The sequence below is a fragment of the Pedobacter psychrotolerans genome, from assembly GCF_004340665.1.
GTDB lineage: Bacteria > Bacteroidota > Bacteroidia > Sphingobacteriales > Sphingobacteriaceae > Pedobacter > Pedobacter psychrotolerans.
This window is the reverse complement of sequence record NZ_SLWO01000006.1, coordinates 230,685-288,355: the sequence shown is the minus strand read 5'-3', so window position 1 is coordinate 288,355 and position 57,671 is coordinate 230,685. Positions and strand designations below refer to the sequence as shown.

At 36.9% G+C, this 57,671-nt stretch carries 56 protein-coding genes and 1 riboswitch (2 of these 57 cut by a window edge); of the genes, 23 read left to right on the top strand and 33 right to left on the bottom strand.

Translation table 11 applies throughout. The features are described from left to right. From EV200_RS16615 to EV200_RS16605, 3 genes are all read left to right on the top strand, one after another. A protein-coding gene (locus EV200_RS16615) for an LOG family protein (protein WP_132534634.1) crosses the window boundary here: on the top strand, positions 1-82 show its end. The gene continues 512 nt to the left of window position 1, outside the view; only the last 82 of its 594 coding nucleotides appear in the window; its start codon lies beyond the left edge, outside the window; it ends in the stop codon at positions 80-82. A 57-nt stretch (positions 83-139) separates the two neighbouring features. Continuing rightward, entirely contained in the window at positions 140-604 is a 465-nt protein-coding gene (locus tag EV200_RS16610; protein ID WP_132534632.1) for a MaoC family dehydratase, read from the top strand. Positions 605-666: 62 nt separating this feature from the next. Then, positions 667-1,212, top strand: coding sequence for a hypothetical protein (locus tag EV200_RS16605; protein WP_132534631.1), 546 nt, complete (start codon positions 667-669; stop codon positions 1,210-1,212). Here the strand turns inward: EV200_RS16605 and EV200_RS16600 are convergent. After that, complete coding sequence (locus EV200_RS16600) at positions 1,209-1,652, bottom strand: DUF2721 domain-containing protein (protein ID WP_132534629.1); 444 nt, start codon at positions 1,650-1,652, stop codon at positions 1,209-1,211. The genes EV200_RS16605 and EV200_RS16600 overlap by 4 nt on opposite strands. Before the next feature lie 653 nt (positions 1,653-2,305). Here EV200_RS16600 and EV200_RS16595 point away from each other — a divergent pair. From EV200_RS16595 to EV200_RS16575, 5 genes are all read left to right on the top strand, one after another. Beyond that, positions 2,306-3,934, top strand: coding sequence for an acyl-CoA carboxylase subunit beta (locus EV200_RS16595; protein ID WP_132534628.1), 1,629 nt, complete (start codon positions 2,306-2,308; stop codon positions 3,932-3,934). Between the two features lie 158 nt (positions 3,935-4,092). Then, positions 4,093-4,311, top strand: a complete 219-nt coding sequence (locus tag EV200_RS22235; RefSeq protein ID WP_132534746.1) for a DUF3060 domain-containing protein — start codon at positions 4,093-4,095, stop codon at positions 4,309-4,311. A 164-nt stretch (positions 4,312-4,475) separates the two neighbouring features. Next, positions 4,476-5,432 (top strand): thioredoxin-disulfide reductase, encoded by a 957-nt coding sequence (trxB, locus tag EV200_RS16585; protein ID WP_132534626.1) that lies wholly within the window; start codon positions 4,476-4,478, stop codon positions 5,430-5,432. Between the two features lie 142 nt (positions 5,433-5,574). After that, a complete protein-coding gene (locus EV200_RS16580) occupies positions 5,575-7,485 on the top strand; it encodes a beta-N-acetylhexosaminidase (RefSeq protein WP_132534624.1) in 1,911 nt (636 codons plus the stop codon). 122 nt (positions 7,486-7,607) lie between these two features. After that, a complete protein-coding gene (locus EV200_RS16575; protein ID WP_132534622.1) occupies positions 7,608-7,991 on the top strand; it encodes a diacylglycerol kinase family protein in 384 nt (127 codons plus the stop codon). Here the strand turns inward: EV200_RS16575 and EV200_RS16570 are convergent. The 3 genes from EV200_RS16570 to EV200_RS16560 are packed head-to-tail and all read right to left on the bottom strand — an operon-like array spanning position 7,971 to position 9,657. Continuing rightward, positions 7,971-8,540 (bottom strand): DUF922 domain-containing protein, encoded by a 570-nt coding sequence (locus tag EV200_RS16570; protein WP_132534620.1) that lies wholly within the window; start codon positions 8,538-8,540, stop codon positions 7,971-7,973. The genes EV200_RS16575 and EV200_RS16570 overlap by 21 nt on opposite strands. Positions 8,541-8,576: 36 nt before the next feature. Next, a complete protein-coding gene (locus tag EV200_RS16565) occupies positions 8,577-9,173 on the bottom strand; it encodes a hypothetical protein (protein ID WP_132534618.1) in 597 nt (198 codons plus the stop codon). Next, positions 9,160-9,657 carry an RNA polymerase sigma factor gene (locus EV200_RS16560; RefSeq protein ID WP_029286005.1) on the bottom strand — a complete coding sequence of 166 codons (498 nt, stop codon included), beginning with the start codon at positions 9,655-9,657 and terminating at the stop codon, positions 9,160-9,162. The genes EV200_RS16565 and EV200_RS16560 overlap by 14 nt, the downstream gene beginning before the upstream one ends. Before the next feature lie 158 nt (positions 9,658-9,815). Between EV200_RS16560 and EV200_RS16555 the strand changes: the two genes are divergently transcribed. The 5 genes from EV200_RS16555 (at position 9,816) to EV200_RS21915 (ending at position 13,734) form a co-directional block, all read left to right on the top strand. Next, positions 9,816-11,192 carry a dicarboxylate/amino acid:cation symporter gene (locus tag EV200_RS16555; protein ID WP_132534616.1) on the top strand — a complete coding sequence of 459 codons (1,377 nt, stop codon included), beginning with the start codon at positions 9,816-9,818 and terminating at the stop codon, positions 11,190-11,192. A 171-nt stretch (positions 11,193-11,363) separates the two neighbouring features. After that, entirely contained in the window at positions 11,364-11,864 is a 501-nt protein-coding gene (locus EV200_RS16550) for a hypothetical protein (protein ID WP_132534614.1), read from the top strand. A gap of 130 nt (positions 11,865-11,994) precedes the next feature. After that, positions 11,995-12,306 (top strand): 50S ribosomal protein L21, encoded by a 312-nt coding sequence (rplU, locus tag EV200_RS16545; RefSeq protein WP_132534612.1) that lies wholly within the window; start codon positions 11,995-11,997, stop codon positions 12,304-12,306. A gap of 50 nt (positions 12,307-12,356) precedes the next feature. Beyond that, the gene (gene rpmA, locus EV200_RS16540; RefSeq protein ID WP_132534610.1) at positions 12,357-12,764 is read left to right on the top strand and encodes a 50S ribosomal protein L27; all 408 of its coding nucleotides are present in this window, start codon (positions 12,357-12,359) and stop codon (positions 12,762-12,764) included. 139 nt (positions 12,765-12,903) lie between these two features. Continuing rightward, complete coding sequence (locus tag EV200_RS21915; RefSeq protein WP_188754125.1) at positions 12,904-13,734, top strand: hypothetical protein; 831 nt, start codon at positions 12,904-12,906, stop codon at positions 13,732-13,734. A 48-nt stretch (positions 13,735-13,782) separates the two neighbouring features. On the opposite strand, the gene EV200_RS16530 is transcribed toward EV200_RS21915, so the two are convergent. The 5 genes from EV200_RS16530 to EV200_RS16510 form a co-directional block, all read right to left on the bottom strand. Next, positions 13,783-14,757 carry a polyprenyl synthetase family protein gene (locus tag EV200_RS16530; protein ID WP_132534608.1) on the bottom strand — a complete coding sequence of 325 codons (975 nt, stop codon included), beginning with the start codon at positions 14,755-14,757 and terminating at the stop codon, positions 13,783-13,785. Positions 14,758-14,945: 188 nt separating this feature from the next. Next, entirely contained in the window at positions 14,946-17,078 is a 2,133-nt protein-coding gene (rnr, locus tag EV200_RS16525; protein WP_132534606.1) for a ribonuclease R, read from the bottom strand. Positions 17,079-17,183: 105 nt separating this feature from the next. Then, entirely contained in the window at positions 17,184-18,212 is a 1,029-nt protein-coding gene (locus EV200_RS16520) for a sialidase family protein (RefSeq protein ID WP_132534604.1), read from the bottom strand. Between the two features lie 96 nt (positions 18,213-18,308). After that, complete coding sequence (locus EV200_RS16515) at positions 18,309-20,012, bottom strand: ABC transporter ATP-binding protein (protein WP_132534602.1); 1,704 nt, start codon at positions 20,010-20,012, stop codon at positions 18,309-18,311. Further along, on the bottom strand, positions 20,012-20,725 hold the full coding sequence (locus EV200_RS16510; RefSeq protein WP_132534600.1) for a 3'-5' exonuclease: 714 nt from the start codon (positions 20,723-20,725) through the stop codon (positions 20,012-20,014). The genes EV200_RS16515 and EV200_RS16510 overlap by 1 nt, the downstream gene beginning before the upstream one ends. A 7-nt stretch (positions 20,726-20,732) precedes the next feature. Between EV200_RS16510 and EV200_RS16505 the strand changes: the two genes are divergently transcribed. Further along, positions 20,733-21,326, top strand: a complete 594-nt coding sequence (locus EV200_RS16505) for a DUF1579 domain-containing protein (RefSeq protein ID WP_229676859.1) — start codon at positions 20,733-20,735, stop codon at positions 21,324-21,326. Positions 21,327-21,364: 38 nt separating this feature from the next. On the opposite strand, the gene EV200_RS16500 is transcribed toward EV200_RS16505, so the two are convergent. Beyond that, the gene (locus EV200_RS16500) at positions 21,365-22,261 is read right to left on the bottom strand and encodes a DUF72 domain-containing protein (protein WP_132534598.1); all 897 of its coding nucleotides are present in this window, start codon (positions 22,259-22,261) and stop codon (positions 21,365-21,367) included. A 239-nt stretch (positions 22,262-22,500) separates the two neighbouring features. Further along, positions 22,501-23,889 carry an arginine decarboxylase gene (locus EV200_RS16495; RefSeq protein ID WP_132534596.1) on the bottom strand — a complete coding sequence of 463 codons (1,389 nt, stop codon included), beginning with the start codon at positions 23,887-23,889 and terminating at the stop codon, positions 22,501-22,503. Between the two features lie 572 nt (positions 23,890-24,461). Between EV200_RS16495 and EV200_RS16490 the strand changes: the two genes are divergently transcribed. Beyond that, positions 24,462-24,695, top strand: a complete 234-nt coding sequence (locus tag EV200_RS16490) for a hypothetical protein (RefSeq protein WP_132534594.1) — start codon at positions 24,462-24,464, stop codon at positions 24,693-24,695. A 169-nt stretch (positions 24,696-24,864) separates the two neighbouring features. On the opposite strand, the gene EV200_RS16485 is transcribed toward EV200_RS16490, so the two are convergent. The 3 genes from EV200_RS16485 to EV200_RS16475 form a co-directional block, all read right to left on the bottom strand. Beyond that, a complete protein-coding gene (locus EV200_RS16485) occupies positions 24,865-25,443 on the bottom strand; it encodes a PhnA domain-containing protein (RefSeq protein ID WP_132534592.1) in 579 nt (192 codons plus the stop codon). A 174-nt stretch (positions 25,444-25,617) separates the two neighbouring features. Further along, the gene (gene ctlX, locus EV200_RS16480; RefSeq protein ID WP_132534590.1) at positions 25,618-26,532 is read right to left on the bottom strand and encodes a citrulline utilization hydrolase CtlX; all 915 of its coding nucleotides are present in this window, start codon (positions 26,530-26,532) and stop codon (positions 25,618-25,620) included. A 153-nt stretch (positions 26,533-26,685) separates the two neighbouring features. After that, a complete protein-coding gene (locus tag EV200_RS16475; protein ID WP_132534588.1) occupies positions 26,686-28,137 on the bottom strand; it encodes an arginine deiminase family protein in 1,452 nt (483 codons plus the stop codon). A 197-nt stretch (positions 28,138-28,334) separates the two neighbouring features. Here EV200_RS16475 and argS point away from each other — a divergent pair, with 197 nt between their 5' ends. The 3 genes from argS to EV200_RS16460 are packed head-to-tail and all read left to right on the top strand — an operon-like array spanning position 28,335 to position 31,564. Then, entirely contained in the window at positions 28,335-30,107 is a 1,773-nt protein-coding gene (gene argS / locus EV200_RS16470) for an arginine--tRNA ligase (RefSeq protein ID WP_132534586.1), read from the top strand. A 52-nt stretch (positions 30,108-30,159) separates the two neighbouring features. Then, entirely contained in the window at positions 30,160-30,924 is a 765-nt protein-coding gene (locus EV200_RS16465) for a sulfite exporter TauE/SafE family protein (protein ID WP_132534584.1), read from the top strand. Positions 30,925-30,931: 7 nt separating this feature from the next. Further along, positions 30,932-31,564 (top strand): DNA-3-methyladenine glycosylase family protein, encoded by a 633-nt coding sequence (locus EV200_RS16460; RefSeq protein ID WP_132534583.1) that lies wholly within the window; start codon positions 30,932-30,934, stop codon positions 31,562-31,564. A 67-nt stretch (positions 31,565-31,631) separates the two neighbouring features. Here EV200_RS16460 and EV200_RS16455 read toward each other — a convergent pair whose 3' ends face one another. Together EV200_RS16455 and EV200_RS16450 are read right to left on the bottom strand one after the other, a co-directional pair. Continuing rightward, positions 31,632-32,156, bottom strand: coding sequence for a protease (locus tag EV200_RS16455; RefSeq protein ID WP_132534581.1), 525 nt, complete (start codon positions 32,154-32,156; stop codon positions 31,632-31,634). Between the two features lie 22 nt (positions 32,157-32,178). Further along, on the bottom strand, positions 32,179-33,300 hold the full coding sequence (locus tag EV200_RS16450; RefSeq protein WP_132534579.1) for an AI-2E family transporter: 1,122 nt from the start codon (positions 33,298-33,300) through the stop codon (positions 32,179-32,181). 258 nt (positions 33,301-33,558) lie between these two features. Here EV200_RS16450 and mnmE point away from each other — a divergent pair, with 258 nt between their 5' ends. Further along, positions 33,559-34,917 carry a tRNA uridine-5-carboxymethylaminomethyl(34) synthesis GTPase MnmE gene (gene mnmE, locus EV200_RS16445; protein WP_132534578.1) on the top strand — a complete coding sequence of 453 codons (1,359 nt, stop codon included), beginning with the start codon at positions 33,559-33,561 and terminating at the stop codon, positions 34,915-34,917. 503 nt (positions 34,918-35,420) lie between these two features. Here the strand turns inward: mnmE and EV200_RS16440 are convergent. Next, complete coding sequence (locus EV200_RS16440) at positions 35,421-36,371, bottom strand: hypothetical protein (RefSeq protein WP_132534576.1); 951 nt, start codon at positions 36,369-36,371, stop codon at positions 35,421-35,423. A 197-nt stretch (positions 36,372-36,568) separates the two neighbouring features. Further along, positions 36,569-37,249: a hypothetical protein gene (locus EV200_RS16435; RefSeq protein WP_132534574.1), complete on the bottom strand. Its 681-nt coding sequence runs from the start codon at positions 37,247-37,249 to the stop codon at positions 36,569-36,571. Positions 37,250-38,467: 1,218 nt separating this feature from the next. Between EV200_RS16435 and EV200_RS16425 the strand changes: the two genes are divergently transcribed. Next, positions 38,468-39,307 carry a PRC-barrel domain-containing protein gene (locus EV200_RS16425; protein WP_132534571.1) on the top strand — a complete coding sequence of 280 codons (840 nt, stop codon included), beginning with the start codon at positions 38,468-38,470 and terminating at the stop codon, positions 39,305-39,307. 211 nt (positions 39,308-39,518) lie between these two features. Then, positions 39,519-40,298 carry an NIPSNAP family protein gene (locus EV200_RS16420; RefSeq protein WP_132534569.1) on the top strand — a complete coding sequence of 260 codons (780 nt, stop codon included), beginning with the start codon at positions 39,519-39,521 and terminating at the stop codon, positions 40,296-40,298. Between the two features lie 203 nt (positions 40,299-40,501). Here the strand turns inward: EV200_RS16420 and EV200_RS16415 are convergent, their stop codons facing one another. Then, positions 40,502-42,388 carry a patatin-like phospholipase family protein gene (locus EV200_RS16415; RefSeq protein ID WP_132534568.1) on the bottom strand — a complete coding sequence of 629 codons (1,887 nt, stop codon included), beginning with the start codon at positions 42,386-42,388 and terminating at the stop codon, positions 40,502-40,504. 251 nt (positions 42,389-42,639) lie between these two features. Then, the gene (locus EV200_RS16410; protein ID WP_132534566.1) at positions 42,640-43,053 is read right to left on the bottom strand and encodes a hypothetical protein; all 414 of its coding nucleotides are present in this window, start codon (positions 43,051-43,053) and stop codon (positions 42,640-42,642) included. A gap of 381 nt (positions 43,054-43,434) precedes the next feature. Between EV200_RS16410 and EV200_RS16405 the strand changes: the two genes are divergently transcribed. Next, positions 43,435-44,058, top strand: a complete 624-nt coding sequence (locus EV200_RS16405; RefSeq protein ID WP_132534564.1) for a carboxypeptidase-like regulatory domain-containing protein — start codon at positions 43,435-43,437, stop codon at positions 44,056-44,058. A 130-nt stretch (positions 44,059-44,188) separates the two neighbouring features. Here EV200_RS16405 and thiD read toward each other — a convergent pair whose 3' ends face one another. Genes thiD through thiS form a run of 8 tightly spaced genes read right to left on the bottom strand, consistent with a single transcriptional unit; the run spans position 44,189 to position 51,340 of the window. Further along, positions 44,189-45,046 (bottom strand): bifunctional hydroxymethylpyrimidine kinase/phosphomethylpyrimidine kinase, encoded by an 858-nt coding sequence (gene thiD, locus EV200_RS16400; protein WP_132534563.1) that lies wholly within the window; start codon positions 45,044-45,046, stop codon positions 44,189-44,191. After that, positions 45,043-46,095, bottom strand: a complete 1,053-nt coding sequence (gene moeB / locus EV200_RS16395) for a HesA/MoeB/ThiF family protein (RefSeq protein ID WP_132534561.1) — start codon at positions 46,093-46,095, stop codon at positions 45,043-45,045. The genes thiD and moeB overlap by 4 nt, the downstream gene beginning before the upstream one ends. A gap of 8 nt (positions 46,096-46,103) precedes the next feature. Next, positions 46,104-47,216, bottom strand: a complete 1,113-nt coding sequence (gene thiH, locus EV200_RS16390) for a 2-iminoacetate synthase ThiH (protein ID WP_132534559.1) — start codon at positions 47,214-47,216, stop codon at positions 46,104-46,106. Continuing rightward, positions 47,209-47,976: a thiazole synthase gene (locus EV200_RS16385; RefSeq protein ID WP_132534557.1), complete on the bottom strand. Its 768-nt coding sequence runs from the start codon at positions 47,974-47,976 to the stop codon at positions 47,209-47,211. Before EV200_RS16385 ends, thiH begins: the two co-directional genes overlap by 8 nt. Positions 47,977-47,986: 10 nt before the next feature. Further along, the gene (locus tag EV200_RS16380) at positions 47,987-48,631 is read right to left on the bottom strand and encodes a thiamine phosphate synthase (protein WP_132534555.1); all 645 of its coding nucleotides are present in this window, start codon (positions 48,629-48,631) and stop codon (positions 47,987-47,989) included. Beyond that, entirely contained in the window at positions 48,628-49,236 is a 609-nt protein-coding gene (locus tag EV200_RS16375) for a thiamine phosphate synthase (RefSeq protein ID WP_132534553.1), read from the bottom strand. Before EV200_RS16375 ends, EV200_RS16380 begins: the two co-directional genes overlap by 4 nt. Then, positions 49,236-51,119, bottom strand: a complete 1,884-nt coding sequence (gene thiC, locus EV200_RS16370) for a phosphomethylpyrimidine synthase ThiC (protein ID WP_132534552.1) — start codon at positions 51,117-51,119, stop codon at positions 49,236-49,238. The genes EV200_RS16375 and thiC overlap by 1 nt, the downstream gene beginning before the upstream one ends. A 17-nt stretch (positions 51,120-51,136) precedes the next feature. Continuing rightward, on the bottom strand, positions 51,137-51,340 hold the full coding sequence (gene thiS, locus EV200_RS16365) for a sulfur carrier protein ThiS (protein ID WP_132534550.1): 204 nt from the start codon (positions 51,338-51,340) through the stop codon (positions 51,137-51,139). Positions 51,341-51,410: 70 nt separating this feature from the next. Then, positions 51,411-51,503, bottom strand: a riboswitch (TPP riboswitch). A 246-nt stretch (positions 51,504-51,749) separates the two neighbouring features. On the opposite strand from thiS, the gene EV200_RS16360 reads away from it, so the two are divergent. Further along, positions 51,750-52,316 carry a sugar O-acetyltransferase gene (locus EV200_RS16360; protein WP_208864561.1) on the top strand — a complete coding sequence of 189 codons (567 nt, stop codon included), beginning with the start codon at positions 51,750-51,752 and terminating at the stop codon, positions 52,314-52,316. Between the two features lie 662 nt (positions 52,317-52,978). Here EV200_RS16360 and EV200_RS16355 read toward each other — a convergent pair. The 5 genes from EV200_RS16355 to EV200_RS16335 form a co-directional block, all read right to left on the bottom strand. Next, positions 52,979-53,245 carry a hypothetical protein gene (locus tag EV200_RS16355; protein WP_132534548.1) on the bottom strand — a complete coding sequence of 89 codons (267 nt, stop codon included), beginning with the start codon at positions 53,243-53,245 and terminating at the stop codon, positions 52,979-52,981. A gap of 78 nt (positions 53,246-53,323) precedes the next feature. Next, the gene (locus tag EV200_RS16350) at positions 53,324-54,625 is read right to left on the bottom strand and encodes a hypothetical protein (protein WP_132534546.1); all 1,302 of its coding nucleotides are present in this window, start codon (positions 54,623-54,625) and stop codon (positions 53,324-53,326) included. Between the two features lie 60 nt (positions 54,626-54,685). Beyond that, positions 54,686-55,759, bottom strand: coding sequence for a hypothetical protein (locus EV200_RS16345; protein WP_132534544.1), 1,074 nt, complete (start codon positions 55,757-55,759; stop codon positions 54,686-54,688). 97 nt (positions 55,760-55,856) lie between these two features. Beyond that, positions 55,857-57,158, bottom strand: coding sequence for a hypothetical protein (locus tag EV200_RS16340; protein ID WP_132534542.1), 1,302 nt, complete (start codon positions 57,156-57,158; stop codon positions 55,857-55,859). Between the two features lie 444 nt (positions 57,159-57,602). Continuing rightward, a protein-coding gene (locus EV200_RS16335) for a TonB-dependent receptor (RefSeq protein ID WP_132534540.1) crosses the window boundary here: on the bottom strand, positions 57,603-57,671 show its 3' end. It continues 3,216 nt past the right edge of the window; only the last 69 of its 3,285 coding nucleotides appear in the window; the start codon falls outside the window, past its right edge — the gene reads right to left on this strand; its stop codon occupies positions 57,603-57,605.

The following is a 57,671-nucleotide window of genomic DNA, read 5'->3' as shown; positions in this document are numbered from 1 at the left end:
TGCTGAAATATTAATTGAAAAAATGGATAATTATTCGGCTGTGCCGGATGTGGTTTGGTTTAAGGAAAAAGATTTAATTTAAGCAATCGTAAACGTCAATAGTTTTCGGGATTGCTATCACTATAAAAGATTCATAAAAATGCAAATTATTACATCTCACGCGGAATTTGAACAACATTTAGGTAAAGAACTTGGTGTTTCTTCGTGGCATACCATTACACAAGAACAAATTAACAAGTTTGCAGATGCCACACTGGATTATCAGTGGATTCATACCGATGAAGAGAAGGCAAAGAATGAAGGGCCTTTCGGTTCTACCATTGCCCATGGATACTTAACACTTTCGCTTATTCCTTATCTTTGGAAAGAGATTGTTGATATTCAAAAGCTTAAAATGGAGATTAATTATGGTATCGAAAGCTTAAGATTTGCGCAACCAGTGTTGGTAAATGCTAAAATCAGACTCAAAGCGAAATTGGCCTCCATTGTTAACTTACGTGGTGTAACCAAGGTTCATATGGCAATAGAGATGGAAATTGAGGATCAAAAGAAACCTGCCTTTACTGGTGAGGTGGTTTTTCTTTACCATTTTATAACTCCTTAAGGTTATTCTTTGTAGCGTTTTTACTGCGGCACTCGTTTTGGTTAGAAAGAAGAATGATTCTTATGAAAAAAACTTGCCAGAGTGCCAGCTTAATTGTAATGCTATTCTTATTGTTTTTTACAGGCTGTAAAGAAAAAGTGATGGATCTTAATGCAAACGATACTTTTTTGCCGATGCAAATCGGTAATTTATGGTTTATGAATAGTGCTAACTATACCGAGATTACAGATACGGTTAGCATAAATAAGAAACTTTTCTATAAATTTTATTCTTTAGTGGGTGGCGACGCCGTTAGCATTTCGTATTTAAGAATAGACGAACAAAATAGATTAATAGAAGGCTACCCAACGTCTCCGCTACAAACATATTTAAAAGCCGATTTTAAGGCTAATATAGGAGATAAATTTTTTACAACAGGCCAAAAGGATTACAACGACAATGAAGTTACTGTTGTCCAAAAGACAGATACAGAAATGACTTTTGATTTCGATATGATTTACCATCCAAACTTAAAGGGACATCCTTATTCTGTAAAATATATAAAAGGAAAAGGCTTTCCCGGAGACTGGAAAAAGTTAAAGATTAATAATGTTGTTTTACAAAATTAATCTCTGTTGAATTTCTTTTTGATGAATCCACTTAATGATTCATCGTCTAAATCTTCTAAAGTACTCAATTCTAATTCGAGCGCTTTCGTGCTGAGTTGAATTTCTATCAATGAAATAATCAGCGAAATCATAAAAAATATTAAACTCATTGCAAAAAGCATTTCGGCTATTATATTCCAATCAAGGTAAATAAAAAACATGCAAAACAAACAACTGGCGAAACTAAGCACACCGAAAGCCTGCATGTTTTTGATTAGTCTTAACCGATAGCGAAGGTTTTTGATTTGATTTTGTAAACCGATATTTTTCTCGCCTTCTTCATACTTCGCTTTTAAACTTCTAACTAGTGTTGCCAAAGCCAAAAAACGGTTGGTGTAAGCCAGCATGATTAAACTAATGGCTGGAAATAGTAAAGCAGGAATATTTATGGTTAGCTCCATTTAATGAGGTTTCTTCAAAAGTATCGTTTTAAAATGATTTGTTGTGGTTAACCGCAAAATGAAGGGAAGTTTTTCGCGAAGAGCGCAAAGCTGGGTGTTCAGATTTTACCACCGAGGACACGGAGGTTGCACAGAAAACAGAGAGTTTAAGAATCGACAATATAATCTCAGTGACTTCTCTGTGCTTTTTTTTCTCTGTTTGCTCTGTGGTTACTTTTTATTTCTAATCAAAGCTGTGTGTTCAGATTTTACCACCGAGGGCACGAAGGTCTCACAGAGAACATAAAATTTGAAATTGATTACATTATCTCTGTGCTTTTTTCTCTGTGGTTATTTTTTATTTCTAATCGCAAAGCCGGGTGTTTAGATTTTACCACCGAGGACACAGAGGTTGCACAGGGAATAAAGTGAAGAAGTCAAAATTTGGTATTCTATGGTTACATTTTAAACACCAACTTGGCGTTCTTTTCGCTTTTCTCTCTGCATCCTTTGCGGTTAAAATCACTCCCATATTCTGTGGTTTAATATTTCGAACACGAGTTTGGCGTTCTTTGCGCCTTCTGCTGTGCGTTCTTTGTGGTTAAAAACCAGCGTAGACCAGAAACCAATTTGGTCGCCATGCTTTATTCCAAAATAAGATTTAAATTGCCAACATGGATATCGAATTCAACAAGAACGAAGACGTGAACAAACAATTGGTTTACGAGCTAAGGACCAAACTTAAAAAGATTTACCTCGGTGGTGGCGAAAAAAATGCGGCCAAGCAAAAGGAGAAAGGTAAGTTATTGGCTCGCGAACGGATTGATTACCTCATTGATAAAGACACCGAATTTTTAGAAGTTGGTGCTTTCACCGCTGATGGAATGTATGCTGATCAAGGCGGTTGTCCGTCTGCGGGTGTAGTTTGCGGAATTGGATATGTAAGTGGCAGGCAATGTATGATTGTCGCCAATGATGCTACAGTGAAAGCTGGCGCATGGTTTCCTATGACGGCCAAGAAAAACCTCCGTGCGCAAGAAATCGCTATGGAAAACCGGCTTCCGGTGATTTACCTGGTTGATAGTGCAGGTGTTTATTTACCAATGCAAGACGAAATTTTTCCAGATAAAGAACATTTCGGAAGAATGTTCCGCAATAACGCGATGATGTCGGCAGATGGAATTGTGCAAATTTCGGCGATTATGGGGTCATGCGTAGCTGGTGGCGCTTATCTTCCCATCATGAGTGATGAAGCCATGATTGTTGATAAAACCGGTTCTGTGTTTTTGGCAGGTTCCTACCTGGTAAAATCTGCAATAGGAGAGGATGTTGATAATGAAACTTTGGGAGGAGCAACTACGCACTGTGAAATTTCAGGTGTTACCGATTACAAGCATCCAAATGATCAAGCTTGTCTGGATAGTATCCGGAACATCATGAGCATGTTAGGAACGCCTCAAAATGCAGGCTTTGACAGGATTAAATCTGCTAAACCCAAAGAAAGTGAAACAGAGCTTTATGGCATTATCCCAGAAAACAGAGATAAACAATACGAAATAATGGATATCATCAACCGCTTGGTTGACAATTCTGAATTTGAAGAATATAAAGCAGGATATGGCCAAAGTATCGTTTGTGGTTTAGGTCGTATCGATGGTTGGGCAGTAGGCATTGTTGCTAATCAACGTAAGGTCGTTAAATCTAAAAAAGGGGAAATGCAATTTGGCGGTGTGATTTATTCTGATAGTGCAGATAAAGCTACCCGATTTATTATGAACTGCAACCAAAAAAAAATCCCGCTGGTATTTTTACAGGATGTAACCGGCTTTATGGTCGGAAGCAGGTCTGAACATGGTGGGATTATTAAAGACGGAGCAAAAATGGTTAATGCGGTTGCCAATTCTGTAGTGCCAAAATTTACGATTGTAATTGGGAATTCTTATGGCGCGGGTAATTATGCCATGTGTGGGAAAGCTTATGATCCGAGGTTAATTTATGCCTGGCCAACTGCTAAAATTGCAGTAATGGGTGGCGCTCAGGCTGCAAAAACGCTATTGCAAATTCAAGAAGCATCATTAAAGGCTAAAGGTGAAGTGATTACACCAGAAAAAGAAGCAGAACTATTGAAAGAAATTACCGATAAATACGATAGCCAGACTACACCTTACTATGCTGCATCAAGACTATGGGTAGATGGTATTATTGATCCGCTGGAAACTAGGAAAGTAATTTCTATGGGCATCGAGGCCGCGAATCAATCACCAATAACCAGGAAATTTAATGTAGGCATCATTCAAACTTAAAGTATAAATACGCACTGTTATAATCTTTGTTCGCTCAGAAACTTAAACTTACCAGATATGAGAAACTTAAAAAGAATGCGCTAACCATTTTATTTGTCACGCCGATAATTACAAAAGCTCAAAATTCAAAAGTAGGAACGTAGGAAACGGGTGAAACTATTAATGTTGTAGGCAGTAGTATCAACGTAGTCATTACCGGAAACTGCAACAGCATCAAGGTAACAGGAGCGGGGATCAAGGTTAAAGCACAGGGAGTTAAAGTGATTCGCATTCAGGGAGCTGATTCAGGTGTAACTTATACTTCCAGTCCGAATAAGAATGGTAAAGCAATTTCAAGCGTATCAGGCGCAGCAAGCTATGTAACTAAGGTAAAATAGTCAAAACTTATAAACCAGAGATTTAAACTTTTGAATACCAGGTCTTGATCTTTAAATTGTAATGCATGTTAATAAGTAAACTATGTTGACAATGAGTACTTGCCAACAAATGTTTAAAGCATTAAATTTGCTTTTTAGTTTAAGAATTTCAAACACACACTATAATGTCACAAGAAAACGAACACGTTCAGTGTTTAATCATTGGTTCCGGTCCTGCAGGATATACTGCAGCAATATACGCTGCCAGAGCTGATTTAAAACCAATTATGTATACTGGTATGCAGGCGGGTGGTCAGTTAACGCAAACCACTGATGTAGAAAATTTTCCAGGCTATCCTCAAGGAATTATGGGGCCGGAAATGATGGAAGATTTCCGTAAACAAGCAGAACGCTTTGGTACGGATATCCGTTTTGGTTACATCAGCGCTGTAGACTTTTCATCAACGCCTCATAAAATTGTGGTAGATGAGATCAAAACAATTACTGCAGACACGGTAATTATCGCTACTGGTGCAACAGCAAAATGGTTGGGCTTACCTAGTGAGCAACAATATAATGGTTTTGGTGTATCTGCGTGTGCGGTTTGTGATGGATTCTTCTTTAAAGGACAAGATGTTGCTATTGTAGGTGCCGGAGATACAGCAGCAGAAGAGGCAACATATTTAGCTAAGCTTTGTAAAACGGTTCACTTGTTGGTTCGTAGAGATGAATTCCGTGCTTCTAAAGCAATGGTGAGTCGTGTTTTAGCAACACCGAATATTGTAGTGCACTACAACACCGAAACTCAGGAAATTCTAGGTAATGGTAAAAATGTAACAGCAGTTAAAGTACTTAATAATCAATCTAACGAGGTTTCTGAAATTGCTATTGAAGGTTTCTTCGTAGCTATTGGGCATAAACCTAATACCGATATTTTTAAAGGTCAGTTGGAGATGGATGAAACAGGTTATTTATTAACCAAGCCAGGATCTACTTTGACCAATATTGAAGGCGTTTTTGCTTGTGGTGATGTTCAGGATATGTATTACAGGCAAGCAGTTACCGCTGCAGGCTCAGGATGTATGGCTGCTTTGGATGCCGAAAGATACCTTGCTGCAAAGGAACACCCAGTTGAAGCATAAGATTATTCATAAATATTTTGAGAAGAGAAACCCCAATCAGGTTTCTCTTTTTTGTTCGTAACAAAAAAGTGTGATAAAGAATCTTTCTGTTATTTATATCTTAGATTAATTTAATGAAAATTTTATTCAAAAAAACTTACACATGAACAAAGCTTTACACATTGTTATTGGAGTATTAATAAGTATAAGTGCCTTTGCGCAAAGTGATCCAAATCTTGGAATCATTCCAGCGCCGGTATCTGTTACAAGAGCTAACGGAAATTTTATCTTAGATAAAACAACAATTCTGATCAATCAGAGTATTGATGGAGCAAAGATAAATGATTTATTAAATGCATTCATCGTAAGCAGAGCTGGTTTTGCACTTAGAGAAGCTAAAATTAGTCAGCCTAATCAAAAAAGTATTCTTCTAACTTCAGTTGGTGCAGATAAATTACCCAATGAAGGATATACCATTAAAATAAATTCCAATCAAATCGTTATCACCGGTAGAGGTGCAGGCTTATTTTATGCGGTTCAATCTATGATGCAAATGATGCCCGAAAAGGCGGGTGATAAAATTACGGTTCTTGCAGTTTCCATTAATGATTATCCACGTTTCAGCTATCGCGGAACAATGCTGGATGTTAGCCGTCATTTCTTCCCGATTTCATTTATTAAAAAATATATTGATCAGCTGGCTTACTATAAAATCAATACTTTTCACTGGCATTTAACAGATGATCAGGGTTGGAGACTGGAAATCAAAAAATATCCAAAATTAACTACTGTAGGCTCGGTTAGAAATGGTTCTATCATTGGTCGTTATCCGGGAACTGGAAATTACCTGACGGAGGTAAAAGGTTTTTACACACAAGATGAAGCGAAAGAAATTGTAAAATATGCAGCAGAGCGTTACATTACGGTTATCCCTGAAATTGAGTTGCCTGGCCATGCATCGGCAGCGATTGCCGCTTATCCTGCCTTAAGCTGTTTTCCTGACCGCGATACATTTGTAAGTGATAAAACGGCATGGGCCGGATCAAGAAAGGGAAAGCAAGTACAGCAAACCTGGGGCGTTTTTGATGATATTTTTGTTCCTTCACAAAATACATTCAATATGTTGAATGAAGTTTTGGATGAAGTGATTGCTATATTTCCTTCTAAATACATTCATATCGGTGGCGATGAGGCACCCAAAACCTATTGGAAAGAATCTCCTTTTTGCCAGGCTTTGATGAAAGAAAAGGGTTTGAAGGATGAGCATGAATTACAGAGCTATTTCATCCAAACAATCGAGAAACATGTGAATGAAAAAGGTCGTTCTATCATTGGTTGGGATGAAATTCTGGAAGGTGGTTTAGCACCAAACGCAACAGTAATGAGCTGGAGGGGAGAGGCTGGTGGAATTGCCGCTGCCCAACAAAATCATGATGTGATTATGACGCCAGGCTCTATGGGTTTATATATTGATCATCAACAATCTGAATCGCCTGATGAGCCTTTAACAATTGGTGGCTTGGCACCTTACCAAAAGATTTATGGTTATGACCCGATTCCACAAGTTTTAACTGCTGATCAAAGAAAGTATATTAAAGGCGTTCAAGCCAATATGTGGACGGAATATATTAAAACCACAAGTAAAATAGAGAACCACGCTTTTCCACGTTTAATGGCACTTTCTGAAATTGCATGGACTCCTGTTGACCGTAAAGATTTAAAAAACTTTTCAGAAGAACGTTTGCCTGTTCACCTGGCCCGCTTAGATAAAATGGACGTTAATTTTTGGGTACCAACACCTATTGGTCAAAGTGAAAAAACACTTAATGGCGGCGATTTTGCCATTGATTTGAAAGTGCCTATCATTGGAGGTAAAATTTACTATTCATTAGATTCTTCACGTCCATCTGAAAATGCATTTTTATATACAGCACCCTTTAAGGTTGTTGTCCCAAAGGGAGAGAAAAGAGTATTGAAAACCATTGTTATTGCACCTAGTGGTAAAAGAAGTGTAGTTACTGAAACATTATTAAATAATGGAGCTCCTGAAGCAAAAGTAGAAACCAAGAAATAAATCTCAAGTATTTGCAGCCTTAATAACTTCATCAGTTTTTTGATAAAGTTATTGAGGCTTTATTTCTTAATGGGAAATCTATTCTATTAAAAGAAAAGTAATCATTGTACCTTTGATGTTCAATGGACGGAAAAAATAAATTTTCAATTATTGAGAGATTAAGAAGCTTTAAATATGCTATTAATGGTCTGAGGTTATTTTTGATGAATGATCACAATGGCCGTGTGCATTTTTGTGCAGCTATTATAGCCATTGGGTTATCGTGGTTACTTCATATTTCAGCATTAGAATGGGTGACAATTCTCCTAATGATTGGTGCTGTTATTGTTACTGAGATGATTAATGCATCTATCGAAAAACTTGCTGATGTAGTTTCTCCGGAATATCATCCCAAGATTAAGATAGTTAAGGATGTAGCCGCGGGTGCTGTATTGGTGACTGCCTTTTTAGCGGTAATTATTGGTGCCATTATATTTATTCCAAAGCTACTTTCCTGCTTCAGCTAAACTTGCTGCTCTGGATTCTTCAGTTTTATCCCTAATAATCTGATCCCATCGGGCTTGCATTTTGTGATTGCTGCCGTGTTCCGTTTCTTCATCGTAGTTCCGTTGCATGGTATCGAAGTAACTGCTTACTTCATTGGCCAATTGTGAAATTTGAGCTTTATAGTTTTTAACAGAATAATTTCGGTTTTTTAATACCCTTTCTGCTTCTGAGAGCAGGATGTATTGAATGTTTACATGCCCTTGCTCATGATGTAGCAAGTCTGCGCTAACTTGCGGGTTTTTAATTTTATCCCACTTTACCCAGGAGCGGTTTTTATCAATGGTAACCTCATTTTTAAGCTTAATAATCACCCGGTTTCTATACACGCTAGATTCATAGCTGTACTGCCATCTCATTGCGGTGAGGGCAAAGAATGGAGAGTTGTCATCAGCCTTTGCTTTGTAATAAGTTTCCCAGTTTATTTGAACAGGTTCTGTATAATCCTGTCTAAATCCAAAAGTTAGTGGCAATGCCAGTAAAAAAATAATAGGTATAAGCAGTTTTTTCATTCAGATTTTAAATGCTAAAAAACCGTGCCTAAAATTTTATGGTGTAGAAATTTGCTGACTAATCCTTTCAAATTTTTCGATTAGTAAAGCAATTCTTTCCTTTTCTCTTTTTATTACGGCTTTTCTTAGAATGGTTGAACAAAATAGAATCCATAGAAACGTTAAGCCAATTGCAATAACCTTTTGAATCAAGCTAAAAAGACTCAGAATTTCTATGAAATAAAATATAATGCCCAGAGAAAGCGCTACGGTGTAGAACCAATATAATGTGTTATAAAGCTTATAGCGGTTAATTTGATAAGTTTTTAAATTATTCAGATATTCATTGGGGTGAGCTGTAAAATCTGTTCTGGAAATTAATCGATAATCCCTGTAAAGAATAATGGTATAGACACCAATAGTAATTATCGTGATGCTAATACCAACATGTGTAGTCCATGAATTGAAATGAAAGAAAATCCATAATGCTACAATAGCAATAAATGAGGCAGCCATGCCCAGGATGTTCAAAGCTGATTTCAGCTTTAAACCATTTACCTCTTTTTTGGCTTGTTGCAACATTTCATCAGCAGAAAACTTAACTTCTACCTCGTGCTTTTGCCACAACTCCTGTATTTGATCAAACGCTTGCATATTGGTTGTATAGTTCTGTTAATTTTTGTTTAATGCGGTGAATTTTAACTCTTAAGTTGCCTTCGCTAATGCCAGATATATCAGCAATTTCATGATAAGGCAATTCATCCAGTACCATTGTAATAATTAAACGATCGTTTTCTTCGAGTTTAGAAATGCATTTATATAAAAGTGCAACCTGCTCATTTTTTTCAGAAAACTCCTCGATTTTATTTTCAATAATATTATCTGTTAATTCATCCTTAGCCTGTCTTTTTTCTGATCTTAAATAAGTTAAGCAAGTGTTTACGGCAATTCTGTAGATCCAGGTAGAGATTAAAGATTTGTTTCTGAACTTATCTAAATTCTGCCAGACTTTTAAAAATGTTTCCTGCAACAGATCATTTGCAGCATCGGTATCGCCGGTATAACCATAACATAAATGGAATATCTTTTTGGAATTAGAATCAAAGATTTCTTTAAATAGTTTGTCTTTTTGTTCCATTTAAGGGCGTGTAATGGTTTTTAGATATAATTTAGATATTAATGTTACAGCGAAAGTAAAAATAATATGCTTTTTACCAGTGTCGAAAATCAAAATTTGTTACACCACCTAAATATCGTAGTTTTACCAAATTAACAGGGCCACAAACTTTTTTATTCATGAAGAAAAACAAACTCACACTTTTTATTTTCATTGCGCTGATTGCCGGTATTGGCTTAGGATATATTTTAAACGTTAATTCTATTGATGTTTACAATCAAAATATTCTGAATGCAGATGCCAAGGTTAAAAGCATAGAAGTTAATATCGCTAAAACTACAGATACTGCATCTGCCGCTTATACACAGCTCAGGGCTGAACGCAAGGCTAATGTTAATATTAAAAGGGAAAATGAGGAAATTCGCGAGAAAAAACTGGAGTATTTTACTTTGTTGAGCGATATCTTTCTCCGCTTAATAAAAATGATCGTTGCACCACTCGTGTTTACTACACTTGTAGTTGGCGTAGCCAAAGTAGGTGATATTAAAGCTGTAGGGCGTATTGGCGGTAAAACATTAGGCTGGTTTATGGCCATGTCCCTGATGTCGCTGGTGCTGGGATTAATTCTAGTCAACCTGTTTGAGCCAGGCAAACATATGAAACTAACTTTACCAGATGAGTTGGTGAATACGGGTATTCAAAAAGCTTCGATGAGCGTAAAAGATTTTATCGCACATGTGTTTCCAAAAAGCATTGCCGAATCTATGGCGACCAATGAAATTTTACAGATTGTTGTATTCTCCTTATTCTTTGGTGTAGCTACAGCAGCCATCGGCGATTTAGGTCAGGTGGTAATTAAAGCTTTCGATGCTATTGCACATGTGATTTTAAAAATGACTGGCTATGTGATGAATTTTGCTCCGTTGGCAGTTTTTGGTGCCATGACCTCCATTGTAGCCAAGCAGGGCTTAAATGTATTAAATACCTATGCCATATTTATTGGCGAATTCTATTTTGGATTAGCACTACTTTGGGCGGTTTTGATTTTTATAGGATTTCTAATCCTGAAAAAGCGAGTGTTTAGATTGGTTAATGATATGAAAGAACCAGCAATCCTGGCTTTCAGTACAGCGAGCAGTGAGGCCGCATATCCAAAAACGATGCTATTATTAGAGCGTTTTGGCTGTAAAGATAAGATTGTAAGTTTTGTACTTCCATTAGGTTATTCGTTTAACCTGGACGGTTCAATGATGTACATGACTTTTGCTTCCTTATTTATTGCACAGGCTTATGGAATACATTTAGGTTTCGAACAACAAATATCCATGTTGCTGATTTTAATGTTAACCAGTAAAGGAATTGCTGGTGTACCAAGGGCCTCACTCGTCGTTATTGCAGGTACAATTGCCAGTTTTAATATTCCAGAGGCTGGTTTAGCATTGTTGATCGGTATTGATCCTTTGTTAGATATGGGACGTTCTGCAACTAATGTAGTTGGAAATAGCATTGCTACAGCTGTTGTAAGCAAGTGGGAAGGGGAGTTAAAAGAGTCCTGAGTTGAAAGTCATTAGTCGAGAGTCTGTTTTTATAATTTCTTAATCGTCATTAAATGATTTTGGGATGAGAAGGTCTTTCAGAAAAAAAATGCAAACTTTGCAGCGTTTGTAAATTAGCTACTCATTTACTCAATCACTCATTTATAATTCATTCATTCAATAATTCACATCGTGTCAACAAGAGGAAAAAAAATATTCTTAGCCATTACCATCATCGTTCCGATGATCATTTATTGTTATATCTATTATAAGCCCATTATCCAAAACGCACCTTTTCGGAAAGATGATTTTGTATCGATGCAATTCAGTTATGGCGTAAAAGATCCCTTAGAAAATAACTATGACTCTAAAACAGGAGTATACCATTATGTAAATAACAAAGATTCGGTCATCACTAAAAAGTTTTTCTTAAAGAGTGATGATATTTTATATATGCATAGGAAGGCAAATGAAATAGGCTTATGGAACTTTCCTGACACCATCGGTAAAAAAAGTAATAAATCTCAATCTATTCCCCGTTACGATATTACCTTTAATTATAAGGAGAAATCTAAACATGTAACCGTTTATGGTGATTTTGATGGTAATCCGAAGCTATTAGATGCTGCCGTTCAAATGAGAAAGATCATTCAGGAAACATTATTACAGGCAGAAAGAAGATCAGGTAAATAGAAGGAAGCGATTAAAAATATTTTCCGATTTATTAAAGTGAAAATATTTTTGATATGTGTTTGTGTGTTAATTGAATTTATTCTATATTTGCACCTCGTTAAATAAAAATTAAAAAACTAATATTTAAACAATGTACGCAATAGTAAATATAGCAGGGCAGCAATTTAAAGTTGCTAAAGACCAGCACCTTTTTGTACACAGATTGCAAGGAGATGAAGGCGCTAGTATTGAATTTGATAATGTATTGTTGGTTGATAATGGTGGTGCAATTACTGTAGGTGCTCCTGCAGTTAAAGGTGCTGTTGTTTCAGCTAAGATCGTATCTCATTTAAAAGGTGATAAAGTAATCATTTTCCATAAAAAACGTAGAAAAGGTTATAAAAAGAAAAACGGTCACCGTCAGTTTTTCACTAAGATTCAGATCTCTGATATCACGTTATAATTAATTGTTAACCCAATAATTCGCTTTAGCGAGTTACAAAATATAAAATCATGGCACACAAAAAAGGAGCCGGTAGTTCGAAAAACGGACGTGAATCGCATAGTAAGCGTTTAGGTATTAAAATTTTCGGTGGTCAGTTAGCTATCGCTGGAAATATTTTAGTACGTCAACGTGGTACAAAACACCATCCAGATAAAAATGTTGGTTTAGGAAAAGACCATACATTATTCGCTTTGATTGATGGTACAGTTGTTTTCAGAAAAAAACAAGATAACAAATCTTATGTTTCTATTCTTCCTATTTTAGACGTTGAAATCGAAGAAGCATTAGCTAAAAAACCATTGGCAAAAAAAGAAGCAGCTGCAGTAGAAGTTGAAGCTATTCCAGCTCCGGCAAAAGCTAAAAAAGCAACTGCAAAAAAAGAAGAAGCTACTGAAGAAGCTGCACCAGCAGAATAATTAGTATAAAATTTATATAGAAAAGTCCCGATGCAAATCGGGACTTTTTTGCGTTTAAGCTTATTTAACAATGTTAAACGCTGTTAAATAACATATTTTAACAATGCATCGGTGTAAATTAGCCAGTAAATTATATACGATGAATATTAAGTTAATTACGTTGTTTCTCTTTTCCATTATTTCTTGCTGTTATTCGCTAAGTGCCCAGGAGGTTGAAGAAAATATCCGAATGAATAAAGCCTTTAAGGCTGATGGTATATCAAATGAATGGAACGAACCGCTTAACCAATATAATGATGCTACTAAACTCGCTTTTGCGCTGGCCAACGACGATCAAAATCTCTATATCATTATAGAATCTTTAGATCCCCAAACAACTTTTAGTATTTTACGTGGTGGAATTACCTTGAATATCAATACTGAGGGGAAGAAAAAGGACGGGATAAAATTAATTTTTCCTTTGATGGATAAACCTCCAATACCTAAAGATACTGAAGGAAAAGATAAACCATGGCCGAATGAAGGCAGTGAAATTCATGATCCTAATGCAGTGAATAAAAGTATTAAGATATCGGGATTTAAAAATATAGCTGATGGTAATTTACCAGCCATTAATCAAAGTGGAATTACAACTGGGATGAGTATACATCCTAATAGAGATCTCATTTATGAATTAAGTATTCCTTTAGCGCAATTACAGGTAAGTTTAGATTTTAAGAAACCGCTGGTGTATAATGTGAAAATTAACCAGCCCAGACAATCAGGTTTCAAGAAAGATGGTAACAAACCAATGAGCGAGGGTAGACCAGGAGGTAGAGGAGAAAAAGGTGGCATGGGAGGAGGTCATGGAGGAATGGGAGGCGGAGGCCGAGGTGCTGGCGGGCAACGGCCACCTGAAGGACTCGAGGGTAATGCTCCTGGCTCAAAGTCGTCAGATTTCTGGATAAAATATAAACTTGTAAAATCTTAACCCAAAAAACAACAAGATAAAGCTGGTCCCATTTTGGGACTGGCTTTGTTAATATTCTCTAGCCATTAACTGATTCGTTAAGGTTAACAGGTTTGATTTTTGCACCTCATTAACGTTAATTTGCTTGAATAAATAAAGTGCCTGATCTAAATATTTATTCATGCTTTCCTTGGCAACATTCTGAATATCCAGAGTGTCATAAACTAATCTGACCGATTCAACTTTTTCTTTATTGTCAAAATCTTTGTAACCAGTCCAGGTATCTAATGCTTCCTTGATTTCGCCATTAGCTAATTCAAAAGCTTTTAATAATAAAAACGTTTTTTTATTAGCAATGATATCGCCGCCAACCTGCTTTCCAAATTTTTCTGGATCGGCATAAACATCCAAAATATCGTCTTGCAGCTGAAATGCAATACCAATATTTTCACCAAACTGATAAATGAGATCAGCATCTTTTTCTGATGCGCCAGCGATAATGGCACCTAGTTTTAATGCTCCTCCCAATAAAACAGCCGTTTTCAACCGGATCATATTGATATACTCTTCAATACTAACATCATCTCGACTTTCAAATTCCATGTCGAGTTGCTGACCTTCGCAAACACCCTGAGCTGTTGCATTAAAAGTGTCCAGAACATCTTTTAAGAAAATGGGATTAACCTTAGCCAGATTTTTATTGGCTTCAACCATCATCACATCTCCGCTTAAAATTGCCGTGTTGGTGCTCCATTTTTCATGCACGGTTGCTTTTCCCCTGCGTAAAGGCGCATTGTCCATAATGTCATCATGCACAAGTGTAAAGTTGTGGAAAACCTCAATGGCCATTGCTGCATGAATGGAATCATGTGCATCTTTTCCAAATAATTCAGTGCCCATTAAAACCAATAGCGGACGAATGCGTTTACCACCAAGATTAATAATGTAGGTGATTGGATCATAAAGCTGTTTGGGATGATCAGGGAACTTTAAATTTTGTATTGCTGTTTCTAAAATTTGTTGTAATTGCTCTGTTGTATGCATGCACTATTTGTTATTGAGGTTTTTCTTTCAAAAATTTATAACCTCTTCTTCTTCGTTTTTTTATGATCAGATTGGATTTTCAAAAATCAACATTATTAATCATATTTTATGTTGTTTTTACGTCATTGGTTTAATACAATAACACTCTAATTTTAGAAAATGTTAATAACTATTCAATCGTTTAGTGGTTAGTCAGCAATAAGCGTAAAATCAATCTGACGTTTAGCCAGGTCAACCTTTTTTACACGAATCATTACTTCATCTCCAAGCTGGTATTTTTTCTTTTTACGTTGACCTACAATACAGTAATTTTTCTCATCCAAAACATAAAAATCGTCAGAAATATCACGCAAGCGAATCATACCTTCACATTTATTTTCTTCAATCTCTACGTACATTCCCCATTCGGTAACGCCAGAAATAATTCCTTTGTATTCTGTACCAATATTATCTTCAAGATATTCTGCCTGTTTGTATTTTATAGATGCTCTTTCAGCATCAGCTGCTCTTTTTTCCATGGCAGATGAATGTACGCAGGCCACTTCATAAAATTCTGCATCAGCTGATTTGCCACCATCCAGATAGGTTTGTAAAAGCCGGTGTGCCATTACATCAGGATAACGTCTGATAGGAGAGGTAAAATGTGTATAATACTCAAAAGCTAGCCCATAGTGACTGGTCTTTTTTGTGGAGTATATGGCTTTAGCCATAGAGCGAATAGCCAGAGAAGTTAGAATATTTTGTTCTTTTTTACCCTCAACATCAGCCATTAAATGATTCAGCGATTTTGCAATTTCCTTATCAGATTTAGTGTTAATTTTATAGCCGAAGCGAGATGCAAAAGTGGCAAATGTATTTAGGGTCTCCATGTTTGGAGAATCGTGAACGCGATAAACATAAGTGAGTTTTTTCTCGCCTTTTTGTTTTTTTGCCACATATTCGGCTACTTTTCTATTTGCCAAAAGCATGTAATCTTCAATCAGTTTATGTGCATCTTTACGTTCTTTTACATAAACACCAATAGGTTTTCCAGATCCGTCCAGCTTAAATTTCACTTCTGTGCTTTCAAAACTAATGGCACCATTTTTAAACTTTCGATCGCGTAAGATGTAAGCCAGTTCGTTAAGCTTAAGGATTTCTTCGGCATGATCACCAGCCTTATTTTCAATCACTTCTTGTGCTTCCTCATAACTAAATCGTCTATCCGAATGAATTACTGTTCTGCCATACCATTCATTTTGAATGTTTGCTTGTTCGTCCAATTCAAAAACGGCAGCGAAGCATAATTTATCTTCATGCGGACGAAGGGAACATACGCCATTGCTTAAACGTTCAGGTAACATCGGAATCACACGATCAACCAGATAAACAGACGTTGCACGACTATAAGCTTCTTTATCTAAATCAGTTCCCTGAATTACATAATGCGAAACATCTGCAATATGTACACCAATTTCATGGTTGCCATTTGGCAGTTTCTGGTAAGAAATGGCATCATCAAAATCCTTGGCATCAGCAGGATCAATGGTAAAGGTGAGTATATTTCTAAAGTCTTTCCGCTTTGCGATCTCAGCAGCAGAAATTTCTTCAGGAATGGCATTCGCTTCCTTCTCTACTTGTGGTGGAAATTCCAATGGAAATCCATATTGAGCAAGAATCGCATTCATTTCGGTATTGTTTTCCCCTTGGTTTCCCAACACATGTTTTACAATACCAATTGGATTTTTTGCACTTTCTGGCCAATCAGATAAAGATACCAGAACACGCTGACCATTTTTAGCATCAAGGGTATCTGCCAATGGCACAAAAATATCGTGCATCATCTTTTTATCATCAGCAATTACAAATGCAAAGCGATCAGAAATTTTAATCACACCTGTAAAATCTGATTTTGAACGTTTAATAATTTCGATAACTTCTCCATCATTTTTACGTCCGCTCTTTTTAGCGAAAACATAAGCCTTTACCGTATCGCCGTGTAAAGCATTTTTGAGTTTTTTTGGCGCTACAAAAATGTCTTTTTCAAACTCATCGGCGGGTACAATATAAGCTGAACCATCAGCGGTCATATCAACTGTACCAATAATAAAGTTTTGAAGATCTTTAAGTTTAAATTTTCCTTTTTCCGGTTCAAGAAAAACACCGGTGCTTTTTCCTTCTTTCAAAATTTCCAGAATTGTTTCTCTAGATTCCTGATCGTTAAGGTTTAACTTGGCTGATACTTGCTTATAATTGAGTAGCTGATTATTATTTTTTTCAAAAACATCACTAACCAATTGATTCAGAACCAATTTTATATTTCCCGATTTTTTCTTTGCCATATTTTAAAAAACTGAATTTATCGAAGATACAGAAAAGATGCTTAAACGGTCATTTTTGAGGTGTAAATTGTTAAAAGCTATGAAATTTACCTTAGTTATAAGCGGTTAATTTATGATCTTGAAAACCATATATTTGATTTTCTTTCGCTTGTCGGTGTAGCTTACATGTACATTTCCATTTTTATCCTGAATGATCGCTGGATAACTATATTCACCAGTTAGGTGATTTTCGAAGGTATGGATGTCCTTCCAGCTTTTCCCATCGGTAGAAATGGCCAGTTTTAAAACTGAGCGTCCTTCCCACCAGTTTTTGCCAGCACTTAGAGGATTATAAATAAGTAGTTGTCTTCCGTCTTTCAAAGTGACAGCATCACTACCCGAATTAGGATTAGGAAGTTGAGTGGCTTGAATCTTAGACCATTTTTCTCCATTATCTTCCGACCAGCTTTCTGCAATTACATTTTGCCGGCTTCTACATAATAGCTGCAGTTTTCCATTTTGGTAAGTAAGGATTGATGGCTGAATCACACCAAAAGTATCGCAATCTATTTCAATTTTCCTCCAGTTATTATTTTGATCATCTGATTTTTCCACATGAACTTTCCAGGTTTTTTCATCTAAACTCTCTGTACTTGATGGATAAATAATAGTGCCATTATGAAGTTGTATAGGTTTATTTTTGATTGGTCCAAGATAACCATCAGGTAGCCTAACGGCATCAGACCACGTTTTCCCATTATCTTTAGACGTTTTGTACATGGCCCACCATGCCCGAGGGTTAGGGCCAACTTTATAATGTAAGGTTAATAGACCACTTTTTGATTGAAATAGAACAGGATTCCAGCAGGCAAGGCTACTGGAATCATTCATTTTTCCATTTGCAACAGGTACAGGTTTGCTCCAGTTTTTGCCTGTTTTAGTGGATGACCAAATTTCTACATGCGAATCGCCTTCATGTTTTCCACCAAACCATGCGGCCATGATTTTACCATTATTTAATTCAACTAGTGTTGATGCATGGCAGGCTGCAAAAGGTGCTTGATTGAAAATAGCTGCAGAATCAATAATTTGAATTTTTTGTGCGCTCGCTGCTGTACTTATAAGACCCAGCACGATAAAAATGTATTTTAACATAGAGTTGGTAACTTTAAAATTTAATAGAAAGGTGCTGAACTAAATGCAGCTAGACGATTCAGTTATATCATCTTCCTATACTTAACCTTTACAGATTTAATTTCCTGGAATGGCGTCAATCAACTTTCTGGTGTATTCTGCCTTTGGTGCATAGAAAATTTGTTCGGGAAATCCTTCTTCTTCTATTTTACCTTTGTTCATTACCAGAATCCGATCGGAGATGTGTTTTACTACCGCGAGATCATGTGAAATGAAAATATAGGTTAATCCAAATTCCCTTTGTAAATCTCTAATCAGATTTAAAACCTGAGCTTGAACTGATACATCAAGTGCAGAAACAGATTCATCACAGATGATAAACTTTGGTTCTAAAGCCAGGGCTCTGGCAATAACCACACGTTGTCGCTGACCTCCGCTAAATTCGTGTGGATAACGATTAAAATGTTCTTCCTTTAGTCCAACTTTATTTAATAATTCCAAAACCTTCTGTTTTCGGATGGCATCATTTTCATAAAGTTTATGCACTTGCAGCGGTTCCAGAATGGATTGCCCGATACTTAATTTCGGGTTTAATGAGGCATAAGGATCTTGAAAAACGATTTGAATATCTTTACGCAACTTTCTTAATTCGGATTTGCTGATGTTTGTAATATCCATTCCGTTAAAGATAATTTGGCCCGAAGTTGGCTGAATTAACCTTAGAATGGTTCGTCCAAGTGTTGTCTTGCCACAGCCTGACTCTCCAACCAAACCTAATGTTTCACCTGGAAAAACCTCAAAGCTAATATGATCAACTGCCTTTAAATAATCGGTTGCTTTACCAAATAGACCATTACGAATTAGATACCAGGTACAAAGATCTTTTATCTCAAGTAAAGGTTTTTGGGCATACAGGCTTGATCTGCGTGTATTAATTTCTTTTTCGGTTAACTGATTCGAAGCTTGTAAATGTGCATTGGCATCATCAAATTGTCCGGTCATGAAATCTGCAACCACCGGAAGTTTTTTTAACTGTAGTGCAGGCGATGGGCGACAGGCCAATAGACCTTTGGTATATGGATGCTGTGGATTTTTAAATATCGTTTCTGCTAGCCCTTGCTCTACAATTTCACCTTTATACATCACCGCAACTTCATCTGCAATTTCGTTCACTACACCTAAGTCATGCGAAATGAAAATCATGGCCATGTCTCGTTCTTCTTTAAGCTTTAGCAATAGCTGAAGAATGGTTTTTTGTACAGTTACATCCAGGGCTGTTGTCGGTTCATCGGCGATCAGCAATTTTGGATTACAGCTAAGGGCCATTGCAATCATCAACCTTTGTTTTTGTCCGCCTGAAATTTGATGTGGATAGCTGTCAAAAATCTTCTCAGGTCTGGGGAGCTGAACCTCATTAAAAAGGTTTATAGTAAGTTGTTTAGCGGTGATCTGATCTACTTTTTGATGCAAAATAATGGCTTCTGCAACCTGTTCACCACAAGTAAAAACTGGATTTAAGGAAGTCATCGGTTCCTGAAAAATCATTGAAATCTGGTTGCCTCTAATCTGGCGGATTTCATTTGAACTTAAATTGAGTAAGCTGATTTCTTCAAAATCAATATCGCCAGTTATTTGGGCTGATTTTTCATCGTGCAGGCGCATAATGGAAAATGAAGTTACAGATTTACCCGAACCCGATTCACCTACGATGCCTAAAACAGTTCCTTTTTTTACCTTAAAACTGATGGTCTTAACGGCTCTGAACCAGTTTTTTTCATCCTGGTTATAGAAATCAATTGTTAAATTTTCAACGTTTAGCATTAAGATACAATGGTAATGTTTTCCTCTGAAATAATATCCATTCCTTTAAATTTTAAAAGCACTTGGGCAGTGGTTACCACATCTTTTTGACAGTAAGTTACTATCCGGTCTAGATTTTTTTCCTCATAGTAAACTTGCCTCACCTGACTGCCATCTATATCATCTTTAGGGGTTGGAATATTCAAGATGGTAGCCAACAAATTCAAGGATATAAAATGTTTGTAATCGCCAAATTTCCACATTTCCATGGTATCTAAATGATTCACTTCCCACGGTTTTTTACCAGATATATCTAATTGTACAGGTATTTCCAGCCCGTTTACCAAAAGTCGTCTGCAGATGTATGGATAATCAAACTCTTTTCCGTTATGTGCACAAAACTTAAGCGAAGCAGATTGTTTTTCAATTAATTGGCTAAATTGTTCCAGAATTTCTCTTTCATCGTCTCCCGCAAAAGACTTAAGCCTTAAGGAATAGGATTTATTTTGAAAGCTAAAAATTCCAAGGCTAATGCAAATGATCTTTCCAAACTCAGCTAAAATCCCCGCTCTTTCGTAAAAATCTACAGCATTTTGATCAGTTTTTCTTTGATGAATGGTTTTTTGTTCCCATAACTCCTGCATATGGGGTGGAACATCATCATATGATTGATGTTGTGGAACGGTTTCTATATCAAGTACTATCACTTGACTTAAATCTAGTGTTTTTAGCATGGAATTAATGTTGAATAATCTAATCCTGATAACTGGTCGTTACGTCGCCCATTACAATTTACAATTATCATTCAATATTCAGCAATATTATTTAAGTTTGAGTATGGCACAAAATAAATTCGAGCAATCTCTGGCAAACGGGGCTCATCAAAAACTTCAAGATTTAGTTGGCGATTGGTCAGGAATTACAAAAACATGGTTTGAAAAGGATGTTTTGGTCGATGAGTGCCTATCAACAGCAAGAATCACCTCAATTTTAGATGGCCGTTTCATTTGTTATGATTATCAAAGTAGTTTGGAGGGAAAACCTTTAATAGGAAAAATGATTATTGGTTTTGATATCCCTTATCAGAAATTTACTTTTAGCTGGATAGATAGTTTTCATATGGGTACGCAAATGATGCAGGCTACAGGCGAGCCTACAGAAAATGGATTTTCAATTTTAGGCACTTATGGAAATCCGGAATATGGTGATCAACTATTTGGCTGGCGTACTGAACTTGAAATTATTAATATTGACGAAATCATTTTTTTAGCTTATAATATCATGCCAGGGGAGGAAGAAACAAAGGCTATTGAAGCGGTTTATAAGCGCATATAACCCTTGCAGTTTTTAGGGGAAATGCAAGGGTTTTAAATTTAGAATAGCGAAGGCGAGATTTGATTAGCCATTACCGGAATTTTCAAATCGATTCCAAGGGCCTTATTTAATTTTTCTGTGAAGTAGGCAGAGAATAACGGCGAGGATAGTTCTACATTTTGGTGAACAAAGAAGTAGAGGTTTTCCAATCCTTGTTTTTTCCATTCTGCTATTCTTTCCACCCAGTCATCCAAACGCTTTTTATCTATTTCATCTACATTTGCGCCCACAAATCTGATAAATGCCGTTGGTGTGGTTAAACGCATGTGCAGCATATCTCTGCGACCGGCGGTGTCTACAATGATGTTCGTGATGCCATGATCTTCAAATAATTTAGCAAATTCAGTTGCTATGGCAGCGTTTGAGAACCACTCCTGGTTTCTCACTTCCACGCCTAAAGGAATCACTTTGGGAAATTCATTTACAACGATTTTTAATCTTTCAAAATCTTTTGGTTTGAAATTGTCGTGCAACTGTAGAAAAGCCATTCCCAGTTTATCCTCGAAATTACTAATCGCATCGCAAAATTGCTCCACAGGTTCTTTAACGTTAATGAGCCTTTTGAAATGACTTACTGTATTGGTAAGCTTCGGGAAAAATTTAAAATCTGCTGGTGTTTTTTCTGTCCAGGTGATGACTTGCTCACTTGAAGGCATACCATAAAAAGTTGCATTCAGTTCTATGGAGTTGAATTGAGTAGAATAGTAAGTGAGTTCATCTTTTGTTCCCTTCGGATAAAAACCCTTTAGATCTGCTTTATTCCATTTGGCACAACCTACGTAAGCATTGAAATCCTGCTTTGATTTATTTGCTTTCAAGATTGCCGCTGTTTCAGGAGCATCAGATGGGAGGGTATAATCTATAATGGTGGGGTCGTCTACTTTACCGAATTGCATATGATATGGTTTAACTTAACCGCTAAGTTAGCAAAGAAAATTACGCAAAGAAAAACATTTTACGCCATCACGTCATTGCGAGGCACGAAGCAATCTATTTAGCAAAGAGATTGCTTCGGCGGCTGAAAAACCGACTCGCAATGACGAAACCTATAAAAAAAGCGCCAAGTAAATACTTAGCGCTCTTAGTTTTTTTAGACGCATGGAACTCAAACTCCAAACGCTCAACTCCAAACTTATTAGTAACCCAGTATCTTCAATACCTGCTTACTATTCTGTTCTTCTCCAAAAACCTCAAAATTAAAGCTTTCATCGCGGTTTCTGCGGATCAATACATGTTTCGGGCTTGGCAGTAAGCAATGGTGAATTCCACCATAACCGCTTAAAACCTCCTGGTAAGCACCAGTATGAAAGAAACCTAAATACTGTACCTTACGCGTTTTCGGCATAAACACACTGTTCATATGAGCCTCCTGATTATAGTAATCCTGTCCATCGCAGGTAATACCCCCCAAGTTTACCCGTTCATATTCCGCATCCCAGTTGTTAATTGGCAATAAGATGTACTTTTGGTTTAACGCCCAAACATCAGGTAAGTTAGTGATGAAAGAACCATCTAACATTAACCAACGCTCACGATCATTTTGTTGTTTACGACCGAGTACTTTGTATAGAATACCAGAGGCCTCAGCTACGGTATATTTACCAAATTCAGTAATAATATCTGGCTCCATTACCTCGTGTATAGCACAGATTTCTTTAATCCGCTTTACAATTTCGTTTACCATGTATTCGTAATCGAAATCGAAAACTAATGAATCTTTAAATGGCATCCCACCACCAATATCAAGAGTATCTAAATCAGGATTGATTTTTTTGAACTTGCAATAAAGTGTTACATATTTCTCTAATTCATTCCAGTAATAAGGTGAATCTGTAATCCCGGAGTTAATAAAGAAGTGTAATAATTTTACACGGAAGTTCGGGTTGTGAACGATTTTATTGTTGTAGAAATCAATAATATCTTCCATACGCACACCTAAGCGGGAGGTGTAAAATTGAGAATCAGGTTGCTCTTCAGCTGCAATCCGGATCCCTAAATTGCAAGGCGTTTCAATATCAACCTCATCATCAAAAAGATTAAATTCCTCTTTATTATCCAATACCGGGATGATATTAGTATATCCATCATGCAACATATCAATAATATATTGCTTGTATTGGTAGGTTTTAAAGCCGTTACAAATGATCGTCGTATCTTTAGTTAAATGACCCTTTTTCTCTAAAGCATCAACCATTGGCATATCAAAAGCAGAAGAAGTTTCAAGGTGAATGTTGTTCTTCAATGCCTCTTCTACAATATGTTTAAAGTGCGAGCTTTTCGTGCAATAACAATATTTATAATCACCACGATAGTTGTTCTTCAAAATGGCAGTCTGGAAAAGAATCTTCGCCTGTTGAATCTTCTTACTTACCAGCGGTAAATAGGTGAAACGTAGGGGGGTACCATAAGTTTCAATCATTTCCATCAGGTTTAAATCCTGAAAATATAATTCATCATCTATTACATCAAAGCCTTCTTGTGGAAAGCCAACGCTTAGATCGAGAAATTCTGAATAACTCTGCATTTAATCTTAAATAATTTTTGCAAAAATGTAATTTTAAATCGAGAATTAATCTTTATTAAAAATATTTTTACTGTAGAGAAACGCATTAGTTTTACACAGAATATGCTCACCTCACTTTTTTAAACCTGAATAGGCACGATGAGTGTAGTTTAATATTTGAATAAGCGGAATATTTCCTGCAGCTATCTTAAATTTTAGCAGATCATAATATGTTCTCTGCGTAGATCATTTAAATCAGCGGGAAAGTACTTTATTAGCTTTGGAAAGCAAAATCTATATTTCAATTAAAGATTAGTCCTGCTTTCCGTTTTACTTCCCCCGATAGAAAAAACCGGGATTCGTGCGCACTCCATCAGGTTTAGATTCATCAGGCTTATGCTTATATTTACGTTTGAATAGCGAATCTAATATTTTTATTAACGAAATATTAGATAATTCATTAAATTAATGAGCTATTAATCAGTATTTAATATCTTATTTTAAATTTTTTAAAGTAATTTTAAACTTAGATCGTCTACACCCTTAGGTAATTAATCAATATTAAGGAATACTTATTTATAATCATCCCAATTATGATCTCGATCTTTAAAACAAATATTCAATCAGGCATTGAATTGAATAACATCTCTCATCATTTAAATACTTTGCTTTCCGGTGCTACATGGAGTGTAGATTTGTCGGATTCCGACAAGATTTTGAGAATCGACTCTAGCCTGGATAAAATCAGCGATGCTGTTTCTCTATTAACTAAGTTTGGATATAATTGCGAGAATTTACAAAACTTCTATGCACCACCGGTGTGGTAAATTAGATAGGAGATTATTGCTGAACATTATAATGTTCGGGGGGAGACAAAAAAACTAAGGCATCATACTAACGCGGCCGTCATTGTGAGAAACGGTTTTTCTCCGTTTCGTGGCAACCTCATTGCTGCTGATGCTGCAGCAATGAGGTTGCTATTTCATAAAAAAATGATTATCCCTTTCTCAAATACTTAGTCAAAATTACAATCGTTTGTCCCTCAACTTTACCTTCAATTTGTTCGGTATTGTCGTGTACTAAACGGATATTTTTAACTACTGTGCCCAATTTTGCGCTTAATGTTGATCCTTTAACATCCAGTGTTTTAACCAATACAACTGTATCTCCTTCATATAGGCGAGTGCCATTGCTGTCCTGATGAAATTCTACAGTTCCATCTGATTCATGGTCGCCGGTTTTTTTAGCCCAGTCAAGTGTTTCCTCATCAAGATATAGAATATCCAGACTATCTGATGCCCAGCCTTCATTTCTTAATCTGCTTAGCATTCTCCAGGCTACTACCTGTACCGGGGGAAATTCAGACCACATGGTTTCAGTTAGGATTTTCCAGTGTGCTACATCAAGTTGTTCTGTTTTTTCAATCTGATCTAAGCAAGTTTTACAAACCAAAATACTGTTATCACTATTGGCATTGCTGATTGGTGGAACTTCGTATACGCTTAAACCTGTATCTGCTGTGCATAATTCGCATTTGTTTCCTGACCGTGTTTGGAGTTGTTTTACTAAAGACATAATTGGTGTTGTAATTTTCCGCGAAAGTACTAAAACTTATTGGAATGGAATGTTGTGGTGTATCACCAACCAGGGAATGAGAGATTACAAGCCCTTGGGTGGTGACAAACCGAACAGCTTAGTTAAATTTGGGTAGTTGTTTAGTGAGTCACCAAACAAGGATTCGGATGAAGCTTATTTCTTTGGCAAATGAATCTCTGCCAACATACACCTTGCACTGCCACCACCATTTTTTTCGATCGTATAAATTGGTGCATAAATGATTCGGCTAAAATGTTCCAATGAGGCAACTTGCTCTTTTGAAAGTGATAAGTAGGCTTGTTCAGACATCACTAACAAACTTTCACCATTTTGATCAGCTACCTGTAGCATATTACCTGCGAAATGGTTCATTTGATCAAGTGTAATCTCTATGATCGTTTTTCCGCTATTGGTAAGCTTTAACATCACCGCCAATTTTTCTTTATCATTCCGAATCGAATCCAGACAAATCACCGCGAAACGATCTCCAATGCACATCATCACATTGGTGTGGTAAATCGGGAAGTTTGTATTGTCTACGGCTTGAAATGAAACGGATTCGTAACCAGTTAACATGCAAAAGTTATCCAATACTACCTGGTCGGTACGAACACTTAAACAAGCATATGCGATCTTATTTACACGATCAAGCACCATGCTCCCAGTTCCTTCTAAAAATGCGTATTGCATTTCATAGAAACTTAAGTCGCTCACATGATTCACTTCAAACTTTTCTTTTAAGCCCTCTAAAATATCTTTTCTGCGTTCTAACCGGCGGTTTTCAGAAAACATCGGGTAAAGGTAAATCGAGCCATCATCGTGAAAGGAAACCCAGTTGTTTGGAAAGATAGAGTCTGGTGTTTCTGGCTGTAGGGTGTCGTCAATAACCGTAACATCAACATCGTTTTTCCTGAGCAATTCAACAAAGCCATCAAACTCTTTTAATGCCTGATTCTGAACATCGCTTTCTAGTGATGCCACTTGAAATTTATTATTTGCAGCGGTTTGCTCGTTAAATTTGAAGTCAACCGGGCGGATCATTAAAAGGTGGTTGGTTATTTGTTTCATTAGTTTAATCTTTCATTAGTCATTAGTACATTAGTTCACTTGTCAAATCGTTCATTGGTCATTAGTTCAATCTTTCATTAGTCAATTAGATATTAACTAACTATCAATTTTATTACGCAAAGGTTATGCACCAATATCCAAATAAACCAATGACTAATAAACCAAGTTGTCTCTTAAAATAGGTAAACTCATGCAATGGAAACCTCCACGGGCACGTGATAATTCCGCTGATGGCATTAAAATCAAGGTGTCGGTAATGGTTTCTGCATCAGCTTTGCCACTTTCCAGGTCCTGAATTAAATCTTTCACATCAACTACATCAAATCCAGCTGCTTTAAACGCCTCTACGGTTTTGTCATTTCTGTCGTAACCTAAAACTACACCTTCTTTTATGGCTAAAAGGTTACAGGAATCTGTCCACTGCTCTCTGGAATCGTAAGGGAACTGGTTATTTCCGCTGTAAATTATTTTTGTTGGTTCAGTGCTTTTTAAATCATTCTGACTAATATCGTTTAGCAATGCCTCCACATGTTCAAAATGTTTGGGTTCCTGTGGATTCGCTTTTGTAAACTGAATGGCAGTTGTAGATTCTAACGCTTCCGGCTCTTTTAAAAAGTTGATCGGCTCATAAGGATTGTATTTTGGCGAATGTGCAATAGAATTTAAGATCACCCAGGTGTTGCGTTTAACTTGTGTAAAAACAGTATCCAAGTGCATATAATCGCGTTTGCTTGGTATTTTAACTACCGTTACCTTCTCCACTACATCATGATCAAACAATAACTTAATCGCCTCATTGGCACCGTGTTCCGAAGTTCTTTCGCTGCAACCAATCAATACATGGTTCGGGCTTACCATCATGACATCGCCACCTTCCAATGTTGTGCTAAATGCAGGTTCATCACCCGGGCGTAAAAAGTGCATGGTCACATCCGGAATTTCAAGTACATTCTTTTGATAATCGGTAAACAATGGGTGATTGAAAAAGATGTAACGCATTAAAAGCGTTTCGCGAACACGAGCTTTTTTTGCGGGCTTGTTTAATAAAATATAGTTATTGATTGTAGTACCCACGTCCCTGGTGAAGATTAAATTTGGAATGGGTGCAAAAATCATGGTATCATTCGCCAAAGTTCCTGAAATAAAGATTTCGGCAAGCTCCTTCGGATCGGTATTGCCCAATTCAATTTGAACCTTATACGTACACCCTTCAATAGCACAAACGGCAGCCACTAATTTTTTACGGATTGATTCATTCTCCAGCATCTCGCTTAATAGATTCTGAATTTCGATGACTGCTGTGGAATTGTGAAAATCAGGATGGTTAGGCTTATAGAAATTTCTATTTCCTTCTTCTGAATCTATCTGAGCAAGTTTTCCCTTGATTTTTTCAGGATCAAGAAAATACATTAATAACTTGATGTAATAATCGTATTCATCCTTGCGGATCGTATCCAAATGTACAATATCTTCAAAAAGCCAATCTTGTGCTTTAGAGGGAACCACTTTCCCCAGGCCACTATCCGGACTATGAATTAATAATTTACGCAACCGACCGATTTCGGTGTTTACGCTCACTTCGAAATTTTGATTTTCTACGCTCATGAATATTTAGTTGATGCAAAGCTATTAGAATTTTTCAAAAGTCCGATGTCTCAAGATCGAAGTCACCAGATATTGAATGTGATGAAATCATACAAATAAGCATTCTACGATGATCTATTGACTTTGGTCTTATTCAATGCGAACTGAACTTCGGACTTCTGACTCCTGACTTCGGACTTTTTTATTATTTTTACGCCATGAATTTTATTATTACCGAAGCACAGAAAGCTATTCGTGAGCTCTATCAGGAAGAAATTGCCGAAAGTGTGGTCAATATACAGGAAACCCGTAAAGAATTTGAGGGGCAGGTTACGCTAGTTGTTTTTCCGATTACCAAGCTTTCTAAGAAATCACCAGAGCAAACCGCAAATGAAATTGGTGAATATTTAGTGGAGAATGTAGAAAATGTAACCAAATTCAACGTTGTTAAGGGGTTTTTAAATTTAAGTATCGCTGAGGGTTATTTCTTAAATCAGTTCAATAATGAAATTTTAGCGTCTGATTTCGGCGTTTACCCCTCTAATGGCAAAAAGGTAATGGTAGAATATTCTTCGCCAAATACCAATAAGCCACTTCATTTGGGTCATGTTCGTAATAATTTGTTGGGATATTCGGTTTCCGAATTGCTAAAAGCTTATGGTTATGATGTGGTGAAGGTTAACCTGGTAAACGACCGTGGAATTCATATTTGTAAATCGATGCTGGCCTGGCAAAAATGGGGGAATGGCGAAACACCAGAAAGCTCAGGCTTAAAGGGTGATCACCTGGTGGGTAAATATTATGTGATTTTTGATAAGGAGTTTAAAAAGGAAATTGAGGCATTAAAAGCTGAAGGACAAACCGAAGAAGTAGCCAAGAAAAATGCGCCGCTCATCAAAGAAGCACAGCAGATGTTACTTGCCTGGGAAAAAGGAGATGAAGCGGTAGTTTCACTTTGGAAAACCATGAACGAGTGGGTTTACGCAGGTTTCAACGTGACTTATAAAAACCTGGGAGTAGATTTTGATAAGTTTTATTACGAAAGTAACACTTATTTACTAGGGAAAGATACGGTTGATGAAGGCTTGGAGAAAGGTGTTTTCTTCAAAAAAGAAGATGGTTCGGTTTGGATAGATTTAACTGCTGATGGTCTGGACGAAAAACTGGTTTTACGTGCTGACGGAACTTCAGTTTACATTACTCAGGATTTAGGAACTGCTGAAATGAAACACGACGATTTCAATATGGATGAGTCGATTTATGTGGTGGGGAATGAGCAGGATTACCATTTTAAAGTGTTGTTTTTAATCCTTGAAAAACTAGGAAAAAGCTGGGCCAAAGGTTTATACCATTTATCATACGGGATGGTGGATTTGCCAAACGGAAAGATGAAAAGCCGCGAAGGAACGGTAGTAGATGCCGATGAGTTGATTGAAAGCATGATTACTACTGCTCGTGAAAAAACAGAAGAGCTGGGTAAAACAAGTGACTTTCCTGAAGAAGATAAAGCAGAATTGTATAAAAATATCGGTTTGGGTGCCCTGAAATACTTCCTTTTGAAGGTTGAACCTAAAAAACGTTTATTGTTTAATCCTGCAGAGAGCATTGATTTTCAAGGTAACACAGGTCCGTTTATTCAGTATACCCATGCCAGAATAAAATCACTTCTAAAAAAATCTGATTATCATTTTGCAGTTGGGAATGATCAGTTTTCAGGAATATCAGATGTAGAACTGGAAATGATTCTTCAACTGGCTAAATACCCTTCAGAGATTGCTGTTGCAGCCAAGGCTTATAGTCCGGCGAGTTTAGCAAACTATCTCTATGAACTGGCTAAATTATTTAATAAATTTTACCATGAAGTTCCGCCAATTGTAAAGACAGAAGAAGGCGATACAAAACAATTCCGTTTAAATCTTTGTAAAAAAACTGCTGATGTGATTCATGCCGGGATGTTGATTTTAGGAATTACTTCGCCAGAGCGGATGTAAGACAAAAGAATTGAAATAGAGAATAAAGGTGGTGATCTAAAAAAGATATTTCTTGATAAATGAATTGATTTTACTTTGCCTGGTGGCTTTTGCAGCAGGTTTTATAGATGCTATTGTTGGTGGCGGAGGTTTATTGCAAACGCCTGCCACCTTACTCATTTTACCACATTATCCGGTGGCCACCTTATTAGGAACCACCAAAATTCCTTCTCTAGCAGGTACCACCTTGGCGGCTTTCAAATATGCTAAACAAGTTAAATTCAACTATAAAGTGTTATCAATATGTGCTGCGATGGCATTTATTGCAGCACTTTTAGGCGCATTTTTGGTCAGCCGGATTGATAATACTGTAATTAAGCCCATCATTCTGGTTGTACTGATTTTGGTGGCGCTTTACACTTATTTCAACAAGCAATTTGGCATTCATCAGGAAAAAAATCATTCTGTAAAAAAGCAGGTACTTATGGCTGCACTCTTTGGGCTGGTTATTGGGTTTTATGATGGCTTGATCGGGCCGGGAACAGGATCTTTTTTAATTTTGGTTTTTATCGCCGTGTTGGGGTTTGACTTTATAGGTGCTAGCGCACATGCAAAGATTGTGAATATGGCAACCAATTTGGCTGCGATTATTTATTTTAGTTATAGCGGACACATTCTTTATCAGTACGCTTTGCCTATGGCCCTTTTTAATGTAAGCGGGGCTTATTTTGGAACCCGTCTAGCTTTACTCAAAGGGAATAAATTTGTCCGTGTATTTTTCTTAATCGTTGTTTTTGGAACCATATTAAGGTTCGCCTATGATATTTTGTTCAAGTAAGGTACTTATGGTTAAGGTTTTTGATTTAAATAATTACCATCAGCTTTGCGATTTATTGGCAGAACAAGATCCTGATCTAGCAGGTATTATGAACCGATATGGCTATCCACCTTTTTGGTCAAGGCCAAATACTTTCGAATCATTGGTGCATATCATTCTCGAACAACAGGTATCACTAGCTTCAGCGTTGGCGGCATTGAATAAACTGAAAGCTAAAATTGGAGAAATTAATCCTGAATCCTTTCTGCAGCTCAATGATGAAGAACTAAAGGCTTGTTATTTCAGTCGCCAAAAAACCATATATGTCCGTGATCTGGCGCAGAAAATAATTAATGGAGCTTTATCTTTAAGTGCATTGGCATTACTTCCCGCTAATGATATCCGCATTCAACTTAAAAACATTAAGGGAATAGGAGACTGGACGGTAGATATTTATCTCGCTTTTACACTACATCACTGCGATATTTTTCCGATAGGAGATCTCGCCGTAGTGAATGCCGTCAAGAGTTTGAAGAAACTACCAAAAGATGCTAAAAAGGAAGATTTGTTGGAAATTTCAAATATTTGGAAACCATACCGAACGTTGGCGGTAATGTTGCTTTGGCATTTTTACCTGGAGGAGAGAAAAGTAAAAATCTGAGCTTAAATAAAAAGCATCGCTAAAATTAATCAACGATGCTTCTATGGTTAACAAATAAGATCAGACCTTAATTGCCGATGTAAATTTTTACGCTATCGGGTACAACAATCCCACTCACGGTAGCCGAATTATATTTAATGGTATAATTTCCCGCCTTTGTAATTGTATAAGCATCTGCCAGATTAAAATCTGCACTGGTACTGTCTCCGGCATTTAATTTCTTATAACTATCAGCGGGAGGAGGCATGATTCGCTTTGCCATTGCACCTTTATAATCAATAGGAGTATAATCATCTAAAGCAACATCCAGATATTTACTCATCAATCTTTCAAAGGGTGTGTGCCAGATGCAAAATTTCGCAACGGTATCTGTATTATTATAAACTGAAAATCTCATGTTAATGGGGCCGCCAAGTTTAGGCTGACCAATTACCGATAATTTTCCAGTTATGGGATCCATCTTTTTTTCAGCTTTTGCTTCTGTTAGCAAGGTCGTATCTTGCTTCCCGACAGCTTTTTCTTTACTTTTAAAACTGTTACAGGCAGAAAATAAAATGCTACAAATTGCAATGGTCAGGCTTATCTTTTTCATATTTTATGGGTAATTAATTTAATTATTTATCTAAACCAGATTTAGTTTCTATTGGTCTCTTTTTTCTAAAGGCAGGAAATGTCATCGGACTTCGTGAAGGTCTTTCGTCACCTAAAAGCACACCCCATTGTTTGAATGATTCCGTACGATCGAATACAATTTTCAATACCGCAACAATTGGGAGCGCCAGAAACATTCCGGAAATCCCTGCGATACTTCCGCCAATAAATACACCGAGGATGGCAAATAGCGCATTGATCTTAACTTTTGAACCTACAATTCTAGGCATCAGGATGTTATTATCCAAAAACTGAACAAGAGCAATAACGCCCAAAACGGTGATTACCGGCCATAATTCCTGAGAAGAGGTCAAGGTTAATAACACACCGATCAGGTTTCCGATTAAGGCACCCACATAAGGGATTAAATTTAAAATGGCGAAGATCACTCCAATTAACAAAGCGTGTTTTATGCCAATTAGCATTAATATTCCACCTAACAAGATGGTCATATAAGTAATCTGGATTAATAATCCGATCAGGTAACTTTTAATGATTGATTCCGTTTCGTAAATGGCTTCCTTAACCTTTGGATGGTCATCGGTTTTGAACCACATAAAGATAAATCTTAATAAAATATCTTTGTAGAAAAGCATTAAGTAAATGTAAATGGGCAATAACCCGATAAAAACAAATATCCCACTTAAAGTAACTGCTGCACCACCAGCCAATGAGGTGCCCATATTCATTAAATCATCGCTTTTATCTTGAATGAAAGCTTTTTGCTGTTTATCATTGTAGTGGGTAATCCTGCTCACCCAATCGCTTAATGAGTTAATGTGTTGGGTAACATTGGCCTTAATTTGAGGGAAATCTTTAACCAGCATTCCAATTTGATTGGAGAAAAACCATACAATTAAAGCAACAAAAAGCGCAACCAGCAGAATGGGTAAAACAATGGATAATGTTTCAGGAACTTTTTTTCTTTTGAGGAATCGATATACTGGAAGCAGCATAATACTGATAAAAAATGCCATCAACATCGGCATAATAATATCTTTTGCAATGACCATAACGGTCACAAGAGCCATCAATCCGAGGAGCTCGATTGATCGCCTTACAGTTAGCGGAAAATTGTTTGTCATATATGGTTTATCTGATTGATGTCTAAACACACACCTTAAGGAAATGTTTTTATTTAGCACAAAAGGAATGTTTAGGGGGAGGCGTTAGATTACGGGAGGTGGTAAGTTGGTTGAAAGGTTAAATATTTAGAAGGTTAGGTAGGTTAGCAGGTTAGCGGTTTAGAGTTGTAATCTCATCTTCTATTTCGATGGAAAAATTACTTCTCAAACACGATAAAGCCGTTAATTAGCCTTAATTTTACATTTTTTAAATTGAACATGAACGATCAAGATACCATCATTGCTTTATCAACACCTTCAGGATCGGGCGCTATCGGCGTTATTCGCCTGTCAGGACCTGATGCCATTTCTCTTACCAATCAAGTTTTTGCAGGAAAGGATTTAGCGCAGCAAGCTTCACATACCCTTCATTTTGGCTTGATCAAAGATGGTGATCATATTGTTGATGAAGTGGTAGCTGGCTTATTTGTAGCACCTAAATCCTACACCAAAGAGCATGTGGTTGAAATTTCTTGTCATGGATCTAATTATATTATTCAGCAGATCATTAACCTTCTCATCAGCAAAGGAGCGAGGGCTGCAAAACCTGGGGAATTTACTTTAAGGGCCTTCCTGAATGGTGCATTTGATTTGAGTCAGGCGGAAGCAGTAGCTGATTTAATCGCTTCAAATTCTAAAGCTTCGCATGATGTGGCCATGCAACAGATGCGTGGTGGTTTTGCAAATGAACTCAAGGCTTTACGTGAACAGCTTATTCATTTTGCTTCAATGATTGAACTGGAGTTGGACTTCGCGGAAGAGGATGTAGAATTTGCCAACCGCGAGCAGCTTACCATTTTAGTGAATAAAATTAACCATGTGCTGCGAAGATTAATTTCTTCTTTCGAAATGGGTAACGTGATTAAAAATGGGGTTCCGATTGTAATTGCCGGAAAACCGAATGTAGGTAAATCGACCCTTTTAAATGCTTTATTAAATGAGGAGCGGGCCATCGTTTCTGATATTGCGGGTACCACCCGTGATACCATTGAAGATGAACTCACCATCGGCGGGGTAGTTTTTCGTTTTATTGATACTGCCGGAATCCGTGATACAGCTGATATTATCGAGGCGCTTGGCGTAGAGCGCACCCTTGAAAAAATGAAACAGGCCAAACTCATTATTTATATGGCCGACCCTGTCCAAACAACTGCCGAAATTGAAGAGCAGGTAAGGGGTTTGAAACAATTGGAAATTCCTTATCTGATTTTACTTAATAAGGCAGACTTAATTTCTGCTGAACAGCGAAAAGCTTTTGAAGCTTTAGAGGTTGTTTTCTTATCTGCCAGAGAAAAAGTGGGCATAGATGAGCTAAAAACTACTTTATTGGAACAAGTGAATCTGCACCACATTAACACTAGCGAGACTTTGGTTACCAATATCCGCCACGTGGAAGCGCTTAAACAAACTGAAAATGCATTACAAAGAGTGCTTGATAATGTAGACAATCCGGTAACTTCTGATTTTCTGGCAATGGATATTAAGCAGGCGCTACATTATTTAGGTGAGATCACAGGGACAGTTACAACTGACGATTTGCTGGAGAATATTTTCACGAAGTTTTGTATTGGAAAGTAAATTATCATATTAAAACAAAACAAAAACAAATAAGTTATTGAATTCTAGGTAGTTATAAATATTTTTTATTTTAATATTACTCTGTTATTTTGTATTATTTTTTGTTCCTCATTTTTAATTTTTTCAAAATTCTAAAAAAAAGATGAGAAATCATTGGCCTTAACAACGTTTAACGACATCTAAGCAATTTAACCACGCATAAAATATTTTTTATTAAACATTTAATAAATTTAGATAACAATGAGTTCGAATATTAGCATCACAGTATCTTAACACTGTTACCTAAATAACACTTAAAGAACTTTTTCACCTCAATGATTTATTTGTATTTGTACAAGACAAGAGGTGAAAATACACTATTGTTCAACAGTACAAGACTGAAACATATCATGGTAAAATACTTTTCTGGGTATTCTATTACCATCACCAAATTTCAATTGAAAAACTGCCCTTAAATTTTGCAATCAGCCCGCCTGACGCAAAGCCTTGTTGTATATTGTGCTTTATTCTATTTTGATTGTTAATGTATTCGATTTTATTTTTAATGTTGTTGAACCATCTTCAGTTACGTTATAACTTCCTTTGTCATTAGGAACAAACTTATTGAAATAGTCCGTATTACTTTTGTGGATGAAAAAATCGTAATTACTTGGTCCTATTTGAAATGTGCCCTTTGATTTTGATAGAAGACTTAATTCTAAAATTAACGTTTTAATAAAAAGTTCATTCTCTACTTTTCCCATTGATTGTCTGCTATTGAACATATTCCAATCAACATTTACAATTTCAAATTTTTGTTCAATCAATTTTTCAAAATCATCTATTCCTGCAATATTGTCGATAGTTTCTTCAACACTAACATTTATTTTGTTTTCCTTTCCTGTCAGCGAAAGGTTTTTAGGAGAAGAATGTATTCTTTTTGTTTGTGAAAATTTTGAATATTCATAAAGACTGATTTTAATGGTGTCAGTTTTATGATATGTCTTTTTTTCTGTCGACCAAATTACTTGTACGGCATCTTGGTCGATTTTAATTTTCTCTACCACATTAATAGAAAACGGCGTAGTTTTATATACTTTCCCTTTATATCTTACCGACAAAATAGGGGATTCAATTTTACCAAGTTTTGTAGGTTTTGCATAGGTATAAAAAGAATAAAATGTCTTAATGACTTTATCGTTGTCACCCGTCAATTCACTCTCTTTTATTTTGCTTAATGTCCTATCTAATTTATCGGTCAATTCCAAGCCATTAATTTCCGTATTACTACTCCAAATACTATCTGGCTTTTCTTCGAAATGAATAGTAAAATCAATAGATTTTCCAATTTCAGCTTCAGGTTGCACAACAAACTGCACAAATTCTTTTTCATTTTTGGTTTGACAAGAGACAGATGCAAAAGGGAAAATTATAATTATTAGATATAGGAAGCAATTATTTTTTAGTTCGTTCATTTTTTTGCTTTTATTTAGGTGTGTTCGTATAATGCGGTTATTTAGCATAGCATACAACGTTTTTGGGCTTTGCTCCGGATGTGAAACGTAAGTTCGATGAAGTCAAATCGAAGCACAACAGTCGATATTATTACTAAAGTTAAAATGAAAAACAGCTGTTGAATTTTGCATTCAGCCAGCCTGAGGAAAAATCCTTGTTAGCTGATTTCATTTATTGTTAATCCTTTTTGGGATGCTTTTTTAAATTCAACTGCCCCAAAAAATTCTGAATATTTAAAATCAAATTCTATCATTTCATGTAATTTATGTTTCCTAATTTGTTTAAGGTATGCAACGTTTTCTTTTAGGAAGTTATTGAGTAAACGCTGTCCATCTTCAACGGTTTTATAACTTAAAACTGTCTCTATTGGTAATACTTGTCCTCTTTTATCATAATTTGTCCAAGAACCATTATTTTCTATAAGCTCTTCAATAAGTAAATTGATATTATTAAACTTTTCAAAAAATGGTAATATGTATTCCTCTATTTGATATAAGAATTCTTCCTTAAATTGTTTTTTTGCAATTTCAGATTTCATAATATTCCAAGTTTTCCAATTTTGTAATGGTGTTAAATATCCTAATTGATTTGTTACCATAATACCACTTTCGTCTTCAAAGTTGTCTTTATTCCATCGTTTTACTGTTTCAGAACTTATTGATATATGAACAATAATATCAAAATAGGAATTTATTTGGAAAGCAATTTCTTGTGTAATATCACAGTTAAGTTTTCGCTTAAAAAGCAATCCTTTAGATAAAGTTTTAAAACCGTATATAGACAATTTCTCTTCTAATTCTTTACAAGCTGTAACAGCAAATTCTCTTTCAGGTCTCATATTTTTATAACATTAGCCAACGTTTCGGGCCTTTACGTTGGAGCGGGCAATCATAGCACAAAAGCTATGATTCAATTGAAAAATTACTGTTAAATTTTGCAATCAGCCGCCCGACGCAAAAACCTTAGTTGTTATTCATTCAGTTCGGAATTTGTTAATTCTTCTTCTGAATATTAAAAATTCTAAAGTTGTAAAAAAGAGATAAATTATTGAAAAAATTAAAATATTTCTGAATATAGTAACCGTATTATTGTATAAAAGACTGTCAGTTAATATGGTTATAATTATAAAAATGACACAAAATAATGGGATTCCTAAAAATGTTAATAAGGATAGATAAAGATTATTTCTAATTTTATTTATCAGATTTAGAAAAAGAGCAAACGAACAAAAAGCCATTGCAATGAGATATATAAATGAATACGCTAAGTTTAATAGTATATCTAAAATTTGTAAAACCGATTCAAGAAAATTTCCATCAGCGTGATTTGTTTCTGCAATTACTATTCTAAAAGTAACGAATAACGCAATACTCATTAAAATGTTAATTAACCAAAACTTAAATATAATTCTTTTCATTTTTGTACTGGCATCTATTTAAAATCGGGATGATGTAATAGAATTACTCTTCCCATGTTAAATCTGAATTCAATTTCTGATTTTCAAAATAGCATTTACGGACACTTAAACATTGTTAATCTTTTTCTTAGATCAGCTGTAGGCTCATTTCACCATTTTAAATGTAATATTGAATAGTCTATAAAGCTAATGGGAAATCTACAACTATTTTTTGATCAAAAAACCTTTATTCCAATGATCAAAGTGTAGCTTCATGATATTTATTATTTACGATAATTATATACCTCTATTTAAAATAGCAAACGTAAAAGAAACATGAAATCATATCAATGGAAAAACTCTTTTGCTTACTATACAATAAACCAAATTTCTCATCTCGTCAGTTTCAACAAAGCCCTCAGAAAATTTGTATTTAAATTCAAAGGTTATCGCTAAGGCATCTCATCAGAGCATGGAGCATTAATAAGGGTATGCGTATGTTTTTAATGGAGAACTCCTAAACGAAATCAATTTTATACCGGGTGTACATCAAGATAATACAAAATCCCTGAATCCTTTAGAAGAGTCAAACAAAACCATTTCCTTACGCTGTTGTTTGAAAGGGGAGGGAAAGTGGATTCCCATCAAAATAAATAAACTATGAATTCAGGAATTATTGAATATGTGAACCTCGAAGAATTATCGCAGGGCGATTATAAGGTAATTGATGGTGAGACTGATATTACAGGCTGGCCGGTAAGGGATGAAAATGGTACACAGGTTGGTAAAGTCAGAGACTTATTATTTGATCCGTTGCAAAATGCTATCCGGTATATCATCATTGATCTTGATCAGTCAATTTCTGGTGATGATGAAAAAGCAATACTGATTCCCATTGGCTATGCAAACCTTGGAGATGATAAAAAAGAAGTGATTTTACCCGTAATGACCGAAAGCCAGTTTATGGCTATGCCGCGTTATATTATTGGTGAGGTAACCAGAGATACCGAAGTACAAATCAGATCTGCAATAGCAGGTTCATCTGCATTAGGCGTGGAAGAAGAACCAGTAGCACCGGAACATTCTGAGTTTTATCGCCACCATCATTTTGATAGGGGTAATGTAATTGCTATGCGTAACGCTTCAGAGAATACTAATGCGGAGAAATTATCTACACAACCTATAGTAGAAGCAACGGCGATTCCTGAGATTACCGATACGATTGAAACAACAAATACCCCGAATCTGGGAAATGAAATTCATTCAGCTACAACGCTTCAGGAGTTTTCAGTGGATACTCCAGACGGAACGTTCGGCATTGAGCCTCAGGAAAATGGTACCTATCGGATTTTTGATAACGAAAAGAAGATTGGTGTAATATATGCGGAACCAGGTGAGCAGGGTGTGCGCTGGCGGACAATGGACCAGTTGGGCGACCGCTTTGTTGCGATGATTGGTGAAGCCATCAGGGTACATAACGATTCGTCAGAACAATTATAATATTATAATGAATGGCAGCTGAAAACAGCTGCCATTCATTATATAACAGGTATTTCCTATAAATTTGCAGGATAAGCTTTATTATTTATAATATATCAAAGCAACCGCTCCTTCATCACACTTAAAGCTTTCTCTAAAATTAATCCTCAATTGCATTTCACGTAGAAAATCCCAAATTATTTCTACTATATTGAGCAATAATCTAACTATCATGACTAAACTTAAATACCCTGTTATTAAACTGTTTTTTATTGCATCACTTATATTGCTGTGCAATGTTTCTTTTGCAGCGAAAGAAGCATATTATTACCAGATCAAAATTTACCACATCAAAGATGCCGAACAGGAAAAGAAAGTGGATTTTTATTTAGAAAACGCTTATTTGCCAGCATTGCATCGGTTCGGAATTTCAGGAGTTGGAGTATTTAAACCCATTCAAAAGGATTCTTCAGAACAATTGATTTATGTGTTTATTCCGTTTAAAAAAATCGATCATTATGTGAAACTGGATCAGGCACTGGATAAAGATCAAACTTACCTTAATGCAGGTAAAGACTATTTAAATGCAGCATTCAACCAGGCACCTTTCTTAAGGATTGAATCCATACTATTAAAAGCTTTTGAAGGCATGCCTGTTCCGGCAATACCCAAATTATCATCTCCGAAAGCAGAGCGGGTGTATGAACTTAGGAGTTATGAAGCCAGTACGGAAAAACTCTCCCTCAATAAAATTTCCATGTTTAATGAATCGGAGATCAGCATTTTCACGAAACTTAATTTTAATGCGGTATTTTATGGTCAGGTCATCTCCGGAAGCAAAATGCCAAACCTGATGTATTTAACAACATTCAACAATAAGGCCGACCGTGACAATCATTGGACTGCATTCGGACCTGAATATAAAAAGATAAGCGGATTGCCTCAATACCAAAACAACGTATCAAAAAATGTAACAACATTTATTTATCCTACAGATTACTCTGACATCTAATCTGGATGCTTATAATCATTTCGTAAAGTCTGGAAGAGGATAATTAATTGGTTTAGACAGCTACCAGATTTTAAACAAAAACCAAGATCTATATATAAACTTTTATATAAATCTTGGCTTTAAAACTGATAATGCTTGCAACACCACGATATTCGTGTTAATATTTAATCCGATATTTATTTGCCAAAGCTAAGAAAGTGACGTTATGTACTTGAATCTGCAAGCTGATCAAAAAGAAAATAAGGATTTTCTTTAAATAGAATAAAATCACGTTCCAACATCCCTTTTAATTTTTGTAGTTCAGCCTGATACACAGGATCAAACGAAACATTTTTTCTTTCCAGAGAAATAACATATTCTAAAAGGTTTGCGCAGGTGGTAAACTGCCCCGTGGTGATAATTTTTTTAAGCAATTCTTCCTTTATCTGTATGGCATCAAACCAGAGGGTGGTAGGAGCCAAACGAGCAATTTCAGCAATGGGGTTAATTTTTTCTAAGCCTTCCAACAAGAGCACTTTGTCGGTAGGAGTAGGCAGCCATTTCAAGCGCATTTGATTATTAAAGCGGTTGTTTCTGGCGGCGATATTATAGGTGCTGAGTTCATAAATAAAGTTAGGTACTCTTCTGTTGTCCCATTGCGAATCCTCATAAAAAATCTTATAAATCAACCGCCTTACTTGTTTTAAGTTAACATCTGATACCATCGTTATTGCTGAAGTTAGCCTGGCTTTAATCATTTGCTCCAATACATTCAACCTGGTAAACTGCAGGTAATCCACCAATTTATCGGTTATAATTGCGGAGAAAAACTTTTGGAGACCAAGTTTGACATAGAGGAATTCTTTTAAATTAAAGGTAATGAGATTGCTAATCAGCTTTTTGCCTATTGCTGAATATGCCACTACACTACTTAAAATGGTTAAGGTTGCAGATATACTGGCTAAAATAATAAAGAGTAAGCTTAAGCCGGAATGCTTGAAAATCCATCCCAATGCAGCAAATATCACAAAAGCAATTCCAAAAACAAATGGATAACGGTTAATAGCTTTACCTACTCTTTTAAATTTTGTCAGATAGTAATTAAGGTCGTTTTTTTGCCAACCTTCTTTTTGTTCTACCAACGGACTTTCATAACTGTCCATAAAGTAACTGGCTACATCGGTAATGATGATGAGGTCAAATGGATCTGGTTTCACCCTGCTCCGTCGTTTTTTATCGGCCAGCATCAGGCTGGAAAGTCCCTGGTTATCAGTGATTCCACCATCCATCAGTGCTACGGAGTCGATATGGCTATCCTTTTCTTCCTCAGCTGTCAGGCCGCCTTCTGGTTCAAATGATAACGGAAAACTTTTCTCATTGTAATTTTCATAATAAAGCGCAGTTCTTAATTCGGCAGCAGTAAGTGTCTTTTCCGGAGAATCTACATAACTGAAATCGGAAGGATAAACGATGGCTTCAAATCCCATTGGAAAACAGGAAGAAGATGCCAGGACATCACCCAACTTAATTTTTTTAAAGGTTTCCATCTGTTTATTGTTAAACCAGAGGTAGTTGTTACCAATTACCTGGTGCTGATTATCGGTACCATCAGTCTGGAAACGGAAGCTAAGCCCTCTGTAAAACTCAGTGCTATTGAAACAGACCTCCATCTTTTTCTTGTAGGTTTTTTCAAAAAAAACAGACATGGTTTGCTGTTTGAAAAAGATTTGATCGTAAGCCTTTGCAAAGGAATTGATGAGATTACGTTGCTTGTTATCAGGGCCTTCCAGCCATTGGTTGTCATCATTTAGTGTAGTCAGGGCATGTTCAACAATTGCCTCGCCATTAAGGTCTTGGTATAATTTGCGATAGAAATCGATAAATGGCAGGTTTTGATGAATACTTCTGGCATAAAGCATGGAGGCAATGGTGCCACCAGAAGCTGAAGAAATAAAACTGATCCGGTCAGTTATCGATTGGCCATCGATTTTTAGGTTATCCAGATAACTTAGTGTACCTAATGCATAAGATGCAGCCCGGAAGCCACCACCTGAGAAAGCCATCCCAACGTTTTGGAATGGTTTCAATGTAATGAGCGTATCATTAGTCATTGTTATAAGAAGTTTGAGTATGCGTTAATGCCTTAATATAAACGTATTCCGTTCCCTTATTTAAGGCTAACTAATATAAATATTTATCTATACAAAATAAACTAATTTGTATTATACGAAATGACTGGATCTAGTATAAAAGCACAAAGCCTCGAAAATTATTTATTTCCGAGGCTTTGCACTAAAGAATATGAAATGAATTACTATCGTTTTCCTTATCTTAATTGCATTAAATTAAACAAGGAGAATGATTATTGAAACAGGTAAACTATAGTTCCGGTTACGTAAGAGGTGCTGGAAAAAGATTTTGTTTCCACTACCTGATCGTTTACCAGAATTTCAACCTTTACCTCACCCGATCCAATTTTACTGTAACCCAATACCAAGTTATCTAATTGTTTAACTGTTCTTTTAAATTTAACGGAGTAGGGCAGGCTTACATTATCAACAGATGTATTGCCACCGCTGGCATTAGCATACAATACATCTCCGCTATTAACTCCGCTGATCGCTGTAATCCGGTATTCTACGTTTACATCTTTTGGATATGAATTACTGTTCCCAGGCTGGTAATTACTTTTTGAGCATGATGTAATGAACATCATTAACATTAAACATGGTGCTACGGCAAATTTTAAAAATTTTGTTTTCGATAAATGTTTCATAGATTTTTTGATAAGTGATGTGCAAAATTATAGGCTTCTATACTGTCAGTCAATACCCGGTTTTTAGGGATTCCATCTACTGGTTTTTAGGTAGATTTTAATCGTTTAAGGAATGATTTTAGCTATTATGCTTCATGTAGTTGATCCATAGCTATAAAATAAAATACCTAAAAACGGGTAGAAAAAAAACAATAAATACTGGTATTTAAAATCGTCGGTCCTTCACATAGTTTTGTCTCAAATTCATCTTGCTATTGAACACCATTAGAGATGACGGTCTATCCATCTTTTTGCAGGTCCAATATAAATGCCTGTATTGGTACTCAAGCTAAATGCGTTTGAATTATTTTAAGCCTTTAAATAACATTAAATATTAATTATATGAACTCTAAAAGCTTTGTCTTAACAATAGCATTAACTATTGGAATAATTTATCAGTCTTTTGCGCAGTATAAAGAACCCGAAGAAAAAGATAAAAAGCAGATTTTCTATCCCGAAGTCGTTTTCGATTCTCTACAAGCCAAAAGTATGTTGGCTAAAGGAAAGGGTACGATAAAAGGCGTGGCTTTCACTAAAGCAAAAAATAATATGGGTTTTAGAGCAGGTGCACGCATTCTGGCCAACCAGATTAAAGTAATTTTATTACCTGTTACACCTTATTTTGAGGCCTGGTATCAGCTGAGAAAAGACAAGGAGAATTTTAGAAAAAGACAATATGTTTATCTTTCTACAGCTGCATACAGGTATAGGCTTGAGGCCGTTACCAATAGTGACGGTAAATTCACCTTCCCTGAAATGAAGCCAGGAAAATACTTTTTACAAGGATTTTTAGACTGGACATCTAACGGATACTATAATGAATATACTGGAACGGGTTATAATAGTTATGGCGGGCAAACAAATTATTATCAGTCAAAAAAATATTCGGTAGACCACCAGGACAGGATTGAAGAATTTGTAGAGATTAAGGAGAATGGGGAAGTGGTTAAAGTGAGACTTCATTAAAATATATTTCGGAATTGTGCTGAAAAAGCGCTTCTCTTTTCTAATTCTGATCATCCATGGGCTTTCATAGTTTTGGATTGATTGGTTATTTTATGCTTGTCTAATCTTGAGGTAAGCGCTTCCTCCATGTTTAATCTAAATTCAACGGAACATCCTTTAACTCCTTCCTGATTAAATTCTGGGCATCAAAAAAATGGTTTAATGGCCCTTTTCCTTCTCCGGTTTTAACATGTTGACCAGCAATAATGGCTTGCTGAACAAATCCTTTTGCTTTCTCAATTGCGAGTGGCATATCATGGCCTAAAGCAACAAAAGCTGCAATGGCGGCAGAAAGCGTGCAACCCGTACCATGGGTGTTGAGTGTTTTTACAGCAATTGATCTAAAGATATTTTCCACTCCATTTTCATCCAGAAAGACATCAAAAAGATCAGGCCCATTCAAATGACCACCTTTAACCAAAATTGCTTTGCATCCAGATAGGATAATTCGACTGGCTGCTTTTTTCATGTCATCAATCGTGTTGATCTTCATATCAGCTAGTATTTCCGCTTCATCTATATTAGGCGTAACTAAACTGGTTAAGGGAAATAGTTCCTGTTGAAGGCTAACGATAGTATCCTGATCGATCAAATGAAAACCACTGGTTGATACCATAACCGGATCTAAAATCACCGGAATATGGGGATAATCTTTCAGCACTCGTACAATGGCTAACACTTGATCTGAAGATTGAACAATCCCGATTTTAATAGCCGAAGGCTTGATATCTTCCAAAACAGCTTTAACCTGCCCATTTACTATATTAGCTGGGATATGATGAATTGCCGTTACGCCTAAAGTATTTTGCACGGTAACACTTGTAATGGCTGAAGTGCCATAGCATCCGAGGGCGCTAAATGTTTTTAAATCGGCCTGTATTCCTGCACCGCCGCCGCTATCTGATCCGGCAATAGTGAGTACGGAAATATACTGAAAAGATTTACTCATAAAATTCCATTTTTTACACTGAAAATTTCTCCATTAAAGAACGGCTTTACGATTTTGATAGCCATTTTGCTCCGCTGGCCTGTCTGACAGATGAAAATCAATTTTTTATCAATAGGGAATGATAAAATATGCTCATTCAGCTCATACAGCGGGATATTTATGCCACCAATGTTATCTTCCTCAAATTCATAATCCTCGCGTACATCCACTAAAAAAACTTCTTCCGGTGTTTTATCTAGCCAGCTTTTCAGGAGGTCTATTGAGATCTCTTTTTCCTCCAGATTATCATGCTTCTCTACTGTTGTTTTTGGTATGGTATCGATCTGTGTTTTCGAACTGATTTTAAAAATATTCGTGCTGCAATCCAGTGCATTCATGGTGAGTAGTTTTCCTGAAAGTGTTTCGCCTATTTTACAAATGATCTTAATTGCTTCATTGGCCATTAAGGTTCCAATAATGCCAGGCAATACACCAATTACACCAATCTCCTCACAGTTGGGTACTTCACCTTCGGACGGTGCTTCAGTAAACAAATCACGGTAGTTCGGCCCCTGCTGGTGGTTGAATACAGATACCTGACCTTCAAATTTAAAAATGGAACCAAAAACGAGCGGTTTGTTCAATTGTACGCAAGTGTCGTTTATGAGGTACCGGGTAGGGAAATTATCAGAGCCATCAATTATCAGATCGTATTGGCTGATAAGCCTTTCTGCATTTTCTACCGTTACCCTTTCCGTGTAAGCGGTTATGTTTACCAACGGATTAAGGCGACCCAGTTTTTCTTTAGCGGTGAGCACCTTTGGTTTTCCCACATCTTCAATTGTATATAAGATTTGCCGGTGTAGGTTACTTAAATCTACTACGTCATTATCGGCAATACCAATATTCCCGACACCAGCTGCCACCAGATATTGTAACACCGGGCAACCTAAACCACCTGCACCAATCATAAGTATGCGGGCTGCCTTGAGTTTTTCTTGTCCGCTTATACCCAATTCAGGCAATATGATCTGGCGTTGATACTGTTTTAATTCTTCTGGTGTAAGCATATTTGTAATTAAGCTAAGCAATTGTCCCAATCTTTCCATACGGCTTCATAACCTTGCGCAGCAATCATGCTGGCAATTTCAGCAGGGCTTCGTTCATCGCTAATTTCAAACTGTTCCAACGATTCTGGCGCAACCGTATAACCACCAGGATTAGTTTTTGAACCCGCACTGATGGATGTTATACCCAGTTTAATGATGTTGTTTCTAAATTCCGGCGACTCACGGGTGGAGATAGACAGTTCTACTTCTTCATTAAACAAACGGTAAGCGCAGATGAGTTGAACGAGTTCCCTATTATTCATTTCTACTTTAGGTTCCAATCCGCCACTGTAGGGGCGAAGCCTTGGAAAAGAAAGGCTGTATTTACTTTGCCAGTATTTTTTCTCTAGATAGTTAAGGTGCAGTGCAGTGAAAAAACAATCGGTGCGCCAGTCTTCCAGGCCGATTAAAACGCCTAATCCCATTTTATGGATTTTTGCTTTCCCCAATCGGTCTGGTGTTTCTAAACGATATTTGAAATTTGATTTTTTTCCTTTTGGGTGGTGTTTCTTGTAATCTTCCTGGTGATAGGTTTCCTGATAAACTAAAATCGTATTTAAGCCAAAGGGAATCAGTTGTTCATAATCTTCCTGGTCCATTGGTTGAATTTCCATGGAAACATGGGCAAAATGTGGCTGGATCATTTTCAGTACCTTTTTAAAATAATCAATATGTACGTTCACGTTATCTTCACCAGTAACCAGCAGCACATGTTCATAGCCCATTTCTTTAATCGCCGCCACCTCCTGCATAATCTCCATCGGGGAAAGTGTTTTGCGCCTGACCTTATTATCATAGCTAAAACCGCAATAGGTGCAAATGTTGCTGCACTCATTGGATAAATAAAGCGGAACATACATTTGCAACACCTTTCCGAAACGCTTTTGCGTTAACTGCTGGCTAATCGTTGCCATATGCTCCAGGTAAGGTGCCGCAGCAGGTGAAACCAGCGCTTTAAAATCTTCCAGCGTCCGCTTCGATTTCGACAATGCATTTTCTACATCGGCAGCTGTTTTGGCATAGATACTGGCGTTGGTTTCATCCCAGTTGTAAGTTGCAAAAAGATCAGTAAAACTATTCATCTAAAAATGAGGTTAGTGGACTGCTGGCAACAGCATTTGAAACAGGTGAGGCTAATTTGGCTTCGAAGGCCATACGTCCGGCTTCTACAGCCATTTTGAAAGCCGCAGCCATTTGTATTGGATTACTGGAAACCGCAATTGCCGTATTCACCAATACGGCATCGGCACCAATTTCCATGGCATGTGCTGCGTCTGATGGTGAACCAATTCCGGCATCAATAATCACATGAACGTTACTTTGGCTAATAATGATCTCCAAAAAATCGATGGTTTTTAAGCCTTTGTTACTGCCAATCGGCGAACCAAGGGGCATCACGGCCGCTGTACCAGCATCTTCCAGGCGTTTACATAAAACCGGATCGGCATGGATATAGGGCAATACGATAAAGCCTAGTTTAGCCAGTTCCTCTGTAGCCTTTAAAGTTTCAATGGGATCAGGCATGAGGTACTTTGGATCAGGATGAATTTCGAGTTTAATCCAATTAGTTTCCAAAGCCTCACGGGCCAATTGAGCTGCAAAAACGGCTTCTTTAGCGTTACGTACGCCAGAGGTGTTGGGTAATAAATTGATGTGTGGGTATTTCAGACGGATCAGTAAGTCGTCATGTTCATTGTTCTTTACATCAACCCGCTTAAGGGCCACGGTTACCAGTTCTGAGCCTGATGCCAGTAAGGCTTCTTCCATTAAATCAGCAGAACTGAATTTTCCAGTACCAGTAAACAATCGCGAACTGAACGTTTTATCGGCTATTTTTAACATTTTGTTTCGTTTAAACTTCCTTTAAATTGAAGCTGTTAAGTTGTGCGTACATTTGCCTTACCATGGTTGCGTGATCAGTTGCATGGGTGATGGCTCCTGAAACGGCAACACCGTAAAGGCCAGTCTTGATAATGGCATTGATGTCGCCCAATTCGATGCCACCAATTGCAATAATGGGAATATGAATATTGGCCAACTTGACCTGTTTTATAATGGCGGCATAACCATCCAAACCCAATATCGGACTCAGCTTTTGTTTGGTTGTGGTGAATCGATAGGGCCCTAATCCAATGTAATCTACCCGTTCCGAAACCCGCCGTTTAATATGATCAAAGGTATTTGCCGTTCCACCAATGATCATTTCTTTACCTACAATATCTCTGGCATTTTTAATCGGCATGTCATCTAAACCCAGGTGCAGACCATATGCACCTGCCTTGAGGGCAATTTCTGGATGATCATTTACAATTAATTTGGCACCATAGGCTTGACACAATGCAACGGCATCTATGGCATATTGTAAAATCTCTACCTTTGGCTGATTCTTCACCCTCAGTTGGATCCACTTGGCACCTGCTTCCAGGGCTACTTTGATCGCGGTAAGGTGCGTGCCGTTTTCTGGTTCCTGAGAAATATAGTGGAGTCTGTCAATCATTCCAACTGGTTATTTAGGATGTTGTTCAATTTTTTAAAATTAACCGTAGCCAATTCGGGTGTATTCCAAATGGCTCCAAGTATTGCCACACCATTAAAATTCATTTTTACGGCATTTTTTAGGTTGGTTTCATCCACTCCGCCGAGTGCAATCACTTTGGGCTCATGGTTCTTTTTTTTCAATACAAAGTCCTCTTCTAACAGACTTTGATAACCCGGTTTGGATAGGCTATTGAATACCGGACTAAAAAAAACATATTCAAACTCTTTCATTAATGGTATTTCAGCAAGATGATGTATGGATGTACTCAACACATAGCCCTTTTGTTTTTGATCGTACCATTTTTCAGCACCTGAATTAACCCGATGCTTTTCAGGATAATGCAAACGCTTGATGTTAAAATTATCTGTAAGCATATGGTGCTGATGAAGCGCTATATTAGGATGAAATGCCTGATCAATACCTTCAAGCAGATTAACAAATTGATGGATATTCCACTCTGGCTTTCGCAAATGAAAACGGGTTAATCCGGCGTCAAAAAGCTGGTTAATCATAGCCGCTTCATTGTCGACAGATTGAGGAGCGGAGATCACGATCAAATCCATTATAAATAAATTTCGCTGCCTTTTTGTGTAAATTCTTTTGATTTCTCTGCCATCCCTTTGGCTAATGCATCTGTTTCTTCCATGCCATTTTCTTTGGCATATTCCCTAACATCCTGAGTAATTTTCATTGAACAGAAATTCGGGCCGCACATAGAACAGAAGTGTGCGATTTTTGCACCATCGGCTGGCAGAGTTTCATCATGAAATTCTTTAGCCGTATCCGGATCAAGAGATAAGTTAAACTGGTCTTCCCATCTAAATTCAAAACGGGCTTTACTCAACGCATTATCACGGTATTGTGCACCAGGATGTCCTTTGGCCAGATCGGCAGCATGCGCCGCAATTTTGTACGTGATTACTCCGTCTTTCACATCCTTTTTGTTTGGTAAACCCAAGTGTTCTTTAGGTGTAACATAACACAACATGGCCGTACCAAACCATCCAATCATAGCGGCACCAATGGCTGAAGTGATGTGGTCATAACCCGGAGCAATATCAGTAGTTAAGGGGCCTAAAGTGTAAAATGGTGCTTCAGAACAATGCTGGAGCTGCTTTTCCATATTTTCTTTAATCAAGTGCATCGGCACATGGCCAGGCCCTTCGATAATGGTTTGTACATCATGTTTCCATGCAATCTTGGTGAGTTCGCCTAAGGTTTCCAACTCGCCGAATTGAGCCGCATCGTTCGCATCCGCAATACAACCCGGACGTAATCCGTCACCTAATGAAAACGACACATCATAAGCTTTCATGATTTCACAAATCTCTTCAAAATGTGTGTATAAGAAATTTTCCTTATGATGCGCGAGACACCACTTGGCCATGATGGATCCACCACGAGACACAATGCCCGTAATTCTTTTGGCAGTTAAGGGTACATAACGCAATAAAACACCCGCATGTATCGTGAAATAATCTACGCCCTGTTCGGCTTGTTCAATCAATGTATCGCGGAAAAGCTCCCAGGTTAAATCTTCAGCTTTGCCGTTCACCTTTTCTAAAGCCTGATAAATAGGCACTGTACCAATGGGAACCGGGGAATTGCGGATAATCCACTCCCGGGTTTCATGAATATTTTTTCCGGTGGAAAGATCCATAATGGTATCTGCCCCCCAGCGACAAGCCCATACTGCTTTTTCAACTTCCTCCTCGATACTGGAGGTAACTGCTGAATTTCCAATATTGGCATTGATTTTCACCAGGAAATTCCGCCCGATAATCATGGGTTCTATTTCCGGGTGATTGATGTTACAGGGAATTACTGCCCGACCCGCAGCCACTTCCTGGCGAACAAATTCAGGTGTGATTAAACCTTTTGGCGTATTGGCACCGAAGCTATGCCCCTGATGCTGATGGTTCATAATATCGTGCTGGTCTTTCAATTGTTCTTGCAAAAGATCAATCCGCTGATTTTCACGAATGGCAATATATTCCATTTCAGGAGTAATTATACCTTTTTTTGCATAATGCATTTGCGATACGTTCATACCTGCTTTTGCACGGAAAGGTTTAGTGGTATGGTTAAACCTAAGGTGATCAAGGCTCTGGTCATTAAGCCGTTGTTTTCCATATTGTGAAGAGATATGATCCAGTTGCGCCACGTCTCCGCGGTTGATGATCCACTTTTCACGCAATCTTGGCAAACCTTTTTTTACATCAATGGTGGCATTTATATCTGTATAAGGACCACTGGTATCGTAAACAGTTACCGGCGCATTAGGTTCTGTTTCACCGAAACGACCATGCAGTTTCGTATCGCTTAAAATGATTTCCCTCATTGCTACCTGAATGTCGTGTAGCTTGCCTTGAACAAAAACTTTTTTGGAGGCCGCAAAAGGAGTGGTCGTCAATACTTGGTCTGTTGGAATTTTTTCGTGCTTCATTTTCTTTGGGTTTATGGTTAACCGCCTTGAGTGGCTTTAATGATGATGACCTGATCGCCGGAATGGAGGAGGTAGCTTTCCCAGTTCGTTTTGGAAATAATGGTCTGATTAACCGCTACAGCAATTCCTGTAGTCGGCGCATTTAACACGACAGTTATTAAATCCTGCATGCTGCAAGCTTCGGTAACCTGGTAATTTTGTTGATTTACGGTGATTTCCATTCTATAGCTAAAAAATCAACTTTTAGGAATGGCCCCGTATGGAGGAAAGAAAAGATACCACCAAATAATAGCGTTATCATTCACTTTTCCCTTCGGCAGTACTAACTGCATCAGGTTCAAAGGGTATTATCTCAGTCCGTAAAGGACACCCCTAAAGTTGCGGTAAACTTATAGAAAAGTTTCTAGAATAGCCAAATTATTCTGCAAGAAAACATTTGCTGACCACTTGTATAAACCTTAAACCAAATCTGTATTCAGACTTAAAATGGCTTTGCCATATTGTTGAATGTGACTTTTCGGATCAATAAAACTATTTTTTCAGAATGTTATTTTTTATGAAATTTTTGTTAATATCGTAGTCTGCGGTGATGATCTTTCGAAAGAATCTCAGCGATAAAGGAAGAAAAATATGAAATCTGAAAGAGAAAAAATGCTTGCTGGTGAACATTACAACATCAATGATCCAGAATTGGTTGAAATCAGATATCAGGTGAGGGAGCTTGTCGATTTATTTAACAATACCAGTCCGAGGGATACAAACACTAAAGAAAACCTGCAACGACAAATATTTGCAGAAGTTGGAGATAATGTTCATATCGAAAAAGCGATCAGAATCGATTACGGATGCCATACTAAAATTGGAAGCAATGTGTTTATCAATTTCAATTTTGTGCTACTGGATTGTTGCCCCATAACCATTGGAAATAATGTTTTTATTGCGCCGAATGTTCAGATTTATACGGCCAGCCATCCTATCAATCCGGTAGACCGAAATAAGCACATTGGTTTTGCCAAACCTGTCACCATTGGAAATGATGTTTGGATTGGAGGGGATTGTATCTTGCTTCCTGGCGTAACGATTGGTGATGGTTGTTCAATTGGCGCAGGAAGTGTAGTTACCAAAAGCATTCCATCCTATTCTTTGGCAATGGGTTCACCTTGTAAAGTGGTTAAGCACTTAGATTTTGTAAAATAGATTTACATTGTGAACTTCTGTAAAGCACATCCCTATTTCAGCAATTAAAATATAATTGACTATAATATCAGGTTAGCCAATTTCTGAAAACCATATCCGTTACTTTTCCCGCAGGGTTATAAAATTAAGGTTTTGTAATCCTTAACTATTGAATTTAAGTAAGCCTGCAATTTTCATTTATGTGGCTCTGCTTTATCTTAAATTTTGTTAATTCTAATAAAATAATTTGAAATATTACTTAAATTAAATGTTTATTTAAATTTATTTATATATCTAATTATAAGGTAATTATGTGTTAATATTAACTTAATGTAAGTCTTTTATCTTTATAGAATGACTTACAGTACCTATTTAAACATTTTTTTATTTTATGATAGTTAATAAAGAAGATATTGATAACAGTGATGAGTTTGGCTTATGTCCATGCGGGAGAGGTGATCGCTTGGATCTTCAACGAATTCCACGCACCAAGCTGATGAAAACTATATTATTTTGGCTAACAATAAAACGCTACAGGTGTTATCGTTGTATGCGGAACCGATGGATTTTAGGTTAATCGGCAACAGCGTTTAGTTAGTTTTAATCTTCTTTAGTTTATGACCTCATTTTTTAAAAAAAAATGGGGATTGCCGGTGTAGCTTCCACATTTTTATAATGTAATTTTATTGAAAAAACTGAGATAAATCAGTCAACTCTCCAGATAGAGCAGTGCCTCTAGGTGTAGTGGTTATCAAATTGTTTTTATCTCTTATCAAGAACAATTTAGATTTACCCGCCTCAAAAGTAAGTGTTCCAAAACGACCGTTATTCGCAACAAAAGGAAACCCGGAAGTAATTAACGGCGTAGTTAAACTAGAATAGGGTACTGTAAGCATGTTGTCGGGATTTGTTGGAGGGCCTAGCTTTACATTATCGTGGGTAATTGTCATTTAATGCAGTGTTATGCTGTTTGATCATAAAGAGACTATACCCTTAGGTATAGCCTCTTTTATTAAGAGAGAAAAAAATTAGAATACAAGTTTTGTCCAGCTATTCGCCCAGCTTGGTAGCGTAACTGTAGATGGAGAACCTGGTGTATTGTACCAAGGTTGAGGAACACCAAAAGAACTAGCGCTAACAGCGTTAACTACTAAAGTATTACCACCACCATCAACATAAGCACCAATTGCTGATGTGATGGAGTTGGTGAAGCCATGAACGGATGTAGAATTAAGATCTGAAAGATTTGCATTGGCATCAGCATCGAAAGAAATGCCTTTTGAATAACCAGATACAATTACATCGGCTAATGTAGCTTCCGAACCTCTACGCTCACGAATACCATTACGGTAACCTAAGCCGGATATACCGTTGGTATTTTCAGTTCCGAAAACGCTAACATTAACTAAAATAGGGTGAGTTTTTGGAGTTAAGCTAAAAGTAGCATCTTCTGCAGGTGTATTGTTATCAGATTCGATACCGTTTGAATCGCTGTTGCCGCCGCTGGTGCTGTGCCAGGAGTTTTTATCAGCAATGGCAATAGCATCAGCTATTACACCTGTGTAACCGTTGTCGAAATCAAACTGATCATCATGTGATGCCAATGCCACCAAATTGCTTGGGCTCACTGTTCCACCAAAGAATTCAAATCCATCATCAAGGCCATAAGAAACCTGAACGTGATCGATTGTAGTTCCGCTACCTACGCCACCTAAAGTTAGACTGTTCACTTCCTGATTTTGGGCTAAAACGAAACCTGCATACTCGATACGGACATATTGAAGAGTACCTCTGTTATCATCATCATTATTGCCGCCATAGTAAAACTTAGGCTGATTTGTCAAGCCTTCAATCAGTTTATAGCCAGCATTAATTTTTGCATTACCTAAAATGATTATACCACCAAAATCGCCTGGATTAGCCATTGTATTTGCGTTATCATCTAATAGATAACGACTAGTAAATACGATCGGATCAGTATATGTACCAACAGCGTTGATGGTACCATTTTTTGCAATAACCAATATACCGTTCTGTAAACCCGATGTATTTACACTAGATTTAATATAAGTACCTGCTTCAATGGTTAAGGTTGCGCCATTTCTAACAGTTACCACACCGCTTAATTCATAAACATTTCCTGCTGTCCAGGTAACTGAGTTGGTAATGTCTCCGCTAACAGCAACCACTGGTAAAGATGATTGCGAATAATCTGCTGCTGAAGTGCTGCGATTATTGAAGGTAGCTGATCCACCTTCATTTTTTTTACAAGCTGTAAAAGAAACAGCAACAATCGATAAAAGAACAATTGATTGTTTTAGATTTTTCATTTCGTTTTAAATTAAGAAATAATTTCAGATCCGTGATTTGTGATGGGATGAATAGTATTGCTATTTAAAGTATTGAGAAAGATCGGTAATCGCTCCCGAGAAATAGGTAGATCTTGTTGTGGAACCTAAATTTTTCGTATCCTTTATAATAAACAGCTTTGATGTATTGGCTTCAAAACTGATTGAGCCATACCTTCCTTCGTTTTGTTTAAAAGGAAATGCCGCGTTTACAAATGGTGAGGCTGTGGTAGTGTAAGGAACATTGTTTGTTCCTGCTTCAAATATATCAAAGCTGTAAATATAATTTGGTCCTGGCAGGGGCGGAAGTTCAATCGAATTGAACGAGCCATCTTTTGGAAGAGTAAGTCTAAGCTCAGGTGTAACTTTGGTTCCTGCAGTTGTAATGGTGGCAGATGATGGTTTAGTATAAAAAACAATATCTACATCAACATTTTTAAATTGTGGAGCAAATATGGTTTCAAACTTTGCACTGATCATCATATTGGCAGGATTTGCCGGAGCAGTGAGTTTTACATTATCTGCAATTTTAGTTCCGTCGAAAAAGAAATCAATATTCTGCTTTGCTATTTCAGATTCGATTGTTTTGGTAAAGAGAATTTCGGTGGTTCCCTTCTTACGGATGGTAATTTCCCTCGTGGTGCCTTTATCAATCAGGATAAAAAACGTGTTGTTGATGGTACTAGTACCCGATGACAATAGTTTTCCATCTAACAAAAATTCTATTTCGCCAGATAGCGCAAAACCTTTAATAACCAATGAAATGGCGCTGTTATATACCTTGGTTCCATCATAAAAAAAACTGATGTTCTGATCAAATGGTGCTGCGGTAATGGTTTTGGTGAGCAATATTTCTGAGGTGCCTTTTTTTCTCACCTTTAAAGTAGCATTCTGATCCTTTACAGAAAGCAGGGTTTTGATGTTAATACTGCCAACGGGTGGCGTGGCTATAATACTGTCTTTATATAGGTATTCTAATGCTACATCAGATGCGCCGGTAACAGTTAACTGGATTATTTTAGCAGGTTCTGGTTGAAGAAGTTCTGCTTTGCGACAGGATAAACCTAAGGCTATAATAGCCGAAAAAAGGAAAAGGGTAAAGGTTTTTAGTTTCATAAAAGGGGTAATTATCATTTAAACAGTACAGTCCTGTTTTTATAATTAAGAGACCATACCTAAAAAGGTACGGTCTCTTTGATAAGAGAGAAAATAATTAGAATACAAGTTTTGACCAGTTAGCAGCCCAAACAGGAAGCGTAACCGTAGATGGAGAACCTGGTGTATTGTACCATGGTTGGCTCACACCAAAATAACTTGCGTTGCTCGCATTAACTACTAAATTGTTACCACCACCATCAACATAAGCACCAACTACTGCTGTGATTGAGTTTGTGAAACCGTGAACAGATGTAGTAGAGATATCTGAAAGACTTGCATTGGCATCAGCATCGAAAGCGATACCAGTGTTGTAACCAGAAACAATTACGTTAGATAAAGTAACTTCCGAACCTCTACGCTCGCGGATACCGTTACGGTAACCTAAACCGGCAATGCCTGAAGTATTTTCTGTTCCGAAAATGCTTACATTGATCAATACAGGGTGAGTTTTTGGACTTAAGTTAAAAGATCCGTCTTCTGCAGGGGCATTGTTATCAGATTCAATACCGTTTGAATCGCTATTACCACCACTAACGCTATGTGTAGAATTTCTATCAGCAATGGCTACTGCATTTTCCAATATGCCTGTAAAACCGTTGTCAAAATCAAACTGATCATCGTCTGATGCTAAAGCAATTAAATTGCTTGGGCTCACTGTTCCACCAAAGAATTCAAATCCATCATCAAGGCCATAAGAAACCTGAACGTGATCAACAGTAGTGCCATTACCAACACCACCTAAAGTTAAACCATTAACCTCAACGTTTGGTGCCAATTGAAAACCTGCATATTCAATACGTACATATTGAAAAATACCGCGGTTATCTGCATCATTTGTTCCTCCATAGTGAAACTGAGGCTGATCAGCTAAACCTTCAATCAGTTTATCACCAACATTGATTGTAGCATTACCTAAAATAATTACACCACCAAAATCACCAGGTTTACCTGTTGTGCTGGCATCACCATCTAAAAGGTAACGGCTTGTAAATACGATTGGATTTGATGAAGTACCAACAGCATTGATATTACCGTCTTTTGCAATAACTAATACCCCATTTTGTACACCTGCTGTGTTTACGCTTGATTTGATGTAAGTACCTGGTTCGATGGTTAAGGTTGCACCAGCTCTAACTGTTACTATACCACTTAATTCATAAACGTTTCCTGCTGTCCAGGTAACTGGGCTGGTAATGTCTCCGCTAACAGCAACCACTGGTAAAGATGATTGCGAATAATCTGCTGCTGAAGTGCTGCGGTTGTTAAATGAAGCTGATCCACCTTCATTTTTTTTACAAGCTGTAAAAGAAACAGCAACAACTGATAAAAGACCGATTAATTTTTTAAAATTTTTCATGGTTTTTGAATTTTTTCAAAGTTGATGAAGCAATCATGATTGATTTATCTTGTTTGAGGATAAAGAAAATATCATGATGGTTTCGTTTTTCATAGGACCTTTTTCAGGATCCATATTTATAGGATGATTTTTTTACAATCATTCGGATGTACGCAGTCAGGCTATTTCTTTATAAATCAAAATAAAAGCCTGTTTATACCCAAATGAGATGATTTTTTTTATCTTAGCATTTTAGCTAAGAACAGCATGCTAATACCCCTGGGGTTTTAACAGTATGATCAGATAGATTTCAGGTTTATTCCTGGATGCGCGCCGACTTCCACAAGAAATTATCGGTACAAACGGAAGGTTCTAGTACAACCTTTCGTTTTTTTTTGCATTTAGGAAATGATTATTTCTCCTTTCTTTTTAAAATGTTCAACCATATTTATATTTCGCATTTTTTTAAAAATTATAGCTAATAGAAGTGCTGTATGTACGGCCGAATACTTGTCTGTATCTAAGTTCATCGCC

What these genes read in the sequence shown, in the direction of transcription:
- EV200_RS16610 (WP_132534632.1), top strand. Translation starts at nt 140, where the DNA reads ATGCAAATTATTACATCTCACGCGGAATTTGAACAACATTTAGGTAAA.
- EV200_RS16605 (WP_132534631.1), top strand. Translation starts at nt 667, where the DNA reads ATGAAAAAAACTTGCCAGAGTGCCAGCTTAATTGTAATGCTATTCTTA.
- EV200_RS16600 (WP_132534629.1), bottom strand. Translation starts at nt 1,652, where the DNA reads ATGGAGCTAACCATAAATATTCCTGCTTTACTATTTCCAGCCATTAGT.
- EV200_RS16595 (WP_132534628.1), top strand. Translation starts at nt 2,306, where the DNA reads ATGGATATCGAATTCAACAAGAACGAAGACGTGAACAAACAATTGGTT.
- trxB (WP_132534626.1), top strand. Translation starts at nt 4,476, where the DNA reads ATGTCACAAGAAAACGAACACGTTCAGTGTTTAATCATTGGTTCCGGT.
- EV200_RS16580 (WP_132534624.1), top strand. Translation starts at nt 5,575, where the DNA reads ATGAACAAAGCTTTACACATTGTTATTGGAGTATTAATAAGTATAAGT.
- EV200_RS16575 (WP_132534622.1), top strand. Translation starts at nt 7,608, where the DNA reads ATGGACGGAAAAAATAAATTTTCAATTATTGAGAGATTAAGAAGCTTT.
- EV200_RS16570 (WP_132534620.1), bottom strand. Translation starts at nt 8,540, where the DNA reads ATGAAAAAACTGCTTATACCTATTATTTTTTTACTGGCATTGCCACTA.
- EV200_RS16565 (WP_132534618.1), bottom strand. Translation starts at nt 9,173, where the DNA reads ATGCAAGCGTTTGATCAAATACAGGAGTTGTGGCAAAAGCACGAGGTA.
- EV200_RS16560 (WP_029286005.1), bottom strand. Translation starts at nt 9,657, where the DNA reads ATGGAACAAAAAGACAAACTATTTAAAGAAATCTTTGATTCTAATTCC.
- EV200_RS16555 (WP_132534616.1), top strand. Translation starts at nt 9,816, where the DNA reads ATGAAGAAAAACAAACTCACACTTTTTATTTTCATTGCGCTGATTGCC.
- rplU (WP_132534612.1), top strand. Translation starts at nt 11,995, where the DNA reads ATGTACGCAATAGTAAATATAGCAGGGCAGCAATTTAAAGTTGCTAAA.
- rpmA (WP_132534610.1), top strand. Translation starts at nt 12,357, where the DNA reads ATGGCACACAAAAAAGGAGCCGGTAGTTCGAAAAACGGACGTGAATCG.
- EV200_RS21915 (WP_188754125.1), top strand. Translation starts at nt 12,904, where the DNA reads ATGAATATTAAGTTAATTACGTTGTTTCTCTTTTCCATTATTTCTTGC.
- EV200_RS16530 (WP_132534608.1), bottom strand. Translation starts at nt 14,757, where the DNA reads ATGCATACAACAGAGCAATTACAACAAATTTTAGAAACAGCAATACAA.
- rnr (WP_132534606.1), bottom strand. Translation starts at nt 17,078, where the DNA reads ATGGCAAAGAAAAAATCGGGAAATATAAAATTGGTTCTGAATCAATTG.
- EV200_RS16520 (WP_132534604.1), bottom strand. Translation starts at nt 18,212, where the DNA reads ATGTTAAAATACATTTTTATCGTGCTGGGTCTTATAAGTACAGCAGCG.
- EV200_RS16515 (WP_132534602.1), bottom strand. Translation starts at nt 20,012, where the DNA reads ATGCTAAACGTTGAAAATTTAACAATTGATTTCTATAACCAGGATGAA.
- EV200_RS16510 (WP_132534600.1), bottom strand. Translation starts at nt 20,725, where the DNA reads ATGCTAAAAACACTAGATTTAAGTCAAGTGATAGTACTTGATATAGAA.
- EV200_RS16505 (WP_229676859.1), top strand. Translation starts at nt 20,733, where the DNA reads ATGTTGAATAATCTAATCCTGATAACTGGTCGTTACGTCGCCCATTAC.
- EV200_RS16500 (WP_132534598.1), bottom strand. Translation starts at nt 22,261, where the DNA reads ATGCAATTCGGTAAAGTAGACGACCCCACCATTATAGATTATACCCTC.
- EV200_RS16495 (WP_132534596.1), bottom strand. Translation starts at nt 23,889, where the DNA reads ATGCAGAGTTATTCAGAATTTCTCGATCTAAGCGTTGGCTTTCCACAA.
- EV200_RS16490 (WP_132534594.1), top strand. Translation starts at nt 24,462, where the DNA reads ATGATCTCGATCTTTAAAACAAATATTCAATCAGGCATTGAATTGAAT.
- EV200_RS16485 (WP_132534592.1), bottom strand. Translation starts at nt 25,443, where the DNA reads ATGTCTTTAGTAAAACAACTCCAAACACGGTCAGGAAACAAATGCGAA.
- ctlX (WP_132534590.1), bottom strand. Translation starts at nt 26,532, where the DNA reads ATGAAACAAATAACCAACCACCTTTTAATGATCCGCCCGGTTGACTTC.
- EV200_RS16475 (WP_132534588.1), bottom strand. Translation starts at nt 28,137, where the DNA reads ATGAGCGTAGAAAATCAAAATTTCGAAGTGAGCGTAAACACCGAAATC.
- argS (WP_132534586.1), top strand. Translation starts at nt 28,335, where the DNA reads ATGAATTTTATTATTACCGAAGCACAGAAAGCTATTCGTGAGCTCTAT.
- EV200_RS16460 (WP_132534583.1), top strand. Translation starts at nt 30,932, where the DNA reads ATGGTTAAGGTTTTTGATTTAAATAATTACCATCAGCTTTGCGATTTA.
- EV200_RS16455 (WP_132534581.1), bottom strand. Translation starts at nt 32,156, where the DNA reads ATGAAAAAGATAAGCCTGACCATTGCAATTTGTAGCATTTTATTTTCT.
- EV200_RS16450 (WP_132534579.1), bottom strand. Translation starts at nt 33,300, where the DNA reads ATGACAAACAATTTTCCGCTAACTGTAAGGCGATCAATCGAGCTCCTC.
- mnmE (WP_132534578.1), top strand. Translation starts at nt 33,559, where the DNA reads ATGAACGATCAAGATACCATCATTGCTTTATCAACACCTTCAGGATCG.
- EV200_RS16440 (WP_132534576.1), bottom strand. Translation starts at nt 36,371, where the DNA reads ATGAACGAACTAAAAAATAATTGCTTCCTATATCTAATAATTATAATT.
- EV200_RS16435 (WP_132534574.1), bottom strand. Translation starts at nt 37,249, where the DNA reads ATGAGACCTGAAAGAGAATTTGCTGTTACAGCTTGTAAAGAATTAGAA.
- EV200_RS16425 (WP_132534571.1), top strand. Translation starts at nt 38,468, where the DNA reads ATGAATTCAGGAATTATTGAATATGTGAACCTCGAAGAATTATCGCAG.
- EV200_RS16420 (WP_132534569.1), top strand. Translation starts at nt 39,519, where the DNA reads ATGACTAAACTTAAATACCCTGTTATTAAACTGTTTTTTATTGCATCA.
- EV200_RS16415 (WP_132534568.1), bottom strand. Translation starts at nt 42,388, where the DNA reads ATGACTAATGATACGCTCATTACATTGAAACCATTCCAAAACGTTGGG.
- EV200_RS16410 (WP_132534566.1), bottom strand. Translation starts at nt 43,053, where the DNA reads ATGAAACATTTATCGAAAACAAAATTTTTAAAATTTGCCGTAGCACCA.
- EV200_RS16405 (WP_132534564.1), top strand. Translation starts at nt 43,435, where the DNA reads ATGAACTCTAAAAGCTTTGTCTTAACAATAGCATTAACTATTGGAATA.
- thiD (WP_132534563.1), bottom strand. Translation starts at nt 45,046, where the DNA reads ATGAGTAAATCTTTTCAGTATATTTCCGTACTCACTATTGCCGGATCA.
- moeB (WP_132534561.1), bottom strand. Translation starts at nt 46,095, where the DNA reads ATGCTTACACCAGAAGAATTAAAACAGTATCAACGCCAGATCATATTG.
- thiH (WP_132534559.1), bottom strand. Translation starts at nt 47,216, where the DNA reads ATGAATAGTTTTACTGATCTTTTTGCAACTTACAACTGGGATGAAACC.
- EV200_RS16385 (WP_132534557.1), bottom strand. Translation starts at nt 47,976, where the DNA reads ATGTTAAAAATAGCCGATAAAACGTTCAGTTCGCGATTGTTTACTGGT.
- EV200_RS16380 (WP_132534555.1), bottom strand. Translation starts at nt 48,631, where the DNA reads ATGATTGACAGACTCCACTATATTTCTCAGGAACCAGAAAACGGCACG.
- EV200_RS16375 (WP_132534553.1), bottom strand. Translation starts at nt 49,236, where the DNA reads ATGGATTTGATCGTGATCTCCGCTCCTCAATCTGTCGACAATGAAGCG.
- thiC (WP_132534552.1), bottom strand. Translation starts at nt 51,119, where the DNA reads ATGAAGCACGAAAAAATTCCAACAGACCAAGTATTGACGACCACTCCT.
- thiS (WP_132534550.1), bottom strand. Translation starts at nt 51,340, where the DNA reads ATGGAAATCACCGTAAATCAACAAAATTACCAGGTTACCGAAGCTTGC.
- EV200_RS16360 (WP_208864561.1), top strand. Translation starts at nt 51,750, where the DNA reads ATGAAATCTGAAAGAGAAAAAATGCTTGCTGGTGAACATTACAACATC.
- EV200_RS16355 (WP_132534548.1), bottom strand. Translation starts at nt 53,245, where the DNA reads ATGACAATTACCCACGATAATGTAAAGCTAGGCCCTCCAACAAATCCC.
- EV200_RS16350 (WP_132534546.1), bottom strand. Translation starts at nt 54,625, where the DNA reads ATGAAAAATCTAAAACAATCAATTGTTCTTTTATCGATTGTTGCTGTT.
- EV200_RS16345 (WP_132534544.1), bottom strand. Translation starts at nt 55,759, where the DNA reads ATGAAACTAAAAACCTTTACCCTTTTCCTTTTTTCGGCTATTATAGCC.
- EV200_RS16340 (WP_132534542.1), bottom strand. Translation starts at nt 57,158, where the DNA reads ATGAAAAATTTTAAAAAATTAATCGGTCTTTTATCAGTTGTTGCTGTT.